General features: G+C 72.2%; 53 protein-coding genes and 2 pseudogenes. 23 read left to right on the top strand and 32 right to left on the bottom strand.

What is annotated here, in order from left to right:
* Positions 1-93 precede the first annotated feature (93 nt).
* The 4 genes from whiA to uvrC are packed head-to-tail and all read right to left on the bottom strand — an operon-like array spanning position 94 to position 6,003.
* On the bottom strand, positions 94-1,131 hold the full coding sequence (gene whiA / locus ABZ877_RS37535; protein ID WP_361080708.1) for a DNA-binding protein WhiA: 1,038 nt from the start codon (positions 1,129-1,131) through the stop codon (positions 94-96).
* Complete coding sequence (yvcK, locus tag ABZ877_RS37530; RefSeq protein WP_361080706.1) at positions 1,122-2,159, bottom strand: uridine diphosphate-N-acetylglucosamine-binding protein YvcK; 1,038 nt, start codon at positions 2,157-2,159, stop codon at positions 1,122-1,124. The genes whiA and yvcK overlap by 10 nt, the downstream gene beginning before the upstream one ends.
* Positions 2,156-3,190: an RNase adapter RapZ gene (rapZ, locus tag ABZ877_RS37525; protein WP_361080704.1), complete on the bottom strand. Its 1,035-nt coding sequence runs from the start codon at positions 3,188-3,190 to the stop codon at positions 2,156-2,158. The genes yvcK and rapZ overlap by 4 nt, the downstream gene beginning before the upstream one ends.
* Positions 3,187-6,003, bottom strand: coding sequence for an excinuclease ABC subunit UvrC (gene uvrC, locus ABZ877_RS37520; RefSeq protein ID WP_361080702.1), 2,817 nt, complete (start codon positions 6,001-6,003; stop codon positions 3,187-3,189). Before uvrC ends, rapZ begins: the two co-directional genes overlap by 4 nt.
* A 142-nt stretch (positions 6,004-6,145) precedes the next feature.
* On the opposite strand from uvrC, the gene ABZ877_RS37515 reads away from it, so the two are divergent.
* On the top strand, positions 6,146-7,114 hold the full coding sequence (locus ABZ877_RS37515; protein WP_361080700.1) for a hypothetical protein: 969 nt from the start codon (positions 6,146-6,148) through the stop codon (positions 7,112-7,114).
* Between the two features lie 90 nt (positions 7,115-7,204).
* Here the strand turns inward: ABZ877_RS37515 and ABZ877_RS37510 are convergent, their stop codons facing one another.
* A complete protein-coding gene (locus ABZ877_RS37510; RefSeq protein ID WP_361080698.1) occupies positions 7,205-7,636 on the bottom strand; it encodes a Rieske (2Fe-2S) protein in 432 nt (143 codons plus the stop codon).
* 323 nt (positions 7,637-7,959) lie between these two features.
* Between ABZ877_RS37510 and ABZ877_RS37505 the strand changes: the two genes are divergently transcribed.
* The gene (locus ABZ877_RS37505; protein ID WP_361080696.1) at positions 7,960-8,907 is read left to right on the top strand and encodes a carbohydrate kinase; all 948 of its coding nucleotides are present in this window, start codon (positions 7,960-7,962) and stop codon (positions 8,905-8,907) included.
* A gap of 92 nt (positions 8,908-8,999) precedes the next feature.
* Here the strand turns inward: ABZ877_RS37505 and uvrA are convergent, their stop codons facing one another.
* Positions 9,000-12,062 carry an excinuclease ABC subunit UvrA gene (uvrA, locus tag ABZ877_RS37500; RefSeq protein WP_361080694.1) on the bottom strand — a complete coding sequence of 1,021 codons (3,063 nt, stop codon included), beginning with the start codon at positions 12,060-12,062 and terminating at the stop codon, positions 9,000-9,002.
* A gap of 272 nt (positions 12,063-12,334) precedes the next feature.
* Between uvrA and ABZ877_RS37495 the strand changes: the two genes are divergently transcribed.
* Both ABZ877_RS37495 and ABZ877_RS37490 read left to right on the top strand, forming a co-directional pair.
* Entirely contained in the window at positions 12,335-12,961 is a 627-nt protein-coding gene (locus ABZ877_RS37495; RefSeq protein WP_361080692.1) for a maleylpyruvate isomerase family mycothiol-dependent enzyme, read from the top strand.
* Positions 12,962-12,970: 9 nt separating this feature from the next.
* Complete coding sequence (locus ABZ877_RS37490) at positions 12,971-13,627, top strand: MBL fold metallo-hydrolase (protein WP_361080690.1); 657 nt, start codon at positions 12,971-12,973, stop codon at positions 13,625-13,627.
* A 13-nt stretch (positions 13,628-13,640) separates the two neighbouring features.
* Here the strand turns inward: ABZ877_RS37490 and aroQ are convergent, their stop codons facing one another.
* From aroQ to ABZ877_RS37450, 8 genes are all read right to left on the bottom strand, one after another.
* Entirely contained in the window at positions 13,641-14,114 is a 474-nt protein-coding gene (gene aroQ, locus ABZ877_RS37485) for a type II 3-dehydroquinate dehydratase (RefSeq protein ID WP_361080688.1), read from the bottom strand.
* 52 nt (positions 14,115-14,166) lie between these two features.
* Positions 14,167-15,267, bottom strand: coding sequence for an ionic transporter y4hA (locus tag ABZ877_RS37480; protein WP_361080686.1), 1,101 nt, complete (start codon positions 15,265-15,267; stop codon positions 14,167-14,169).
* A 70-nt stretch (positions 15,268-15,337) separates the two neighbouring features.
* Positions 15,338-15,646: a hypothetical protein gene (locus tag ABZ877_RS37475; protein ID WP_361080684.1), complete on the bottom strand. Its 309-nt coding sequence runs from the start codon at positions 15,644-15,646 to the stop codon at positions 15,338-15,340.
* A gap of 130 nt (positions 15,647-15,776) precedes the next feature.
* Positions 15,777-16,769, bottom strand: coding sequence for a TerC family protein (locus ABZ877_RS37470; protein ID WP_361080682.1), 993 nt, complete (start codon positions 16,767-16,769; stop codon positions 15,777-15,779).
* A 260-nt stretch (positions 16,770-17,029) separates the two neighbouring features.
* A complete protein-coding gene (locus ABZ877_RS37465) occupies positions 17,030-18,931 on the bottom strand; it encodes a TerD family protein (protein WP_361080722.1) in 1,902 nt (633 codons plus the stop codon).
* A gap of 10 nt (positions 18,932-18,941) precedes the next feature.
* Positions 18,942-19,511 carry a TerD family protein gene (locus tag ABZ877_RS37460; protein ID WP_361080720.1) on the bottom strand — a complete coding sequence of 190 codons (570 nt, stop codon included), beginning with the start codon at positions 19,509-19,511 and terminating at the stop codon, positions 18,942-18,944.
* Between the two features lie 185 nt (positions 19,512-19,696).
* Positions 19,697-21,832, bottom strand: coding sequence for an excinuclease ABC subunit UvrB (gene uvrB / locus ABZ877_RS37455; RefSeq protein WP_361080680.1), 2,136 nt, complete (start codon positions 21,830-21,832; stop codon positions 19,697-19,699).
* A 61-nt stretch (positions 21,833-21,893) separates the two neighbouring features.
* Positions 21,894-22,742 (bottom strand): MHYT domain-containing protein, encoded by an 849-nt coding sequence (locus ABZ877_RS37450; protein ID WP_361080678.1) that lies wholly within the window; start codon positions 22,740-22,742, stop codon positions 21,894-21,896.
* A gap of 322 nt (positions 22,743-23,064) precedes the next feature.
* On the opposite strand from ABZ877_RS37450, the gene ABZ877_RS37445 reads away from it, so the two are divergent.
* From ABZ877_RS37445 to ABZ877_RS37435, 3 genes are all read left to right on the top strand, one after another.
* Positions 23,065-23,889, top strand: coding sequence for a glycerophosphodiester phosphodiesterase family protein (locus ABZ877_RS37445; RefSeq protein ID WP_361080718.1), 825 nt, complete (start codon positions 23,065-23,067; stop codon positions 23,887-23,889).
* 54 nt (positions 23,890-23,943) lie between these two features.
* Positions 23,944-24,522 (top strand): methylated-DNA--[protein]-cysteine S-methyltransferase, encoded by a 579-nt coding sequence (locus tag ABZ877_RS37440; RefSeq protein ID WP_361080676.1) that lies wholly within the window; start codon positions 23,944-23,946, stop codon positions 24,520-24,522.
* Positions 24,523-24,603: 81 nt separating this feature from the next.
* Positions 24,604-25,872: an MFS transporter gene (locus tag ABZ877_RS37435; RefSeq protein ID WP_361080716.1), complete on the top strand. Its 1,269-nt coding sequence runs from the start codon at positions 24,604-24,606 to the stop codon at positions 25,870-25,872.
* Between the two features lie 27 nt (positions 25,873-25,899).
* Here ABZ877_RS37435 and ABZ877_RS37430 read toward each other — a convergent pair whose 3' ends face one another.
* The gene (locus tag ABZ877_RS37430) at positions 25,900-26,277 is read right to left on the bottom strand and encodes a cupin domain-containing protein (protein WP_361080674.1); all 378 of its coding nucleotides are present in this window, start codon (positions 26,275-26,277) and stop codon (positions 25,900-25,902) included.
* Between the two features lie 135 nt (positions 26,278-26,412).
* On the opposite strand from ABZ877_RS37430, the gene ABZ877_RS37425 reads away from it, so the two are divergent.
* Together ABZ877_RS37425 and fdhA are read left to right on the top strand one after the other, a co-directional pair.
* A complete protein-coding gene (locus tag ABZ877_RS37425; protein ID WP_361080672.1) occupies positions 26,413-26,685 on the top strand; it encodes a GlsB/YeaQ/YmgE family stress response membrane protein in 273 nt (90 codons plus the stop codon).
* A gap of 169 nt (positions 26,686-26,854) precedes the next feature.
* Complete coding sequence (fdhA, locus tag ABZ877_RS37420; RefSeq protein ID WP_361080670.1) at positions 26,855-28,081, top strand: formaldehyde dehydrogenase, glutathione-independent; 1,227 nt, start codon at positions 26,855-26,857, stop codon at positions 28,079-28,081.
* A 148-nt stretch (positions 28,082-28,229) separates the two neighbouring features.
* Here the strand turns inward: fdhA and ABZ877_RS37415 are convergent.
* Positions 28,230-28,748: pseudogene (locus tag ABZ877_RS37415) on the bottom strand (class I SAM-dependent methyltransferase); the annotation flags it as partial.
* Between the two features lie 98 nt (positions 28,749-28,846).
* Between ABZ877_RS37415 and ABZ877_RS37410 the strand changes: the two are divergent.
* On the top strand, positions 28,847-29,974 hold the full coding sequence (locus ABZ877_RS37410) for a magnesium and cobalt transport protein CorA (RefSeq protein WP_361080668.1): 1,128 nt from the start codon (positions 28,847-28,849) through the stop codon (positions 29,972-29,974).
* A gap of 21 nt (positions 29,975-29,995) precedes the next feature.
* Here the strand turns inward: ABZ877_RS37410 and ABZ877_RS37405 are convergent, their stop codons facing one another.
* Positions 29,996-30,640 (bottom strand): uridine kinase, encoded by a 645-nt coding sequence (locus ABZ877_RS37405; RefSeq protein ID WP_361080667.1) that lies wholly within the window; start codon positions 30,638-30,640, stop codon positions 29,996-29,998.
* Between the two features lie 70 nt (positions 30,641-30,710).
* Here ABZ877_RS37405 and ABZ877_RS37400 point away from each other — a divergent pair, with 70 nt between their 5' ends.
* Both ABZ877_RS37400 and ABZ877_RS37395 read left to right on the top strand, forming a co-directional pair.
* A complete protein-coding gene (locus ABZ877_RS37400; RefSeq protein WP_361080665.1) occupies positions 30,711-31,397 on the top strand; it encodes a DUF2293 domain-containing protein in 687 nt (228 codons plus the stop codon).
* A 180-nt stretch (positions 31,398-31,577) separates the two neighbouring features.
* Entirely contained in the window at positions 31,578-33,068 is a 1,491-nt protein-coding gene (locus ABZ877_RS37395; protein ID WP_361080664.1) for a glutamate synthase subunit beta, read from the top strand.
* 317 nt (positions 33,069-33,385) lie between these two features.
* Here the strand turns inward: ABZ877_RS37395 and ABZ877_RS37390 are convergent, their stop codons facing one another.
* Positions 33,386-33,658 carry a DUF397 domain-containing protein gene (locus tag ABZ877_RS37390; protein WP_361080662.1) on the bottom strand — a complete coding sequence of 91 codons (273 nt, stop codon included), beginning with the start codon at positions 33,656-33,658 and terminating at the stop codon, positions 33,386-33,388.
* Positions 33,659-34,528 (bottom strand): helix-turn-helix transcriptional regulator, encoded by an 870-nt coding sequence (locus ABZ877_RS37385; RefSeq protein ID WP_361080660.1) that lies wholly within the window; start codon positions 34,526-34,528, stop codon positions 33,659-33,661.
* A 210-nt stretch (positions 34,529-34,738) separates the two neighbouring features.
* Here ABZ877_RS37385 and ABZ877_RS37380 point away from each other — a divergent pair.
* The 3 genes and pseudogenes from ABZ877_RS37380 to ABZ877_RS37370 all read left to right on the top strand — a co-directional run.
* Positions 34,739-35,227, top strand: a pseudogene (locus ABZ877_RS37380) (ATP-binding protein); the annotation flags it as partial.
* A 154-nt stretch (positions 35,228-35,381) separates the two neighbouring features.
* Positions 35,382-35,798, top strand: coding sequence for a hypothetical protein (locus tag ABZ877_RS37375; RefSeq protein ID WP_361080658.1), 417 nt, complete (start codon positions 35,382-35,384; stop codon positions 35,796-35,798).
* An 81-nt stretch (positions 35,799-35,879) separates the two neighbouring features.
* On the top strand, positions 35,880-37,880 hold the full coding sequence (locus tag ABZ877_RS37370; protein WP_361080656.1) for an ABC transporter ATP-binding protein: 2,001 nt from the start codon (positions 35,880-35,882) through the stop codon (positions 37,878-37,880).
* Here ABZ877_RS37370 and ABZ877_RS37365 read toward each other — a convergent pair.
* A complete protein-coding gene (locus tag ABZ877_RS37365; protein WP_361080655.1) occupies positions 37,804-37,995 on the bottom strand; it encodes a hypothetical protein in 192 nt (63 codons plus the stop codon). The genes ABZ877_RS37370 and ABZ877_RS37365 overlap by 77 nt on opposite strands.
* A 174-nt stretch (positions 37,996-38,169) precedes the next feature.
* A complete protein-coding gene (locus ABZ877_RS37360) occupies positions 38,170-38,811 on the bottom strand; it encodes a DUF899 domain-containing protein (protein ID WP_361080653.1) in 642 nt (213 codons plus the stop codon).
* Between the two features lie 253 nt (positions 38,812-39,064).
* Here ABZ877_RS37360 and ABZ877_RS37355 point away from each other — a divergent pair, with 253 nt between their 5' ends.
* Together ABZ877_RS37355 and ABZ877_RS37350 are read left to right on the top strand one after the other, a co-directional pair.
* Positions 39,065-40,015, top strand: coding sequence for an endonuclease/exonuclease/phosphatase family protein (locus ABZ877_RS37355; protein ID WP_361080651.1), 951 nt, complete (start codon positions 39,065-39,067; stop codon positions 40,013-40,015).
* 185 nt (positions 40,016-40,200) lie between these two features.
* On the top strand, positions 40,201-41,004 hold the full coding sequence (locus tag ABZ877_RS37350) for a serine protease (RefSeq protein WP_361080714.1): 804 nt from the start codon (positions 40,201-40,203) through the stop codon (positions 41,002-41,004).
* Between the two features lie 184 nt (positions 41,005-41,188).
* Here the strand turns inward: ABZ877_RS37350 and ABZ877_RS37345 are convergent, their stop codons facing one another.
* Positions 41,189-42,964, bottom strand: a complete 1,776-nt coding sequence (locus ABZ877_RS37345) for an FUSC family protein (protein ID WP_361080712.1) — start codon at positions 42,962-42,964, stop codon at positions 41,189-41,191.
* 150 nt (positions 42,965-43,114) lie between these two features.
* On the opposite strand from ABZ877_RS37345, the gene ABZ877_RS37340 reads away from it, so the two are divergent.
* Entirely contained in the window at positions 43,115-43,642 is a 528-nt protein-coding gene (locus ABZ877_RS37340) for a 2'-5' RNA ligase family protein (RefSeq protein WP_361080649.1), read from the top strand.
* Here ABZ877_RS37340 and ABZ877_RS37335 read toward each other — a convergent pair.
* The 3 genes from ABZ877_RS37335 to ABZ877_RS37325 all read right to left on the bottom strand — a co-directional run bounded on the left by ABZ877_RS37335 (position 43,618) and on the right by ABZ877_RS37325 (position 45,536).
* The gene (locus tag ABZ877_RS37335) at positions 43,618-44,412 is read right to left on the bottom strand and encodes a nucleotidyltransferase domain-containing protein (RefSeq protein WP_361080647.1); all 795 of its coding nucleotides are present in this window, start codon (positions 44,410-44,412) and stop codon (positions 43,618-43,620) included. The genes ABZ877_RS37340 and ABZ877_RS37335 overlap by 25 nt on opposite strands.
* A gap of 78 nt (positions 44,413-44,490) precedes the next feature.
* Positions 44,491-44,697 carry a DUF397 domain-containing protein gene (locus ABZ877_RS37330; protein WP_361080645.1) on the bottom strand — a complete coding sequence of 69 codons (207 nt, stop codon included), beginning with the start codon at positions 44,695-44,697 and terminating at the stop codon, positions 44,491-44,493.
* Positions 44,694-45,536 (bottom strand): helix-turn-helix transcriptional regulator, encoded by an 843-nt coding sequence (locus ABZ877_RS37325; protein ID WP_361080644.1) that lies wholly within the window; start codon positions 45,534-45,536, stop codon positions 44,694-44,696. The genes ABZ877_RS37330 and ABZ877_RS37325 overlap by 4 nt, the downstream gene beginning before the upstream one ends.
* A 251-nt stretch (positions 45,537-45,787) precedes the next feature.
* On the opposite strand from ABZ877_RS37325, the gene ABZ877_RS37320 reads away from it, so the two are divergent.
* From ABZ877_RS37320 to ABZ877_RS37310, 3 genes are read left to right on the top strand one after another with little or no spacing between them, the layout of a single operon-like run.
* On the top strand, positions 45,788-46,237 hold the full coding sequence (locus ABZ877_RS37320) for an ATP-binding protein (RefSeq protein ID WP_361080642.1): 450 nt from the start codon (positions 45,788-45,790) through the stop codon (positions 46,235-46,237).
* Positions 46,234-46,899, top strand: a complete 666-nt coding sequence (locus ABZ877_RS37315; RefSeq protein WP_361080640.1) for a GntR family transcriptional regulator — start codon at positions 46,234-46,236, stop codon at positions 46,897-46,899. The genes ABZ877_RS37320 and ABZ877_RS37315 overlap by 4 nt, the downstream gene beginning before the upstream one ends.
* A gap of 18 nt (positions 46,900-46,917) precedes the next feature.
* On the top strand, positions 46,918-47,325 hold the full coding sequence (locus ABZ877_RS37310) for a (2Fe-2S) ferredoxin domain-containing protein (RefSeq protein WP_361080638.1): 408 nt from the start codon (positions 46,918-46,920) through the stop codon (positions 47,323-47,325).
* A gap of 9 nt (positions 47,326-47,334) precedes the next feature.
* Here ABZ877_RS37310 and ABZ877_RS37305 read toward each other — a convergent pair whose 3' ends face one another.
* The gene (locus ABZ877_RS37305) at positions 47,335-48,564 is read right to left on the bottom strand and encodes an MFS transporter (protein ID WP_361080636.1); all 1,230 of its coding nucleotides are present in this window, start codon (positions 48,562-48,564) and stop codon (positions 47,335-47,337) included.
* Positions 48,565-48,574: 10 nt separating this feature from the next.
* The gene (locus ABZ877_RS37300; protein WP_361080634.1) at positions 48,575-49,372 is read right to left on the bottom strand and encodes a uracil-DNA glycosylase; all 798 of its coding nucleotides are present in this window, start codon (positions 49,370-49,372) and stop codon (positions 48,575-48,577) included.
* Positions 49,373-49,452: 80 nt separating this feature from the next.
* Between ABZ877_RS37300 and ABZ877_RS37295 the strand changes: the two genes are divergently transcribed.
* Complete coding sequence (locus tag ABZ877_RS37295) at positions 49,453-49,941, top strand: RNA-binding S4 domain-containing protein (RefSeq protein WP_361080632.1); 489 nt, start codon at positions 49,453-49,455, stop codon at positions 49,939-49,941.
* Between the two features lie 55 nt (positions 49,942-49,996).
* Here ABZ877_RS37295 and ABZ877_RS37290 read toward each other — a convergent pair whose 3' ends face one another.
* Positions 49,997-50,428, bottom strand: a complete 432-nt coding sequence (locus ABZ877_RS37290; RefSeq protein ID WP_361080630.1) for a DoxX family protein — start codon at positions 50,426-50,428, stop codon at positions 49,997-49,999.
* A 136-nt stretch (positions 50,429-50,564) separates the two neighbouring features.
* A complete protein-coding gene (locus tag ABZ877_RS37285) occupies positions 50,565-51,506 on the bottom strand; it encodes an acyltransferase domain-containing protein (protein WP_361080710.1) in 942 nt (313 codons plus the stop codon).
* Between the two features lie 116 nt (positions 51,507-51,622).
* On the opposite strand from ABZ877_RS37285, the gene ABZ877_RS37280 reads away from it, so the two are divergent.
* Complete coding sequence (locus ABZ877_RS37280; protein ID WP_361080628.1) at positions 51,623-51,895, top strand: DUF6343 family protein; 273 nt, start codon at positions 51,623-51,625, stop codon at positions 51,893-51,895.
* A gap of 4 nt (positions 51,896-51,899) precedes the next feature.
* On the opposite strand, the gene ABZ877_RS37275 is transcribed toward ABZ877_RS37280, so the two are convergent.
* From ABZ877_RS37275 to ABZ877_RS37265, 3 genes are read right to left on the bottom strand one after another with little or no spacing between them, the layout of a single operon-like run.
* Positions 51,900-52,280 (bottom strand): tetratricopeptide repeat protein, encoded by a 381-nt coding sequence (locus ABZ877_RS37275; RefSeq protein ID WP_361080626.1) that lies wholly within the window; start codon positions 52,278-52,280, stop codon positions 51,900-51,902.
* 54 nt (positions 52,281-52,334) lie between these two features.
* Positions 52,335-52,934 carry a dephospho-CoA kinase gene (gene coaE, locus ABZ877_RS37270; protein WP_361080624.1) on the bottom strand — a complete coding sequence of 200 codons (600 nt, stop codon included), beginning with the start codon at positions 52,932-52,934 and terminating at the stop codon, positions 52,335-52,337.
* 17 nt (positions 52,935-52,951) lie between these two features.
* Entirely contained in the window at positions 52,952-53,890 is a 939-nt protein-coding gene (locus ABZ877_RS37265; RefSeq protein ID WP_361080622.1) for a PAC2 family protein, read from the bottom strand.
* Between the last annotated feature and the right edge of the window lie 258 nt (positions 53,891-54,148).

Below are 54,148 nucleotides of genomic sequence, written 5' to 3'. Positions count from 1 at the left end.
GGGGGCGGGCGCGTGGGGGGGGGGCCCAATCCCGGGGGGGGGCCCCCCCCGGGCCCCCCCCCCCCGACGGGGTGGGCCTGTCCGGCCCGTACGTCAGCCCGCCATGTTCTCCGCGAGGTTCTCGGCCATCTCCTCGGCCATTTCCTCCACCATCTCCTCGGCCAGCTCCTCCGTCAGGTTCGACTCCGTGCCGGGGATGCCGAGGTCCTGGGCGCGCTTGTCGGCCATCGCCAGGAGGCGGCGGATGCGGCCCGCGACCGCGTCCTTGGTCAGCGGCGGGTCCGCGAGGGCGCCCAGCTCCTCCAGGGACGCCTGCTTGTGCTCCATACGCAGGCGGCCCGCGGCGGCCAGGTGCTCGGGGACCTCGTCGGCGAGGATCTCCAGGGCGCGCTGCACGCGGGCGCCAGCGGCGACAGCCGCACGCGCCGAGCGGCGCAGGTTCGCGTCGTCGAAGTTGGCGAGGCGGTTCGCGGTGGCCCGGACCTCGCGGCGCATCCGCCGCTCCTCCCAGGCGAGCACCGACTCATGTGCACCCATCCGGGTGAGCAGCGCCCCGATCGCGTCACCGTCGCGGACGACGACACGGTCCACGCCGCGCACCTCCCGCGCCTTCGCCGCGATGGAGAGCCGGCGCGCCGCGCCGACCAGGGCGAGCGCCGCCTCCGGGCCCGGGCACGTCACCTCCAGGGAGCTGGAGCGGCCGGGCTCGGTCAGCGAGCCGTGCGCGAGGAACGCCCCGCGCCAGGCCGCCTCCGCGTCACAGGTGGCCCCCGAGACCACCTGCGGCGGCAGGCCCCGGATGGGGCGCCCGCGGCCGTCCACGAGCCCCGTCTGGCGGGCGAGCTGATCGCCGCCCGCGACCACCCGTACGACAAAACGCGAGCCGCGGCGCAGCCCGCCGGGCGCCATCACGATCAGCTCCGAGCTGTGCCCGAAGATCTCGAGAATGTCCCGCTTCAGCCGCCTCGCGGCCATCGCGGTGTCCAGCTCCGCCTCGATCACGATGCGGCCGCTCACCAGGTGAAGGCCGCCCGCGAACCGCAGAATCGCCGAGACCTCGGCCTTTCTGCAGCAGGTCCGGGTGACGGGGAGCCGGGAGATCTCGTCCTTCACCGCTGCCGTCATCGCCATGGGCCGATCCTTCCATGCATCCGAAAAATACGGTCGTACGCGGCGGCCAACAGCTCCGGATCATGGATCGGAGTCCCATCGGGCCTGGCCACCGGCGCCAGCTCGACCGCGGCACCGAATCGCTCCTTGGCGGTGTCGGTCAATGACGCGCGGTCGGGCACGGCGGCCTCGTCGGCCAGCACCACGTCCAGGGCGAGTTTAGGGGCGTGTCGTCCCAAAACCTCCAAATGACGCTGCGGGGAGAAGCCATCGGTTTCTCCGGGTTGCGGCGCGAGGTTGAGCGAGAGGACCCGGCGCGCCTTCGTCTCGACGAGCGCGTCGAGCAGTTCGGGGACCAGCAGATGCGGGATCACGGACGAGAACCAGGAGCCAGGACCGAGCACCACCCAGTCCGCGTCGAGCACGGCGGCGACGGCCTCCGGCACGGCCGGCGGGTCGTTCGGCACGAGGTGGACGGACTGCACCTCGCCGGGTGTGAGCGCGACGGTCGCCTGCCCGCGGACCGTGTCCACGTCGTCGGGCCGCTCCGGGTCGTGCCCTTTGACCAGCGCCTGGAGCTCCAGCGGCACGGCGGACATGGGCAGCACGCGCCCGTGCGCGCCGAGCAGCTTGCCGACGAGGTCCAGCGCCTGCACATGGTCGCCGAGCTGTTCCCACAGGGCGACGATGAGCAGATTGCCGACCGCGTGCCCGTTCATCTCGCCCGGCGACTGGAAGCGGTGCTGGATGACGCGGGACCAGGTCTGGCCCCAGTCGTCGTCGCCGCAGAGCGCCGCGAGCGCCTTGCGCAGGTCTCCCGGCGGCAGCACGCCCAGCTCGTCCCGCAGGCGCCCGCTGGAGCCGCCGTCGTCGGCGACCGTGACGACGGCCGTCAGGTCGCCGGTGATGCGGCGCAGCGCGGCGAGGGAGGCGGACAGGCCCATGCCGCCGCCGAGCGCGACCACCTTGGGGGTCGCGCCCCTGCGGCGCATCGCCGGTGCGTTCCTACGGCTCAGCCTGCTGGTGAGCCGTAGCGTGCGGCCTGTCATTCGCGTCCCATGTCCCGGTGGACGACCACGGTCTCCACGCCCTGCGAGGCCAGCCGGGCCGCGAGCTTCTCCGAGGTGGCGACGGAGCGGTGCTTGCCGCCCGTGCAGCCGACGGCGATCGTCACGTACCGCTTGCCCTCGCGGCGGTAGCCGGCGGCGATCAGCTGGAGCAGCTCGGTGTAGCGGTCGAGGAACTCCTTGGCGCCGGGCTGCGAGAAGACGTAGTTGGAGACCTCCTCGTTGAGCCCGGTGAAGGGGCGCAGCTCGGGCACCCAGTGCGGGTTCGGCAGGAAGCGCATGTCGACGACGAGGTCGGCGTCGACGGGCAGGCCGTACTTGAAGCCGAACGACATGACCGTGGCCCGCAGCTCGGGCTCCTCCTCGCCCGCGAACTGGGCGTCCATCTTCGCGCGCAGCTCGTGCACGTTGAGGCTGGAGGTGTCGATGACGAGGTCGGCGTCGCCGCGCAGCTCGCGCAGGAGTTCGCGCTCGGCGGCGATGCCGTCGACGATGCGGCCGTCGCCCTGGAGGGGGTGCGGGCGGCGCACCGACTCGAAGCGGCGCACCAGGGCCTCGTCGGAGGACTCCAGGAAGACGATGCGGCGGGTGACGTGCTTGGCCTCCAGGTCGGCCAGGGACTCCCGGAGGTTGTCGAAGAACCGCCGCCCGCGTACGTCGACGACGACCGCGATCCGGGCGACGTTGCCCTGCGAACGGGCGCCCAGCTCGACCATCGTCGGGATCAGCGCGGGCGGCAGGTTGTCGACCACGAACCAGCCGAGGTCCTCCAGGCACTTCGCCGCGGTGGAGCGGCCCGCGCCGGACATCCCCGAGATGATCACCAACTCGGGGATGACGGCCTCCGGGATGCCCGGCGCCGTCTCGGCCTTCGGCCCGGTGCCGTTACTCGTACTGCTGCTCACCTGAACTCCGTGCTCCGCTTCCGCCGGTACGGGACGGCTGTGCGCCGGGCCGCCGGTATCGCTGATGCCGCTGATGCCGCTGCTTACGTGTTCGTCGTACTCGCTCATGGCTCCTGCCCCCGTCGTTCATCCGTGGCGCCCGCCCCAACGGGCCCCTCACCCACCCGCACACCCGCGGTGTGCTCCGTGGTGGTGTCATCAGTGATGCGGCCTTCACCATCTGGCGCACCGAGCCGCGAACCGCCACCCACGCCCGGGCCACCCTCGCCCCGACGGTCTTCATCGCGGCTGCCCTCGGTCGGGCCGCCCTTGACCGGGACACCCTCGCTCAAGCCGCTCGCGACCGGGCCACCCCCGGCCCGGCTGCCTTCGGCCCTACCATCCTCGGTCGGGCGGTCCTCGGCCCGGCTGCCTTCGGCCCTACCGCCCTCGGTCGGGCCGTCCTCATCCGGGCCGCCCCCGGCCGGGACAACCTCGTTCGGGTGGTCCTCGCCCCGGCTGCCCTCGTTGCGGCCGTCCTCGGCCGCGAGACCCTCACCCGGGCGGCCCTCGCCCCGACCGCCCTCAGTCGCGACACTCTCGCCCCGGTCGTCCTCCCCCGAGGCGCCCCCCTCACGGCGGTCCTCGTTGCGGCTCACTTCGGCCGCGAGGCCCACGCCCGAGACACCATCGCTAGCAACGCCTGCATCCTGGCCGCCCCTGTCACGGCTGGCCTCGCCCCGGCTACCCCCGCCCGGGACGCCCTCAGTCGCGTCGCCCTCGGTCGGGGCGTCCTCGTCCCGGACATCCTCGGCCGGGACGCCCTCGTCACGACTGCCCCCCGTCGGGACACCCTCCCCCGGTACACCCTCGTCCCGGCTGTCCTCGTAGAGGTCCTCCACCGTGGCGTCCTCGCGCTCCTCCGCGGCCGAGGCGGTGTTCGCCGTGGGGAGTGAAAGGTTGTCGTCCAGGATTTCGCCTGTTGTCATGTTCACCGCTGGCGCGGCCGGTTCCGCCTTTGCGAAGGTCGCCACGATCGTTTCCGCGGTCTTGCGGCCTATGCCGGGGACCTCGCAGATCTGGTCGATCGTCGCGGCGCGCAGGCGCTTGACGGAGCCGAAGTGCTTGATCAGGGCCTGCTTGCGGGCGTCGCCGAGGCCGGGGACGTCGTCCAGCGGGCCCGCGCGGAAGCGCTTGGCGCGCTTGGTGCGCTGGTAGGTGATGGCGAAGCGGTGGGCCTCGTCGCGGACGCGCTGGAGGAGGTAGAGGCCCTCGCTGGTGCGGGGCAGGACGACGGGGTCCTCCTCGTCCGGCACCCAGACCTCCTCGAGCCGCTTGGCGAGGCCGCAGACCGCGACGTCGTCGATGCCCAGCTCGTCCAGGGCCCGCTTGGCCGCCGCCACCTGCGGCTGACCGCCGTCGACCACGACGAGCTGCGGCGGGTAGGCGAACTTCTTGGGCCGCCCGTCCTCCTCCGTGAGGGTGGACTCGCTCGGCCCGTCCTCGATCACCGACTCCGCGTCGGACCACTCCCCCGACTTCTCCCGCGCGGCGAGGTACCGCTTGAAGCGCCGGGTGATCACCTCGTGCATGGACCGGACGTCGTCCTGCCCCTCGAACCCCTTGATCTGGAAGCGCCGGTACTCGCTCTTGCGGGCGAGGCCGTCCTCCAGGACGACCATGGAGGCCACGACGTCGTCGCCCTGGAGGTGCGAGATGTCGTAGCACTCGATGCGCAGCGGCGCGCTGTCCAGGCCGAGCGCCTCGGCGATCTCCTCCAGGGCGCGCGAGCGCGTGGTGAGGTCGGAGGCGCGCTTGGTCTTGTGCAGGGCGAGCGCGTGCATCGCATTGCGGTGCACGGTCTCCATCAGCGCCTTCTTGTCGCCGCGCTGCGGAATGCGCAGCGACACGGCCGACCCGCGCCGCTCGGCGAGCCACGCCTGAACGGGCTCGACCGGGTCGGGCAGCGCCGGGACGAGGACCTCCTTGGGGACGGAGTCCCCGGTCTCCTCCCCGTACAACTGCTGGAGCGCGTGTTCGACCAGGTCGCCGCTCGTCACCGCCTCCACCTTGTCGGTGACCCACCCGCGCTGACCTCGCACGCGCCCGCCCCGTACGTGGAAGATCTGGACGGCGGCCTCCAGCTCGTCCTCCGCGAGGGCGATGAGGTCGGCGTCGGTGGCGTCCGCGAGGACGACCGCGCTCTTCTCCATCGCCTTGCGCAGCGCGCCCACGTCGTCGCGCAGCCGGGCCGCGCGCTCGTACTCCATGTCCTCGGCCGCCGCCGCCATGTCCTTCTCCAGGCGGCGGATGTACGTGCCCGTGCGCCCGGCCATGAAGTCGCAGAACTCCTCGGCCAGGTCCCGGTGCTCCTCGGGCGTGACGCGCCCCACGCACGGGGCGGAGCACTTGCCGATGTAGCCGAGCAGGCAGGGGCGGCCGGTCCGCTCGGCGTTCTTGAACACGCCCGCGGAGCACGTGCGGACCGGGAAGACCCGCAGCAGCAGGTCGACGGTGTCGCGGATCGCCCACGCGTGGCTGTACGGACCGAAGTACCGCACGCCCTTCTTCTTCTGCCCGCGCATCACCTGGACGCGCGGATACTTCTCGTTCATCGTGACCGCGAGGTACGGGTAGCTCTTGTCGTCGCGGTACTTGACGTTGAACCGGGGGTCGTACTCCTTGATCCAGGAGTACTCCAGCTGCAGCGCCTCGACCTCCGTACGCACCACCGTCCACTCCACGGAGGCGGCCGTGGTGACCATGGAGCGCGTACGCGGGTGCAGGTTCGCCAGATCCTGGAAGTAGTTCGCCAGACGCTGGCGCAGGCTCTTCGCCTTTCCGACGTAGATCACCCGGCGGTGCTCGTCGCGGAACCTGTACACCCCCGGGGAGTCGGGAATCTGTCCCGGCTCGGGGCGGTAGCTGGAGGGGTCGGCCATGTCAGACACCCTACTGGCGGGGTGTGACAGTCCGGCGCTCCTGGGGACGGGGCTTCGGCACGGAACCCCATGGGGCTTGTCGAGTGCAGGACAACAACGCTTCAATGCCGGGTGCCCCCACGCGCCCATGGCAGGAGACCGTATGCGGCTCGGCGAACGGCACGAACGGCAGAAACCACACTTACCGGCCGGGCGGGACCCCGCTCTGGAGGCGGTCCTGCGCACCGGCCCCTTCCATCTCGCGCTGCGCGCCGCCATCGCCGCCCGGCGCCTTCCGCTCCACCGGGTCCAGCACCATCTCTCCCGCCACGGCATCAAGGTCGGCGTGACGAGCCTCAGCTACTGGCAGCAGGGCGCCCGGCGCCCGCAGCGCACCGAGTCCATGCGGGCCGTACGCGCCCTGGAGGAGATCCTCGAACTGCCCGAGGAGTCGCTGATCCGGCTGCTCGGCCCGGCCGTCCCCGCGGGCACGCCCCAGCGGCCCGCGGCGCGCCCGTACCGTTCGCTCGTCGCGGCGTCGGGCGTCATCGACCGCCTTCTCGCCGACCTCGGGGCCCCACCTGTCGCCGGTCTGCACACCGTCGGCCGCCACGAACGGGTCCGCATCGGCCCGCGCAGGCAGCTGCTCGGCAAGGACTCCCAGCTTGTCGTCCGCGCCCACCGCGACGGCGTGGACCGCTATGTGGCCGTCCACCAGGGAGACCCGGGGTGCTCACCGGGCGACGTCGCCGTGCACGCCATGGAGAACTGCCGGACCGGCCGGGTCCGCTGGGACGGCGGGACGGGCGTCCTGGTGGCGGAGATGCTCTTCGACGCGCGCCTGCGGGCCGGGGAGACGCATCTGTTCCGCTACGGCTTCGAGGACGGCACGGCCGGTGTCTCGACGGAGTACGTCCGCGGGTTCGGCGGCGCGGGCGGCCAGTACGTGCTCCAGGTCGGGTTCGCCGACGAGGCGCTGCCGGTGCGCTGCCACCGATTCGCCCAGCAGTCGGCGGCGGCGCCGCGCGCGGGCCGCCAGGAGCTGACCCTCACGGGCAGGCCCAGGTCGGTGCATCTGGTGGAGCCACAGGTACGGGCTGGTCTGCTCGGGATCGGCTGGGACTGGGAGTGAGCCCCTGCCCCTGCCTCCTTCCCCAGGCTCCAGGCCCCGGCCGTACGGCTACTTCCGCGGCCCGTACGGCTACTTCCGCGGCCCGTACGGCTACTTCCGCGGCCCGGCCACGATCTTCCCGCCCTCGACCTTGACCGACAGCTCCTCCAGCGGGGACGTCGCCGGAGCGTGCAGCACCTTGCCCGTCGTCGCGTCGAACTTGCTGCCGTGGCAGTTGCAGGTCAGCTCCGTGCCCTTCAGCATCCCGATCGGGCATCCGGCATGCGTGCAGATGGTGCTGAACGCCCGGTACTGCCCGCCCTGCGCGCGGCTGACGACGACGTGCTCGTCCTTGTAGAGCTTCGCGCCGCCCTCGGGCACCTCGTCGGCCTTGCCGAGGTCGACCGGCGCGGTGGGCGCGGCCGCCGCGCCGCCGCCGGACTCCGTCGAGCAGGCGGTCAGTCCGAGACCGGCCGTCCCCGCGACGGCGGCGCCGCGCAGCGCGGTGCGACGGGAGATACGGGAAGGGGTCGTGCCGGACATCTGGGCTCCATGGACGTGAACGGGCGCGTACGGGCCCGGGTGCACGAACCGGTGTGCGGGGGCCCGGGCGGGAACGGACGTGCGTGACAGATCAGACGATACCGACGAGGAACCGGCCGCTCCCGGCGCCCCCGGCACCCCCGTTCCCCTCTCGCCCCGCGCCCCACCCCGACTGCCCGAACGCACGGTCGCCGTGCCCGTACCCCCTCCCGCCCGTGCCCGTATGAGGGACGCCTGCTGACCCCCGGGCCAGGACGTTCTACCCTGCCGTCGGCACCCGGGGCGCGCCGCGCGCCGCCCGTCCCCGTCCGAGAGGAACCACCGTGATCGTCGTCGCCGGAGAGGCCCTGATCGACCTCGTCCCGTTGAGCGCGGGCGGTGACGAGTCGAGCGGGGGTGAGCAAGGCTCCGCCGCCCTCCCCGCGCTGGCGCCCCGGCTCGGCGGCGGCCCGTACAACACGGCGGTGGCGCTCGGCCGGCTCGGTTCCACGACCGCCTTCTGCTCGCGCGTGTCCCGTGACGCGTTCGGCGAGGCCCTGCTGGACGGGCTCCGGGCGGCGGGCGTCGACGTGGCTCCCGTGCAGCGCGGCGACGAGCCGACGACGCTGGCCGTCGCGTCCATCGGGGCGGACGGCTCGGCCGGTTATACGTTTTACGTCGAGGGGACGGCCGACCGGCTGTTCGCGGTGCCGGACGCGTTGCCCGCGGGCACGCGCGCGGTGTCGTTCGGTACGTGTTCGCTCGTCCTGGAGCCGGGGGCGAGCGCGTACGAGGAGCTGATGCGCACGACTGCCGCGCAGGGCCTGCTCACCGCCCTCGACCCGAACATCCGCGCGGGCCTGATCCCGGACGCCGATGCCTACCGGGCCCGTTTCAAGAGCTGGCTGCCGTCGACCACCCTGCTCAAGCTCTCCGAGGAGGACGCCGAGTGGCTCGGCGGGACGCCCCGGGAGTGGCTGTCGGCGGGACCGGCGGCCGTCGTGATCACCCGGGGCGGCGACGGGCTGACCGTCTTCACGCGGGACGGCGGCGAACAGTCGGTGCTGGGCGAGCGCGTCGACGTCGTGGACACGATCGGCGCGGGCGACACGGTCAACGCGGCGCTGCTGCACGGCCTCGCACAGCTGGACGCTCTGTCCCCCTCCGCCCTCGCCGCACTGAGCGACGACGCCTGGGCGCGGCTGCTGCGGTTCGCGGCGGGCGCGGCGGCCGTCACGTGTTCGCGGGCGGGCGCCGAGCCTCCGTACGCGTCCGAGGTCGGCGCCCTGTAGCGAGCGGTCCGCTGAACGCACTGCGCCCCGCGGGAAGCTCCCGCGGGGCGCAGTGCGTGGTACGTGGTGCGGTGACCGTGTCCGGCGACCGGTCAGGCCTTACGGGCCCGGGTCGTCGCCACCTTCTTCGCGGCGGGCTTCTTCGCCGTCTTGCTCGCAGCCGTCTTGCCTGTGGCCCTCGCCGTGGCCGTCTTCTTCGCCGGGGCAGCACTGGCCGCCACCGTCTTCTTCGCCGTAGCGGCCTTCGTGGCGGTCTTCTTCGCGGTCGCGCTCTTGCGGGCCCGGCCGGCGGGCACGGATGCGTCCGTGACGCGGTCGGCGCCCAGGATGTCCCGCAGGAACTTGCCGGTGTGGCTGGCCGGCACCGACGCGACCTGCTCCGGGGTGCCCTCGGCGACCACGAGACCGCCGCCGCTGCCGCCCTCGGGGCCCATGTCGACGACCCAGTCCGCCGTCTTGATGACGTCCAGGTTGTGCTCGATGACGATGACCGAGTTGCCCTTGTCGACCAGGCCGGACAGGACCGTGATCAGCTTGCTGATGTCCTCGAAGTGCAGACCGGTGGTCGGCTCGTCGAGCACGTACACGGTGCGCCCAGTGGAACGCTTCTGCAGCTCGCTCGCCAGCTTCACGCGCTGTGCCTCACCGCCCGACAGGGTCGGCGCGGACTGTCCGAGACGGACGTAGCCGAGCCCGACGTCGTTCAGCGTCCTGAGGTGGCGGGCGATCGCGGGGACCGCCTCGAAGAAGTCGAGCGCCTCCTCGATCGGCATGTCCAGGACCTCGGCGATGGACTTGCCCTTGTAGTGGACCTCCAGGGTCTCCCGGTTGTAGCGCGCGCCGTGGCAGACCTCGCACGGCACGTACACGTCCGGCAGGAAGTTCATCTCGATCTTGATGGTGCCGTCGCCCGAGCAGTTCTCGCAGCGACCGCCCTTGACGTTGAAGGAGAAGCGGCCGGGGAGGTAGCCCCGCACCTTCGCCTCCGTCGTCTCGGCGAACAGCTTGCGGACGTGGTCGAAGACGCCGGTGTACGTCGCCGGGTTGGACCGGGGCGTACGGCCGATCGGCGACTGGTCGACGTGCACGACCTTGTCGACCTGGTCATCGCCCTCCACGCGCGTGTGGCGGCCGGGGACCGAGCGCGCGCCGTTCAGCTCGCGGGCCAGGTGCGTGTACAGGATGTCGTTGACCAGCGTGGACTTGCCGGAGCCCGAGACACCGGTGACGGCCGTGAGGACACCGAGCGGGAAGGACACGTCGATGTCCCGCAGGTTGTTCTCCTTGGCGCCGTGCACGGTGAGCTGCCGGGACCGGTCCACGGGCCGCCGGACGTCCGGGACCGGGATGGCCTTCTTGCCCGACAGGTACTGGCCCGTCATCGACTCGGCGTTGCTCAGCAGCTCCTTCAACGGGCCGCTGTGCACGACCTTGCCGCCGTGCTCGCCCGCGCCGGGGCCGATGTCCACGACCCAGTCGGCGACCTTGATGGTGTCCTCGTCGTGCTCGACCACGATGAGCGTGTTGCCCATGTCGCGCAGGCGGACCAGGGTCTCGATCAGGCGGTGGTTGTCGCGCTGGTGGAGGCCGATGGACGGCTCGTCGAGCACGTACAGGACGCCGACGAGGCCGGAGCCGATCTGCGTGGCCAGGCGGATGCGCTGGGCCTCGCCGCCGGAGAGCGTGCCGGCCGCGCGGTTCAGCGAGAGGTAGTCGAGGCCGACGTCCACGAGGAAGCGGAGCCGCTCGTTGACCTCCTTCAGGACGCGCTCGGCGATCTTCTTGTCGCGCGCGTTCAGCGTCAGCTTGGAGAGGAAGTCGGCGCAGTCGCTGATCGACATGGCCGAGACGTCGGCGATGGACTTGTCCATGACCGTGACGGCCAGGACGATCGGCTTCAGGCGCGTGCCGTGGCAGGTGGGGCAGGGCACCTCGCGCATGTAGCCCTCGAAGCGCTCACGGCTGGAGTCCGACTCGGCCTCGCTGTGGCGGCGCTTGACGAACGGCACGGCGCCCTCGAACGGCGTCGTGTAGCGGCGCTCGCGCCCGTACCGGTTGCGGTAGCGGACCTCGATCTGCGTCTTGTGGCCGTGCAGCAGCGCCTTCTTCGCGCGCTGCGGCAGCCCGGCGAACGGGATGTCCGTACGGAAGCCGAGGGCGTCGGCGAGCGCGCCGATGAGCCGGGCGAAGTAGTCCTTGGTGTGGCCGTGCGACCAGGGGTGGATGGCGCCCTCGTCGAGCGACTTCTCCTCGTCCGGCACGATCAGATCGGGGTCGACCTCCATGCGCGTACCGATGCCCGTGCAGTCGGGGCAGGCGCCGAAGGGCGAGTTGAAGGAGAAGGAGCGGGGCTCCAGCTCCTCGAACGACAGGTCGTCGTGCGGGCAGTACAGGTGCTCCGAGTACATGCGCTCGCGCTCGGGGTCGTCCTCGGGGAGGTCGACGAAGTCGAGCACGACCATGCCGCCGGACAGGCCGAGCGCGGTCTCCACGGAGTCGGTCAGGCGGCGCTTGGCGGAGTCCTTCACCGTGAGGCGGTCGACGACGACCTCGATGGTGTGCTTCTCCTGCTTCTTCAGCGTCGGCGGCTCGGTGAGCTGGACCGTCTGGCCGTCCACGCGCGCGCGGGAGTAGCCCTTGGTCTGCAGGTCGCTGAAGAGGTCGACGAACTCGCCCTTGCGCTCGCGCACCAGCGGCGACAGGACCTGGAAGCGGCTGCCCTCGGGCAGCTCCAGGACCTTGTCGACGATGGCCTGCGGGGACTGGCGCGCGATGGGGCGGCCGCACTCGGGGCAGTGCGGCTTGCCGATGCGCGCGAAGAGCAGGCGCAGGTAGTCGTAGACCTCGGTGATGGTGCCGACCGTGGAGCGCGGGTTGCGCGAGGTCGACTTCTGGTCGATCGAGACGGCCGGGGAGAGGCCCTCGATGAAGTCGACGTCCGGCTTGTCCATCTGGCCGAGGAACTGGCGGGCGTAGGAGGACAGCGACTCGACGTACCGCCGCTGGCCCTCGGCGAAGATCGTGTCGAACGCGAGCGAGGACTTGCCGGAGCCGGACAGACCGGTGAAGACGATGAGGGAGTCACGCGGGAGGTCGAGCGAGACATTCCGGAGATTGTGCTCGCGCGCGCCACGGACGATGAGACGGTCGGCCACGCCGGTCCGTACCTTTCCTTGGGAGAAGTGACAGGAAGCCCTTCAGGACACCTGCGGACAGGGGTCCTGAAGGACTGGGAGCCCTGAGAAGCCTGCCGTTTTGAAGACTAGAGGGAGCCACTGACAACGCGGTCGGCTTCCTGCTGTTCGGTAACAAACCCGGACCTTCAAGAATGCCCGAGGCCGCCCCCGACCATATAGCACGTACATTCGATTACGGCATGATGTCAGCCACCTTCACCCGAACGTGTGGCACCGCTACCGTCTGCGGCATGGATCATCACGAGCGTGACCTGCTGTCTGTACGTGAAGCGACCGAACGACTGCTCGCCGCGGTCGGCACCCTGGACAACGCTGCTGTGACGCACCCGTCACGTCTGCCCGGGTGGACCCGCGGTCATGTCCTCGCCCACCTCGCCCGCAACGCGGACGCACTCGTCAACGTCCTCGACGGGCGCCCCATGTACGCGAGCGCGGAGGCGCGCGACGCGGACATCGAGCAAGGCGCCCCGCGCGACCTGGACGCCCACCTCGCGGACGTCAGGGAGAGCGCGGAACGCTTCCAGCACGCCGGCGCCCAGGACGCGGACTGGTCCCGCACGGTGGAGCTCCGCAACGGCGTGAAGGACGTCGCCGCCCGCATCCCGTTCCGGCGCTGGGCCGAGGTGGAGCTGCACCATGTGGACCTGGCCATCGGATACGAGCTGGAAGACCTGTCCGAGGAGTTCACGCGACGGGAGACCGACTTCCTGATGCAGCGCTTCCGCGACCACCTGCCGGACGCGTCCGCCGTCCACGGCCCCCCGGCCGACCTCCTCGGCTGGCTCTCCGGCCGCAGGGACGGCGCCGCGCTCACCGTCGACGGTGGTGGCTCCCTGCCCGCGTTGCCGCCGCTATAGGCTGAGCGCATGACGTACAGCGGAGCGGTGAAGGTCGGCGGCCCGGCGGACGTGCACGAGCTGCAGGACCTGATGATCTCCAAGGTCGCGGTCGGCCCCATGGACAACAACGCCTATCTGCTGCGGTGCCGCGCGACCGACCAGCAGCTCCTCATCGACGCGGCGAACGAGGCGACGACACTGCTCCGCCTCATCGGTGACGACGGCATCGCGGCCGTCGTCACCACGCACCGCCACGGCGACCACTGGCAGGCGCTCGCCGAGGTCGTGGCCGCCACGGGCGCGCGCACGTACGCGGGCCGCGACGACGCCGAGGGCATCCCGGTGGCGACGGACGTCCCCGTCGCGGACGGCGACACGATCGAGTTCGGCCACATCACCCTCACCGCCCGCCACCTCGTCGGCCACACCCCGGGCTCCATCGCCCTGATCTACGACGACCCACACGGCCACCCCCACGTCTTCACCGGGGACTGCCTCTTCCCGGGCGGCGTCGGCAACACGTGGAAGGACCCGGAGGCCTTCGCCAGCCTCATCGACGACGTCGAGTCGAAGATCTTCGCCCCGCTCCCGGACGAGACCTGGGTCTACCCGGGCCACGGCAACGACACATCGCTGGGCGCCGAACGCCCTCACCTCCAGGAGTGGCGCGCCCGGGGCTGGTGAACCGCCTCCGCCGTTACGCCCCCGCAGTCCCCGCCCCCACCAGCCCCGCCACCCGCTCCACCCCGAACGCGTACCCCTGCACCCCGCAGCCCGCGATCACGCCGTTCGCGCGGAGTGAGACGTAGGAGTGGTGGCGGAACGTCTCTCGCTGGTGGATGTTCGAGATGTGGACCTCGATCACCGGGAGGCCGTCGCAGGTGTTGAGGGCGTCCAGGAGGGCGACGGAGGTGTGGGAGTAGGCGGCCGGGTTGATGACGATGCCGGCGTGGTGTTCGCGGGCCTCGTGGATCCAGTCGACGAGTTCGCCCTCGTGGTTGGACTGGCGGAAGTCGATCGTGGCGCCGTGGGCGGCGGCGGCCTTGACGCAGAGGGCCTCGACGTCGGCGAGGGTGTCGTGGCCGTAGATCTCGGGCTGGCGCTTGCCGAGGAGGTTCAGGTTCGGGCCGTTCAGGACCAGGATCGGCGCGGTGGCGAGGGTGTGCGGCACAAGGATCTCCGTACGTCGGGCGGATGCTCCTTGTGGGTCTATCACGCGGGGGTCAGGGGGTGACCGCCAGTTCCACGTAGGCCGCCAGGATCACCAGGTGCACGCCGCCTTGGAGAGGTGTGGCGCGGCCGGGGACGACCGTCAGCGTCGTGACGATGAGGGTCAGGGCGAGCAGCGTCATGTGGGTCGCGCCCAGGCCCAGGACGAGCGGGCCCGAGAGCCAGAACGAGGCGATGGCGACGGCCGGGACCGTCAGGCCGATGCTGGCCATGGCGGAGCCGAGCGCCAGGTTGAGGCTGGTCTGGACGCGGTCGCGGCGGGCGGCGCGCAGGGCGGCGATGGTCTCCGGGAGCAGCACGAGCAGCGCGATGATCACGCCGACGACGGCCTGCGGCATACCGGCCGCCTCCACCCCGTGTTCGATGGTTTTCGAGACGCCTTTGGCCAGGCCGACGACCGCGATGAGCGCCAGGGCGAGCAGGCCCAGGCTGGCCAGCGCGGTGGAGGTGCTCGGCGAGTCCGCGTGGTCGTCGGCGTCGATGACGTCGCCGTGCTTGGTGATCGGCAGGAAGTAGTCGCGGTGGCGCACGGTCTGCGTGGCGACGAAGAGGCCGTACAGGATCAGCGCGGCGATCGCGGAGAAGAGGAGCTGGGAGGTGGAGAACTCCGGGCCCTGCTTGCTGGTCGTGAACGTGGGGAGGACGAGGCAGAGCGTGGCCAGGGTCGCCACCGTCGCGAGCGCGCTGCCCGTGCCCTCCGACTGGAAGATCGCCACGCGGTGGCGGAGGGCGGCGCAGAGCAGGCTGATGCCGACGATGCCGTTGCAGGTGATCATCACGGCGGCGAAGACCGTGTCCCGGGCCAGGGTGGCGCTCTTGTCGCCGCCGTCGGCCATCAGCGTGACGATGAGCGCGACCTCGATGACCGTGACGGCGACGGCCAGGACGAGCGAGCCGAAGGGTTCGCCGACGCGGTGGGCGATGACCTCCGCGTGGTGCACGGCGGCGAGGACGGAGCCCGCGAGGACGAGGGAGACGACGGCGACCAGGACGCCCGGCAGGTCGCGGCCCCAGGTGAGTGCGAGCAGCACGACCGCCAGCACCGGGACGACGACGGTCCACCGCGTGGCCAGTGCCCGGAGTCTGGTGATCATGCATTCGATGGTGCCCGGGGTGGGGCGGGGCCGCGACTCAGGCGCCGCCCCCTGAGCATCGCCTCGTGCGTCACTTCAGTTCGCGCGCGTCCCTGACGTCGTAGTTGCCGAAGGCGGGCGGCCGGGTGCAGAGGGCGGTCAGCCGTTCGTTCAACTGGGCGACCTCGGGGCGTGCGTCGCTGCGCAGCGCCTCGTCGTACGACGCGAACTCGATGACCGCGAGGTAGCGCCCGGCCTGGTCGCGGTCCTGGAGCAGGATGCGGTGGGTGGGCCCGCCGGACTCCCCCGCCATGCGCTGCTCGAACCGGTCGAGCAGCTCCTTCATCTCGTCGAAGCGGTGTGTCTCGAAGTCGACGATCTGGACGAACCTCTGGCTCATGGGGCCTCCCCCGCACGGCCGGCGCGCCCCGGGCCGGGGTGCGCTCAGGGCCCAAGCAAGCACCGGGAGGCGTACGCGGCAACCGTCCGCGCACACCTCCCGGTGCTGGTAATGCCTACGCCCGACGGCGTCAGACGTCGATGCTGTCCTTGCGGTCCCGGGCGGTCGCCGCCTCCCGCTCGGCCTGCTTCCTGGAGGCGATGAGGCTGGTGATCGTGGTGATGATCAGGACGCCGCAGATGACGCTCAGGGAGACCGGGATGGAGATCTCCGGCACGTGCACGCCGTTCTCGTGCAGGGCGTGCAGGACCAGCTTCACGCCGATGAAGCCGAGGATCACCGACAGGCCGTAGCTGAGGTGGACCAGCTTCTTGAGCAGGCCGCCGATGAGGAAGTAGAGCTGGCGCAGGCCCATGAGGGCGAATGCGTTGGCCGTGAAGACGATGTACGGGTCCTGGGTCAGGCCGAAGATCGCGGGGATCGAGTCCATCGCGAAGAGCACGTCGGTCATGCCGATGGCGAGCATGACGACCAGGAGCGGCGTCATGATCTTCTTGCCGTGCTCATGGATGAAGAGCTTCGTGCCGTGGTACCGGTCGGCGACGCCGAACTTCGTCTCGATGGACTTCAGCAGGCGGTTCTCCTCGAACTCCTCCTCCTCGTCGTCGCCCATCGCCTCCTTGACGAGCTTCCAGGCGGTGTAGATGAGGAACGCGCCGAAGATGTAGAAGACCCAGGAGAAGTTGGCGATGACGGCGGCGCCCGCCGCGATGAAGATTGCTCGCAGCACGAGCGCTATCAGCACGCCGAACAGCAGGACGCGCTGCTGGAGGTGGGTCGGCACCGAGAACTTCGCCATGATCAGGATGAAGACGAAGAGGTTGTCGACGCTGAGCGATTTCTCGGTGATGAAGCCCGCGAAGAACTCGCCGCCCGCCTGACTGCTGCCCCAGATGGTCACGCCGATGCCGAAGAGCACGGCGAGGGCGATCCAGACGACGGTCCAGATCCCGGCTTCCTTGATGGATACGTCGTGGGGCTTGCGCCCGATGAAGAAGTCGACCGCGATCAGGGCACACAGACCGAGAATGGTCAGCACCCAAAGGGTCATCGATACGTCCACTGCGCCTCCGGCGTCGTACGGCTACTGATCAGCGTCGTCGCTGCCGGAGGTCTCTTCCACCCGAGCGCGTGCCGCGCCTCGGGCCGACGCCCCGGGATCGACGGCCATCGGGCCGCATCGTCCGTATTGACGGGAACGCCGCGCACGGGAGTACTCCCCTCCGCGTAAAGAAGAGTACTCGAAACACCCATGGAAGGTAAAGGGTTAGGTAAAGGTCATTCCAAGTCCGCAGGTCAGGGGCTTGGTCGAAGGCAAAGAGATCACAGGCCCCGCTCTCTTTGCGCCCTCGCCACCTCCTCCAGCACCCGGCGCAGGACCGCGCTGCCGTCCGGGATCGCCGGTGGCTCGTACGTCCAGGTGTGTCCCACCCACGGGTCGGCGAGGTGGTCGTCGGGGACCGGCGTCAGCCGCAGCAGCGCCCGCCACAGCGGGTCGAGGAGCGGGCCGTACTCGGCGGCGTCCTCGCGGTCGGCCACGAGCATCAGGTGCACGCCGACGCGCGGGCCCTCGTCCGCGAGGTAGCGCAGACGGGTCACCGCGCGGTCGTCGAAGCCGTGCGGGAAGTCGTGGACGACGAGGAGCTGTTCGGCGACGTCGAGGTCGGGCGGCAGGGCGTCCACCGCGCCGCTGCGCACCGCCATCTGCACGAGGTCGACCCGCTCGGTCAGCCGGGTCAGGGTCTCGGCGACGCCCGCCGTCCCCCGGGCCACGGGTCCGGCGAGCACCCCGGCGTCGACGAGCGGGGCGAGCGCCCCCGACGCCGTGCCCGCCGGGTCGACGACATGGACGCTGAACTCGCCCGCCGGGTAGGCCGCGAGGAGCCGCGCCACCAGCTCGGTCGCGGTACGGGCGGCGCGGGCCCGCAGCTCGTCGGCGTCCGCGAGCGCCTCGGGGTCGGACGCGCCCGCGTCGATCCACAGGCCGCGCTCCAGCGGCAGCCGCACCAGCATGGGGATGCGCAGGCCGACGCTGTCGCTCTCGGGCAGCCGCATGTCGCCCAGGCGGACGGCCATGGGGATCTCCATGGGGCTGCGGTACGCGTGCCAGCACGGGTTGTCCCAGCCCGCGTACGGGGCCGGGAGCGCGGGTTCGACCACCTCCGACTCGGCGACGAGCTGGGCCAGGTCCCGGTCGAGCGCCTCCCGCGCGCGGTCGACGAGGGCGGCGTGCTTGGCGGCGGCGGCCTCGCGCGCGGCGTCGGCCTGGCCGCCGATGCGGCTGCGGGGGTCGGAGAGGACCTTGTCGAGCTCCTGCTCCATGCGGGAGTCGGCGAAGTCGACGGCGCTGCGGTAGGCGGCGGCGGTGCGGGCCAGGTCCTCGAACATGCCCCACACCTGGTTGTAGAGCCGCTCCTCCATGGACCAGCCGGTCGCGTCGCCCGCCACGGGCGCCGCGGGCCCGTCACCCGGTCCGGCGGCCGGGGCCGGGGCGGGCGACGGGGGCGCCTGGCGGCCCGGGTGGGTGTAGTCGATGGGGCCGGGCGGGGTGCCCCCGGGGGCCGCGGGGGCGGGCGCGGTCGGTGGCAGCGGGCTCACCGCCTGGCCCGCCGTGGCGGCAGCCCGGACCTGCGTCTCGTCGGCGGGGAGCGGCGCGGGCGCCACGGTGCGGGCCAGGCTCTGGGCGACGGCCTGGTGGACGGCGCCCGCGAGCGCGTGCGCGTCGGGCACGCCCTGGTCGGCGAAGAGGGCGGCGAGCCCGTCGGCGTAGCCCTGGCCGACGGCGCGGACCTTCCAGGCGCCCTGTCTGCGGTACAGCTCCAGGGCGGTGACGGCCGACTCGGTGTCGAGGCCGGTGATGGTGTAGCTGGCCAGTTCGTCACCGTCGAGCCCGGTGACCGCGACGTACGGGGCCGCCACCGCGCCGAACCGGGTGGGCCCGCCGGTGCCGGTCGGCAGGGCGAGCAACACAGTGACGCGGTGCACGTCGTGCGGCATGGCGTCCAGGTCGACGGCGAGCCGGTGGTCGGCGGCGGCCTGGCGCGGGACCTCGAGACCGGGCAGCGCGGGCGCGCCGGGGTGGGCGACGTGGCCCGGGCCGCGCACGGTGCCCCGGTCGTCGGCGAGCGTGGCGCCCGCGACGACCGGGCGGCCGGCCGACACCCGGATCTCCAGACGGGTCCGGTTCAGCGGGTGGTTCTGGCCCCGCACCAGTTCGGCCGCCATCACGGGCCCACTACAGGCCCGGGAGGATCGCGGGCATGAGGTCCTGGAACGTACGGCCGTTGGCCGCCGTGCCCAGGGCCGTCATCTTCCAGCCGCCCGAGGTGTCCCGGTGCACCTTCGCCATGATCTGCGCCGTGTACTGGCCGCCGCCGTCGAGCGTGTAGCGGGCGAGTTCCTGGCCGGTGGTCTCGTCGACCAGGCGGCAGAACGCGTTCTGCACCTCCTGGAAGGTCTGGCCGGTGAAGGAGTTGACCGTGAAGACGATCTGGTCGATGTGGACCGGGACGCGCTCCAGGTCGACCAGGATCGCCTCGTCGTCGCCGCCCTGTCCGACGCCGCCGACCAGGTTGTCGCCGGTGTGCCGCACCGAGCCGTCGTCGCTGACGAGGTGGCGGAAGAAGACCACGTCCACCGGCTGCTTGTCGGCGAAGAGGACGGCGGAGGCGTCCAGATCGATCTCCCGGGTGCGGGAGCCGAACAGGCCGCGCCGCGGGGCGGCCTGCCAGCCGAGGCCCATGCGGACGGCGGTGAGGGTGCCTCCGCCCTTCTTCTCCAGGCTGATGGCCTGGCCCTTGGTCAAGCTGATGCCGGGGCCCTTTGAAAAGTCGGCCGTCACGCGCTGTCCCCTCTCGAACTGTCCCCTGTTGCCGCGGCTTGCGCGCGGTGGGGCAAACCCTATGGGGCACCGCTGACAACGCCGCCACCGCGGGCGGGGTTTGTGGCGGCATTGCAACACAGCCGCCGCGCCCCGCCCGGGGTGACCGGTCAGGCGATGCCCGCCTCCCGCATCTGCCGCAGCTCCTTCTTCATCTCCGACACCTCGTCGCGCAGGCGCGCCGCGACCTCGAACTGGAGGTCGGCGGCGGCGGCCCGCATCCGGTCGGTCAGCTCCTCGATCTGCTCGGAGAGCTCGGCGGCGGGGCGGTCGGTGGGGACGGTCTCCGCCGCCTTGCCGCGCTTCTTCTTGCCGGTGTCGGCCTTGCCGAGCGAGGGGACGGGCGCCTTGGCGGGCTTGCCGTCCTTGCCGCCCTTGCGGTAGCCGGTGCCGAGCAGCGCCTCGGTGTCGACGTCCTCGCGCGCGATGGACGCCACGATGTCGTTGATCTTCTTGCGGAGCGGCTGGGGGTCGATGCCGTTCGCCTTGTTGTACGCGATCTGCTTCTCGCGGCGCCGGTTCGTCTCGTCGATGGCCTTCTCCATCGCCGGGGTGATCTTGTCGGCGTACATGTGGACCTGGCCCGACACGTTACGGGCGGCGCGGCCGATGGTCTGGATCAGGGACGTGCCGGAGCGCAGGAAGCCCTCCTTGTCGGCGTCGAGGATCGCGACCAGGGAGACCTCGGGCAGGTCGAGGCCCTCGCGGAGCAGGTTGATGCCGACCAGGACGTCGTACTCGCCCGCGCGCAGTTCGCGCAGGAGCTCGACGCGGCGCAGGGTGTCGACGTCGCTGTGCAGATAGCGCACCTGGATGCCCAGCTCCACGAAGTAGTCCGTGAGGTCCTCGGCCATCTTCTTGGTGAGCGTGGTGACCAGGACGCGCTCGTCCTTGTCGGTGCGGGTGCGGATCTCGTGCACCAGGTCGTCGATCTGGCCCTCGGTGGGCTTGACCACGACCTCCGGGTCGACGAGGCCGGTGGGGCGGATGATCTGCTCGACATAGCCGTCCGAGCGCGACAGCTCGTAGTTCCCGGGCGTCGCCGACAGGTAGACGGTCTGGCCGACGCGCTCCTGGAACTCCTCCCACTTCAGCGGGCGGTTGTCGAGCGCCGAGGGCAGCCGGAAGCCGTGGTCGACGAGGGTGCGCTTGCGGGAGGCGTCGCCCTCGTACATGGCGCCGATCTGCGGCACGGTGACGTGCGACTCGTCGATGACGAGGAGGAAGTCCTCGGGGAAGTAGTCGAGCAGCGTGTTCGGCGGGGAGCCGGGCTCGCGGCCGTCGAAGTGCATCGAGTAGTTCTCCACGCCGGAGCAGGTGCCGATCTGGCGGAGCATCTCGATGTCGTAGGTGGTGCGCATGCGCAGGCGCTGGGCCTCCAGGAGCTTGCCTTGCTTCTCCAGCGTGGTGAGGCGCTCGCCGAGCTCCTTCTCGATGTCGTTGACCGCGCGCTCCAGGCGCTCGGGGCCCGCGACGTAGTGCGAGGCCGGGAAGACGTAGAGCGACTGGTCGTCGCTGATGACCTCGCCGGTGAGGGGGTGCAGCGTGGACAGCGCCTCGATCTCGTCGCCGAACATCTCGATGCGGACGGCGAGCTCCTCGTAGACCGGGAAGATCTCGATGGTGTCGCCGCGCACGCGGAAGGTGCCGCGCTGGAACGCCAGGTCGTTGCGCGTGTACTGGATGTCGACGAAGCGGCGCAGCAGCTCGTCCCGGTCGATCTCGGCGCCGACCTTGAGGGGGACCATGCGGTCCACGTACTCCTGCGGCGTGCCCAGGCCGTAGATGCAGGAGACGGAGGCGACCACGACGACGTCCTTGCGGGTCAGCAGGGAGTTCGTCGCGGAGTGGCGCAGGCGCTCCACCTCCTCGTTGATCGAGGAGTCCTTCTCGATGTAGGTGTCCGACTGCGGGACGTACGCCTCGGGCTGGTAGTAGTCGTAGTACGAGACGAAGTACTCGACCGCGTTGTTCGGCAGCAGCTCGCGGAACTCGTTCGCCAGCTGGGCGGCGAGCGTCTTGTTCGGGGCCATCACCAGGGTGGGGCGCTGGAGCTTCTCGATCATCCAGGCCGTGGTGGCGGACTTACCGGTGCCGGTCGCACCGAGCAGGACGACATCCTTCTCGCCTGCGCGGATGCGCTTGTCCAGCTCGGCGATGGCCGCGGGCTGGTCACCGCTGGGCTGGTAGGGGCTGACGACCTCGAAGGGTGCCACCGTGCGTTCGATCTTCGTTACGGGCCGCATGGAATCAACCGTACGACTCGCCACTGACAACCGGGGGCGATCCGCGTCCGGGGCCGCCCTCTCACCAGCCCTGCGAGGTGCGCGAGGCCGGTCGCTCGGTGACGCCGCGCGGTCGCGGGACACCCGCGCGTGAGAGGCCGTCCCGCTCGGCCTCCAGGGCGTCGCGCCAGTCGGGGCGGCCCATGACCATCAGCGGGTCGAACAGGACGACCACACCGGCGAGGAGCAGGAAGCACAGGGGGCCGATCATCATCGGGGCGAGTATCCCGGCGGCCGAGTCGCCGCCCGGGTCGCCGACGGCGTCGGTCTGCGTGTGGACGCTGACGGCGGCCATCCCCATGTAGTGCATGCCGGAGACGGCGAGCCCCATGATCAGGCTCGCGCCGATGCTCCACAGGATGCCGCGGACCTGGACGGCGGCCCACAGCGCGGCGGTGGCGGCCACCATGGCGATGACCACGGAGGCGCCGACGACGAAGGTGTTGTACTCGATCGTCCCGTGCAGCCGCATTCCGGCCATACCCAGGTAGTGCATGGACGCGACGCCGAGCCCGGTGATCGTGCCGCCGGTGAACAGGGCGACGCCGGTCGCGCCCTTGTAGCCGACGATGAACACGCCGATGCCGACCATGACGATGGCGAGGCCGAGGCTCGCGAAGGTCAGCGCCTTGTCGTAGTGGATCGGCACGCCCTCGACGGTGAAGCCCATCATGGCGATGAAGTGCATGGTCCAGATGCCCGAGCCGATCGCCGCGGAGCCGAGAGCGAGCCAGCCGGCGCGCCAGGTGCTGGCCACGCGGAGCGATCTCGTGGTGCACCGCAGACCGAGGGCTCCGCCGAGGCAGGCCATGAAGTACGCCACCAATGGCGTAACCAGCCCATAACTGAAGCCGTCGACCGTCCCCTGCATGTGCCGCAGCCCTTCCGCCCGATGCCGTGTCCGAGATGTCCGGTACGTTCCTTTTCAACGACCACTGGGAAGGCCGGTGTTGAGGCTGAGATTAAAGCGCACCCCGGAACGTCCGATTGATTTTCCGGCAAAGAAACCTGGTCACCGAAGGCGGGGTGGGTCGCTGTCGGGCAACTCCGTTCACCTTATGACCATCCTTCGCCTGTGTTCTGTTGGCCACCTCCTGTCAGTCTCGTCCCGTCCGTGTTCTCATCACGCACGAGGAGCGAACGTGTACGTACGCGCAGCAGCCGCCCTGGCCACCGTGACCGGCTCCGCGGTCATCGGTGTCCTTGTCCTGCCCACCGCCGCCCAGGCCACCACCCGGCACGACCGTCCCGTGATAATCGCTCACCGCGGCGCCTCCGCCTACGCTCCCGAGAACACCCTCGAAGCCATCGACGAGGCCGACGACCTCGGCTTCGACTGGGTCGAGAACGACGTGCAGCGCACCAAGGACGGCGCGCTGGTCATCATCCACGACACGACCCTGGACCGGACGACCAACGTCGAGGAGCTCTACCCCGACCGCGCGCCCTGGAACGTGAGGGACTTCACCGCCGCCGAGATCGCCAGGCTCGACGCGGGAAGCTGGAAGGGCGCCAAGTTCGCGGGGCTGCGGATCCCGACGCTGCACCAGTACCTGCGGCGCGTGGACCACAACCGCCAAAGGCTCCTCATGGAGATCAAGTCGCCCGAGCTGTACCCCGGCATCGAGGCGCAGATCATGCGTGAGCTGCGCAACGACGGCTGGCTGAGCCGGGGACACGTCAAGCGCCGCCTCGTCATCCAGAGCTTCAGCGCGGACAGTGTACGGACGGTCCACACCCTGCGCCCCGACATCGTCACGGGCTACCTGGGCACGCCCGCCGTCACCGAGCTGCCCTCCTACGCGCGGTTCACCGACCAGATCAACCCGAGCAACACCACGATCTCCACGGACTACGTGAAGGCCGTGCACGCCCTCAAGGGCGCCCACAAGAAGCCGCTCGAGGTCCACACCTGGACCGTGAACGACGCCGCGACCACCCAGCGGGTCGCCGGCTACGGCGTCGACGGGATCATCACGAACGCGCCGGACGTGGTGCGCAGGGCCCTGCGCGGCTGAGCCGGCGCGGCGGCGGGCCGGGCGTTGTCAGTGCCCGGCCCTAACGTGGTCGGCATGGATGCCACTGGGCAGGACACCGCCGGGCGGACGGCCGCCGGACAGGACCGGGTCGTGTGGGCCGTCACGGCCAGCGACATCGGGCCGCTGCTGCTCGCCGCCACGGGGGAAGGGCTGGTGAGCGTGGTCTTCCACGCCACCGACGCGGTACGGGACCGGATGCTCGGCCGGCTCGGCGCCCGCTTCGGGACCGAGCCGGTCGAGGCGCCGGACGCGCCGGTGATCGCGGAGGCGCGCAGACAGTTGGCCGAGTACTTCGCCGGGCGGCGCCGCGCCTTCGACCTCCCGCTCGACTGGTCGCTGATCGGCGGGTTCAACCGCGAGGTGCTGCGCGCGCTGGCCGCCGGGGTGCCGTACGGGGCGGTCGTCGGGTACGGGGAGCTGGCCGCGCGCGTCGGGCAGCCCGGGGCGGCGCAGGCGGTGGGGGCGGCGATGGGGGCGAATCCCCTGCCGGTCGTGGTGCCGTGCCACCGGGTGGTGGAGCGGGACGGGGGGATCGGGGGGTTCGGGGGCGGCCTCGAGACCAAGCGGCAGTTGCTCGCGCTGGAGGGGGTGTTGCCCGCGCCTCTCTTCTGAGAAGGTCCGGGCGGGGCGACAAGCCGCCTCGCGCTGTTGGGGCCCGGAGGTTGTGGGGTGGGGTTGTTCGGTCGTGGGCCGCTGAAGGAAGCGGATACGGGCAGAGGTGCGGGCATCGACGGCGCCGCGCTGGGCGCCTTGCAGCGGCGTACGCAGCGTGTGCTCGTCGCCTCGCAGATCCTCGGGGGGCTCGGCACCGCCACCGGGATCGCGCTCGCCGCCGTGCTGGCCAAGAAGGTCAGCGGGGACGAGGCGCTGTCGGGGCTCGCGTCGACGGCCAGCGTCGCCGGGACGGCCGTGCTCTCGATGCCGCTCGCCGCGCTGATGAACGCGCGCGGGAGGCGGGCCGGGCTCGTGCTCGCCTATGTCGTCGGCGCGCTGGGCGCCGCCCTGACCGTGCTCGCCGCCGCGGCCGGGAACTTCCCGCTGCTGCTCGTCGGGCTCGCCGGGTTCGGTGCCGCGTCGTCCGCGAACCTCCAGGCCCGCTACGCCGCCGCCGACCTGGCCGCGCCCGAGCGGCGGGCCCGCGCCATCTCCACCGTCGTCTGGGCCACCACCATCGGCGCCGTCCTCGGCCCGAACATCGCCGCCCCCGCGGGCCGCAGCGTCGCCGGGCTCGGCATACCCGCCGAGTCGGGCCCCTTCGTCTGGGCCGCCGGGGTGTTCCTCCTAGCCGCGGCCCTCGTCCACCTCACCCTGCGCCCCGACCCCCTCCTCACCGCGCGGACCCTCGCCCCGGCCGAGGAGCGGACCCGGGAGGCCCGCTCGCTGCGCGCCGGGCTCGCCGCGGTCTCCGCCTCGCCGCGCGCCCGGCTCGCGCTGGTGACGGTCGCCGTGTCGCACACCGCGATGGTGTCGGTCATGTCGATGACGCCGGTGGACCTCGAACACCACGGCGCGGGGATCGAGTTGATCGGCCTGGTCATCAGCGGGCACATCGCCGGGATGTACGCGTTCTCGCCGGTGATGGGGCGCCTCGCGGACCGGTACGGGCGGCTGTCGGTGATCGGCCTCGCCGTGGCGCTCCTGGCCTGCGCGGCGCTGCTCGCCGGGACCGCGGGCGGCAGCCACGCGCAGAGCGCCGCGGGCCTGTTCGTGCTCGGGCTCGGCTGGTCGGCGGGGCTCGTCGCGGGCTCCGCCCTGCTCACGGACTCCGTGCCGGGGGCCGCGCGCGCCGCGGCGCAGGGCCTGTCCGATCTGACGACCAGTCTGTCGGCGGGCATCGGCGGCGCGACGGCGGGCCTGGTGGTGGCGACGGCGAGCTACGCGTGGCTGAACCTGGCGGCGGCGTGCCTGCTCCTCCCGCTCGCCGCCTTCGCGCTGTTCACCTCCCGCGCCCGGCCCTCGTAGCCGGGCGGCCTGAGCAGCGGGGACGGCTCAGTGCGGGAGCGTGAGGTGGTACGCCTTGCGGAGCGTCTCGTGCACCGTCCACGTCGTGCGGTCGCCCGCGCGCAGCACCGCCGCCGTGCCCGGGGCGAGTTCCAGAACCCCGCCGCCCTCGATCTCGACGGTGGCCCGGCCGCTGACGACCACGAACATCTCGTCCGCCTCGGTGTCGGTGACGACGCCGGGCGTGATCTGCCAGACGCCGCGCACCTGCCTGCCGTCGGCCGACTCCCACAGGACCGCGCCGGTGACGACCGGGTCACCGGAGACGATCTGGGCCGGGTCCAGGGGCTCCGGTGCCAGCTCCACGTCGGCCACCTGGACGGCGAGAGAGGGCGGCGCGGACACGGGCGGGTTCGTCGTGGTCATGAGGCGTCACCCTAGGAGTCCCGCGCGCCTGCCCGCACTGGACGCCTCGTAGCGCGTACGCCCCGACGACTGGACGGCCCGTCCAGGGGCCGACGTTCCTCAAGCGTTTTGTCGACAAGTCACCGGAGGCGGTCCATGGAGATCTCGGGCTTGGTGAGCGCGATCGTGATCGGCATCGTCATCGGAGTGCTCGGCCGGCTCGCACTGCCCGGCCGCCAGCGCATCGGCGTCCTCGCGACGATCCTCGTCGGGGTCGTGGCCGCCTTCCTCGGTTCGGCGGTCGCCGCGGGCTTCGGCGTCCAGGAGACGCGCGGGGTGGACTGGATCGAATGGCTGATCCAGATCGGCCTCGCCGCGCTCGGCGTCTCCCTGCTCGACCGCGGCCGCGGCCGCCGCGTGCGCCGCTGAGACGAAGGGCGGCCCACACCGCTCACCGTTCCCTCTTCAACGACCCGGTCCGCCGGGGCTCCTCAGGACGCCTGTTCGGTAGCAGACTCCGCCGTGCGCACAGCCGGAACCATCCGCCGTACGACGCGTCGCACGCCGCGTCACTGAGCCGAAGGGACGGCGATCGGGCATGAGCGGGAACAAGGCAGTCGCGTATCTCAAGCCGGGCGCGGTGGAGGTCAGGACCATCGACCACCCGACGCTCGAACTGAAGGACGGGCCGGGGGTGGCGTCGGCGAACGTCGGCCGCACTTGTCGGCACGGCGTGATCCTCAAGGTCCTCGCCACCAACATCTGCGGCAGCGACCAGCACATGGTGCGCGGCCGCACCACCGCGCCCGAGGGTCTGGTCCTCGGCCACGAGATCACCGGCGAGATCGTCGAGAAGGGGCCCGACGTCGAGTTCCTTGACGTCGGGGATGTCGTCTCGGTGCCGTTCAACATCGCGTGCGGCCGCTGCCGCAACTGCAAGGAGCGCAAGACCGGCATCTGCCTGAACGTCAACCCGGCACGGCCCGGCGCCGCGTACGGCTATGTCGACATGGGCGGCTGGGTCGGCGGCCAGGCCGAGTACGTCATGGTCCCCTACGCGGACTTCAACGCCCTGCGCTTCCCCGATCCCGAACAGGCGCGCGAGAAGCTGCTCGATCTGACGATGCTGTCGGACATCTTCCCGACCGGGTTCCACGGCGCGGTCACCGCGGGCACCCAGGTCGGCTCGACGGTCTACATCGCCGGGGCCGGACCGGTCGGCCTCGCGGCGGCGGCCTCCGCGCAGTTGCTCGGCGCGGCCGTGGTCATCGTCGGCGACCTGAACGCCGAACGGCTCGCGCAGGCGCGGAGCTTCGGCTGCGAGACCGTCGACCTGACGCGCGGCACGGTCGAGGACCAGGTCGCCGAGGTCCTCGGCGTGCCCGAGGTGGACGCGGCCGTGGACGCGGTCGGCTTCGAGGCGCGGGCGCACGGCCCGGACTCCGGCGAGGCGCCCGCGACCGTCCTCAACTCCCTGATGGGCCTCACGGCGGCCGGCGGCGCCCTCGGCATCCCCGGCCTCTACGTCACCGACGACCCCGGCGGCGTCGACCAGGACGCGCGCACCGGGACGCTGAAGGTGCGGCTCGGGCTCGGCTGGGCGAGGAGCCACCGGTTCACGACCGGGCAGTGCCCCGTCATGAAGTACCACCGGGGCCTGATGATGGCGATCCTGCACGAGCGCGTGCACATCGCCAAAGCCGTCAACGCGACGGTGATCGGCCTGGACGACGCGCCGCGCGGCTATGCCGAGTTCGACCAGGGTGCGAGCAGGAAGTACGTCCTCGATCCGCACGGCGCGCTGGACGGCGTACGGCCGGTCTAGGGAAGGCGACAAGGCGAGCCGGCACAAGCGGGGCCGCACGCGCGCGTGCGGCCCCGTCCCCCGCTTGTCCCCCGAGCGCACGGCTTCAGGGCTTCCTCCCCCACGCCGAGATCAAGGGCGTGTTCGAGGCCCGCCTCCCGCAGCAGGCGCGGAAGCCGTGGCGCAGCCGGTTGGCCAACTCCTGCACGGGGCCGTGCTCGTCGGGGCAGAGCAGCGGCTGGAGCGCCGGGTCGGCGTCCTCCACGAGCAGGTGCCCGCCGGGGCGCAAGGCGTCGATCATGGTCCGCAGCGCGCGGTCCCGGTCGGGGACATGGACGAGGACGAGCCGGGCGTGCACGAGGTCGAAGCGCTCGGCGGGCGGCTCGTCGGCGCGGATGTCGTGACGGCGGACCTCGACGGGGGCGGGCGGTGCGGCGCTCTGCCAGGACGTGTCGATGTCGGTGGCGAGGACCCGGCCGCTCGGGCCGGCCTTCCGCGCCAGCCAGGAGACGACGGACGTGCCGCCCGCGCCGACCTCCCAGCAGTGCGCGCCGGGGCCGATGCCGAGGCGTTCGAGGTGCCGGAACGTCGTCGGGTCGAAGAGCACCGAGAAGGCGTCGAAGCGCCGGCCCGCCTCGGGCTGCTGGTTGTCGAGGAGATAGGCGGGGTCGTCGTCGGAGCGCGTCATGGGGCCATCGTGGCAGCCGTTGTCGGTGGCGGCTGGCAGACTGGCCCGCCACGTACGGAAACGGATCGGGTACGGGTACGGGGTGCGAGGAGCCGGGCATGGCGAGGGCGGGCAACCTGCGGAAGGTCGGTGGCCTGCGCGGGGTGGGCGGGCTGCGGAAGGTCGCGCGGCTCGCGCGGCGGCGGCGCCGGGTCGACCTGAGCCACCCGGCGCGTTCCCCGCTCGGCTCGGCGGTCGTCGACTGCGTGACGTACCGCCACGGTGTCCGCGAGCGCGGCGGCCGCGATCTGGTCGAGGCGGTGCGCGCGGTGCGCAAGGCGGACGACGGGTTCGTCTGGCTGGGCCTGCACGAGCCGTCCGAGGCGGAGATCGCCGATGTCGCCGAGCTGTTCGATCTGCATCCGCTGGCGGTGGAGGACGCGGTCCACGCGCATCAGCGGCCGAAGGTCGAGTGGTACGGACAGACGCTGTTCGCCGTCCTGAAGACGGTCTGCTACGTGGAGCACGCGGAGCTGACCGCCACCAGCGAGATCGTCGACACCGGCGAGATCATGGTGTTCGTCGGGCGGGACTTCGTGATCACGGTGCGGCACGGGCGGCACGGTTCGCTCGGGCCGGTGCGCGAGAACCTGGAGGCCGCCCCGGAACAGCTCGCCAAGGGGCCCGCCGCCGTGCTGCACGCCATCGCGGACAGCGTCGTCGACGACTATCTGACGGTGCTCGACGGGGTGCAGGCGGACATCGACGAGGTCGAGACGGACGTGTTCGCGCGGAACGGGGCGCGGGCCGACCCCGGCCGCATCTACCAGCTCAAGCGTGAACTCCTCGAACTGAAGCGGGCGGTGGCGCCGCTGGCCCGCCCGGTCATGGAGCTGGCCGGACGCCCGTACCCCGTGGTGCCGCCCGAGATACAGGCGTACTTCCGGGACGTGTCGGACCATCTGCTGCGCGCCGTCGAGCAAGCCGCCGCCTTCGACGAGCTGCTCAACTCGATCCTCCAGGCCCATCTCGCGCAGGTGACGGTCGCGCAGAACGAGGACATGCGCAAGATCACCGCGTGGGCCGCGATCGTCGCCGTGCCGACGATGGGGTGCGGGATCTACGGCATGAACTTCGACCACATGCCCGAGCTGCACTGGCGCTACGGCTATCCGCTGATGGTGTCCGTCATCGCCGTCATCTGTGTCGGCGTCTACCGGGGGTTCAAGCGCAACGGCTGGCTGTGAGCACCGGTCGGGCCCGGCAGGTCACCGCTGGGCCCAGGCGGGATGGCGGGGGTCGTCCGCGCGGATGACGACGTCCGCCTGCTCGGCGGGGGCGCTCTCGTCGTCGTAGCGCGCGAAGGCCGGCAGCGTCCAGCGCTCCTCCTCGGGCGTACGGCGGCGCAGCGCGCCCGGTGTCAGGCTGACATGGACCGTGAGGTCGAACGGGAACCAGTGGTTCAGCAGGAACGGGCCGTGCAGCAGCAGGGCGCCGGTGGGCGGCAGTTCGACGTACGGGCTGCGGGTGGCGCGGTCCGTCGCCGGGTCCCACAGGTCGGGCAGGACGCGGCCGGTGCCGTCCGGTTCGAGGGGGCCGAAGACCTCGCGCCACAGGGCGCCCGTGTCGAACCAGCCGCTGTAGTACGCGTCCGGGTCCTCGTGCCCGAACTCGTAGCGCAGGGACGCCGGGCGCAGGAAACCGTCCGTGCCGACCGGCAGGGAGGAGCGGCCCCGCACGCGCAGGGCCTCGGCGACGCGGGCCGCGAGGTCGCCGGGGCGGGCGGCCGGGGCGCCGTCGAAGGCGACCTTCGGCCAGGGGCCGCCGTCGCCCGGCTTCAGGTCGAGCAGGCGCTCGGCGAGGGCGTCGCCGAGCCGTTCCCAGGTGATCGGTTCGAGTCGCACACGCTCCATGATGCCGGGCGGCCGCGCTGGGGCCCGGACGGTGCGGTGGCGCGGGCGTCCGGGCGGGCATGACGTCCGTATGACCAGCGCGATGCCGCCCCCCACGCCGCCCGCGCGCGGGCCCGTCGTCTTCCAGCCCGTCAAGCGCAGACGGTGTGGCGCCTGCCGCGCGGGTCCGCTCACCCTGCTCGTCATGGCGGACGGGCAGCCGTGCTGTCTGGACTGCGCCGACCTCGGCCACCTGGTGTACCTGCCGCGCGGCGACACCGCGCTGACGCGCAGGTCACGGGAGGAGAGCGGGCTCTCGGCCGTCGTCGTACGGTTCCACCGGCGGCGCGGGCGGTACGAGCGTCAGGGCGTCCTCGTCGAGGAGGCGGCGCTCACGCGGGCGGAAGCGCGCTGCCTCGCGGACGCGGAGGCGCGGGCGCGGCGCCGGGCGCGGGACGCGGCGTACCGCGCGGCGCAGGACGTGCGGTTCGAGGCGGCGTTCACGGCGGAGATCCTGCGCCTGTTCCCGGGGTGCCCGCCCGAGCGGGCGGCGGCCGTGGCCCGGCACGCGGGGGCGCGCGGCAGTGGCCGCGTCGGGCGCAGCGCGGCGGGGCGGGCCCTCACGCGGGGCGCGGTGACGGCGGCGGTGCGCGCGGCGGTCCGGCACGTCGACACGCCGTACGACCGGCTTCTGATGGACGGGGTGGGCCGCCGGGAGGCGCGGGCTCGGGTGACGGGGACGGTGGAGGCGGTGCTGGAGGCGTGGCGGCGGGGCTGAGGTCCGAGGGCGGGGCGTCCGCGCCGATGGGCCCGCTGCCAGCCCTGCGCAAGGACGGACCCGGACGACGCCTACGCGGGCGCTGCGGCGAACACCCCCGCGCTGGACGCGCACGCCCGCTCCTTCAGACGTACCGTGACGAAAAGAGCGACCTCGTAGCCTCCGCGTAGGGAGACGGCCATGGCCGACCCCAAAGGCTTCCTCAGCACGCCCCGCCAGGAGGCGCCCCGCCGCCCCGTCGAGGAGCGGGTCCACGACTGGGACGAGGTGTACGTGCCCGGCGGGCTGCTGCCGATCATCGGCGCGCAGGCCGACCGGTGCATGGACTGCGGGATCCCCTTCTGCCACGACGCGTGCCCGCTCGGCAATCTGATCCCCGAGTGGAACGAGCTGGTCAGCCGGGACGACTGGCGGGCCGCGAGCGAGCGCCTCCACGCCACGAACAACTTCCCCGAGTTCACCGGGCGGCTCTGTCCCGCCCCGTGCGAGGCGGGCTGCGTCCTCGCGATCAACCAGCCCGCGGTGACCATCAAGAACGTCGAGGTGGCCATCGCGGACCGGGCCTGGCAGGACGGGCTGGTGGCCGCGCGCCCGCCGGACCGGCTGAGCGGGTGGACGGTCGCCGTCGTCGGCTCGGGGCCCGCCGGACTCGCGGCGGCGCAGCAGCTGGCCCGTGCCGGGCACACGGTGGCGGTGTACGAGCGCGACGACCGGCCCGGCGGGCTCCTGCGCTACGGGATCCCCGCGTTCAAGATGGAGAAGCGGCAACTGGAGCGCAGGCTGGCGCAGTTGCGGGAGGAGGGGGTGCGGTTCCGTACGTCGGTGGAGATCGGCCGCGACCTCACCGGCGACGAGCTGCGGGCCAGGTACGACGCGGTGGTGATCGCCACCGGGGCCACGGCGTGGCGTGAACTGGACGTGCCGGGGCGGGAGCTGGCCGGGATCCACCAGGCGATGGAGTACCTGCCGGCCGCGAACCGGGTCGGCGAGGGCGACCTCGACGTGTCGCCGCTCAGCGCGGCGGGCCGGCACGTCGTCATCGTCGGGGGCGGGGACACCGGGGCCGACTGTCTGGGGACGGCCCTGCGCGAAGGGGCGGCGTCGGTGACGCAGTTGGACATCTACGGCAGGCCCGGTGACGTACGCGACGAGGAGGCCGAGCCCTGGCCGACGTACCCCAAGCTGTACCGGGTGTCGCCCGCGCACGAGGAGGCGGGCGCGCTCAGCACGGCCCCGGCGGCGCACGCGGACGCCCGGCTCTTCGCGGCGTCGACCCTGCGGTTCACGGGCGACGAGCACGGCCGTGTACGGGCGCTGCACGTCGTCGAGGTGGACGCGGCCCGGCGCCCCCGCGCGGGCTCCGAACGGGAGCTGCCCGCCGATCTGGTCCTGCTCGCGCTGGGCTTCACCGGCCCGGAGCGCCCGGCGGGCGGGCTCGTGGAGCAGTTGGGGCTCACGGCGGCACCCCGGGGCGGCCTGGCCCGCGACGCGACGTTCGGCACCGGCGTCCCGGGCGTCTTCGTCGCGGGGGACGCCGGGCGGGGCGCGTCACTCGTGGTGTGGGCGATCGCGGAGGGCCGGGCGGTCGCGGCATCGGTGGACCACTGGCTGACAGGCGAAACCCGCCTCCCGGCCCCGATCAAAGCCCACGACCGCCCTCTGACGGCCTAGCGGGCATCAGCCGGCGCGGCGGTCCACGGGCGCAGGACCGCCCCTCGGCGGCTTGAGGGAACGTCGGAGCTAGCGTCAGTAGACCGGGATAGCCCCACGCGTTCTACCACCGGCTGACGTCGGGATATGGCCCCCGACGCCGGTCGAGAAGCAGCACCGACCCTGAGGGCCTGCACACCGGGGCGGGGCGTCAGGACCCGGCGCGGTCCACCACCAGGTACAGCGAGATCCGGCCCCGGCGCCGATCGGAGCGCGCCACCGTCCCCTGGCGGCCGGGGCGCACCACAGGGCCGCCTCGGGACTGCGGCGGCACGGCGTCAGGACAGCAAGAAGTCCGCCGCCCCCGCCTTCGCGCCCTCGATGAACGCGTTGATCTCGCCCGGTGTGTAGATCAGCGCCGGGCCGTCCGGGTCGGAGGACTGGCGGACCGCGACCCGGCCGTCGGCCAGCTTCATGGCTTCGAGGCAGTTGCCCCCGTTGCCGCCGCTCCACGGCTTGTGCCAGCCCTCGGTGCCGAGGTCGCGCGCGGGCATGCCGTTGTAGATCGGCTCCCCGTCGACGCCTCGTATCCGGTCCTTGATCCGGTCCATTCACAGCTCCTTGCGGAGATCGCGCAGGATCTCCTTTGTGCGTTGTGCCGTCGCGGCCTGCGCCGCCATGCGGTCCATGACCTCCAGGTGGGTGGCCACCTCGGGGCGCGCGTCGAGGTAGACGGCGCCGGTCAGGTACTCGCTGTAGACCATGTCCGGCAGTTCTGACATGGCAAATCGGAACAGGACGAAGGGTCCGAACGTGCCCGGGTGGGGGCCCGTGGCGAACTCCGCGACCTGCAGCGTCACGTTGGGCCGCTCCATGACCTGGAGCAGCCGGTCGATCTGGCCGCGCATGACGTCCGCGTCGCCGACGGGGCGGCGCAGCGCCGTCTCGTCCATGACGACCCAGAGCCGGGGCGCGTCCTCACGGGTGAGCAGGTTCTGGCGCTGCATGCGCAGGGCGACGTGGCGTTCGACGAGGTCCGGGTCGTCGGCGAGGGCCCGCCCTATCGCGCCGGATCTGAGCACACCGCGCGCGTAGTCCTCGGTCTGGAGCAGGCCGGGCACGAAGTGCGGCTCGTAGGAGCGGATGAGCGAGGCGGCGCCCTCCAGGCTCACGTACATGGAGAACCAGCCCGGCAGGATGTCGTGGAACCGCTGCCACCAGCCGGGCTTGTTGGCCTCCTCGGCGAGCCGCACGAAGGCTTCGGCCTCGTCGTCCGTGACGCCGTAGGACTTCAGGAGGAGCTGGAGGTACGGGATCTTGAGTCCGACTTCCGCGGTCTCCATGCGCCGCACGGTCGCGGCGGTCACGCGGAGTACTTTCGCGGCCTCTTCGCGCTTGAGCCCGGCGCTCTCGCGAAGGTCCTGGAGGCGTCGGCCGAGCACGACCTGGCCGACCGTCGGCGCGGACCGCGGTTCGCTCACGCCGCTTACCTCCCAGTAGTCGAGTCTCCTTGTTGCAGCCGCGGTGGAAGGCCCGGCGAGGTCGTTCACCGGCGGTTTCCCCGCGGCACACCCGCGATGGGCGCCGCGCGACGAGCTGTTGGGAGCAGTGTGCCATGCCCCTTCCGAACGGCACACTGCACCCTGCACTTTTCAGAGTGGCTCTTGCCAAGTGTTCACGACGGGGAGATAGTGGCAAGCGTGATTCCGTCCGCGCCTTTAGGAACAGAAGCCGGCGAAGCTACGCTGAGTGACCAACCGGGCACCTCCCAGGGTCCCGGGACTCGGCGCAGCAGCTTCGAACTGGCTCCCCACCCGGGCTCCGCCGCACAGGCCCGGCGCATGACACGTGCGCACCTCACGGGTTGGGGGGCGTGCGAGGACACGTGTGACGCCGCGGCGCTGGTCGTCTCGGAGCTCGTCACGAACGCGATCGTGCACACCGCCAGCAGACGCATCCACTGTGAGCTGCACGAACTGCGCGACGACGCCGGTGAGCGCGTGCGGATAGCCGTGCGCGACGAGGGCTGCATACCCGGCGACGACCGCGCCGGGGGCCGCATAGCCCCCGAGGAGGAACACGGCCGGGGACTGCTCCTGGTGGCCGCCGTCTCCACGGCGTGGGGCGCCCAGGAGACCGGCCCGGGACTGCTCGTCTGGGCGGAGCTGCCGCGCGACGCGCGGGCCGCTTCCGGCCCGGCACCGGCGGCGGACGCCGTCGGCGGGGCGGGCTGGGCCTGGTGACATGAGAGCCCGCCCCTGACCACGGCGGGCATGGAACGACGAACGTGCGATGCGGGGAACGGATGGGCGTGGCGTGGTGACGACGCGGACGATGCAGCTTGATTCGCTGGTCGGGCTCGCCCGACGACGACGTGACCCCCGCCCCGACCGGCCCATACGGCTCAGCGTGCCCGACGGCATGACCGTCCCGCTGGGCTGCGACGCGGTGGCGGTGCCCGAGGCGTGCGGCCGTGCGATGACGCGGCGGCTGCCCCGCATGGGGTGCGTCTACGCGGACGGGGCGCACTGGTGGTGGCTGGTCCCCTCGGACTCGGACGTGGCCCTGGAGTGGCCGGCGCCCGCGCGCTACACGGCGGGCACGCTCGTGCCGGACGCCGGACGCGCCCCCGACCTCATCCACTGTCCCGACAGCTCGGTGCCGTACACCCCGCCGATCCCCCTGTACCTGGCGCTGTGCCGGGTGACCGGAACGACGCCTTCCTGGTCCCGCCCCCTCCGCGCGTCCTGACTGCTCCGCCCCGTTCCGCGTAGAGGGTGCCGAAGCCGGGGATGTCGCCCGTGGCGGACGCACAGGGGACGGGGTGGTCCGATGGCCAGGAAGAGGCCGGGCGGCGAGCCGGAGCTGGACGCGCCGGTGACGTCGGAGTCGGAGGAGCTGCTGTTCGGCGGCCCCCTGCGGTACGACATCGGCTGGTCGGCGCATGACGACGCCTTCCTCCAACTGAGCTTCAGGGCGATGCTGACGCGGCTGCCCGGGCTGCTCGCCTCCAGTTTCCGGCTCGCCCGCGACGCGGACCGGCGGGCAGCGGGCCTCGTCCTCGCCGCCGAGTCCGGCCGGGGCGTCGCGCAGGCGGTGAGCCTGCTCGCCGTGAACAGCGTGCTCGCCCGGCTCGTCACGGGCGGCCCGATCGCGGAGAAGCTGCGCGGCGCCGCGCCCGCGCTGACCGCCATGGCCTGCGTCCTCCTCCTCGCGGCGCTGCTGCGCGCGGCGTCGACGTACGCGACCGGCCGTCTCGAACCGAAGGTCGAACGGCTCGCCACGGAGCGGTATCTGGAGCGGGCGGCGACCGTGGAGCTGGCGGCGATCGAGGACGACGCCTTCCACAAGCTGCTCGACACCGCCCAGTACGGGGCGCAGTCCGCGCGCCGGATGATCACCATCGCGACCCGGGTGGTGAACGCGCTGATCTCGCTGATCGCGGCGGCGAGCGTCCTCGCGGTGCTGCATCCGGCGCTGCTGCCGCTCCTCGTGACGATGGTGCTGCCGAGCGCGTGGGGCGCCCTGACGATCGCGCGGCGCCGCTACCGCTCGTTCCATGTGTGGGTCCAGCACGTACGGGCGGGACGGCTGATCAGCAGCCTGCTCATCGACACGGCGGCGGCGCCGGAGATCCGGGTGCACGGCGTGGGCCCGTTCCTGCTGCGCCACTTCCGCTCGATGTCGGAGACGCAGGAGGCCGAGCAGGAGCGGCTCGCCGGGCTCGCGGCGCGCACGGGCCTGGTCGCCGCCGCGTGGACGGGCCTCGCCACGACGGCGACGTACGCGACGCTCGGACTGCTCCTGCTGACCGGCGCGATGGCCCTGTCGGTGGCGGGTACGGCGGTCATCGCGATCCGCACGGGTTCGCAGGCCCTCGACACGCTCGTCCTGGAGGTCAACTCCCTGCACGAGGACGCCCTGTTCGTCGGTGATCTGGAACGCCTGTACGTGGAGGCGGCGCGGCGCGCGATCCCGACGGGCGGGGCCCGCCTCCCCCGCGAGCCGAAGGAGATCGTCTTCGAGCACGTCACCTTCGCCTATCCGGGCAGCGCCGCCCGGCCCGCGCTCGACGACGTGACACTGTCGGTGCCGACCGGCCATATCGTCGCGCTCGTCGGGGAGAACGGCTCGGGCAAGACGACGCTGGTCAAGCTGCTCGCCGGGCTCTACGCGCCGCAGAAGGGCCGCATCCTGTGGGACGGGGTCGACGCGGCGGGCGCGGACCGGGCGCAGCTCGCCGAGCGGGTCGCGATGGTGGCGCAGGACTTCAAGCGGTGGCCGTTCACGGCGCGCGTCAATGTCGGCATCGGCCGCGCCGCGTTCGAGCCGACGGAGGAGCGGGTCGGCGACGCGGTCGCGCAGGCGGGCGCGGACGACGTCGTACGGGATCTGCCGCGCGGCATCGACACCTTGCTGGCGCGCGCGTTCAGCGGCGGGCACGAGCTGTCGGGCGGGCAGTGGCAGCGGCTCGGCATCGCGCGCGCCGCGTACCGCAGGGGCCGCATTCTCATCGTGGACGAGCCGACGGCGGCGCTGGACGCCCGCGCCGAGCTGGAGGTCTTCGAGAAGATCCGCTCGCTCGCGGGCACGGGCCAGACGGTCATCCTGATCACGCACCGGCTCGCGTCGGTCCGCCACGCCGATCTCGTCCACGTGCTGGACCAGGGCCGGCTCGTGGAGTCGGGCTCGCCCGAGGAGCTGCTGGCCGCGGGCGGGGTCTACGCCGAGCTGTACGGGCTCCAGGCGGACCAGTTCACCCGACGGGCTCGGGAAGAACCGGCTCCGCCTCCCGCACGATCACCAGGAACGCGTCCGTCGCCAGGTCCATGACCACCTCGGCGGGCTGGCCCTCCAGGCGGCGCAGGTTCGCGAACTCCTCGGCGGGCCAGGAGCCGCGGGGCCCGCCGGCCGGGAATCGTCGCAGTACCACTCGTCCGTTGATCATCGTTCTTCCTTGCCCCCGTGATCGTGCCGATGTGCACGGCGCCGGAACGGTCCGACGCCTCATGGGGGAGAACGCTGACAGGGCGGGTTCGGACTCGCAACGTGACGAGAATGACACCTTCTCGGTACAGCCTTGAGCCGGATGGAGGCGATCCGGTGACGCTCCGGACCCCGCTCAGACGTCGTACTCGTCGTGGTACTCGATCCGTGCGCCGTCCTCCTGGCGGCCGAGGACGGTGAGGTCGAGGAGGTTCGGGGTGAAGCCGATGTGGTCCAGGCCCCGGCCGGACGCCGCGTACGTGTGGAAGACCCGCTCCCCGTCCCGCAGGAAGCAGCTGAGGGCGGGGCGCTCCCCTGGCCCGGCACCGCTCTCGGCGGTGGCGCCGAAGTCCTGGTCGAAGTCGTTCAGGTGCGAGGAGTACCAGGGCACGGTCCACCCCATCCGCGCCTTGAACGGCAGGATCTTCGTGAACGGCGCCCGGGAGACCGCGGCGAACGCCGTACCCCGGGCCCGCAGATGCGCCAGATGCCCGATCTGGTCCAGGAACTCCGAGCACCCGCGGCACCCCGCCTCCCACTCCGGCGCGAACACGAAGTGGTAGATCACGAGCTGGGCCCGCCCCTCGAACAGGTCGAGCAGCTCGGCCTTGCCGTCGGCGCCCTCGAACAGGTACGTCTTGTCGACCTCGACCATGGGCAGCTCGCGCCGCCTGGCGTCCAGGGCGTCCCGCGCCCGCGTCGCCGCCTTCTCCAGGTCGAGCAGCTCCGCGCGGGCGGCGCGCCATTCCTCCCGCGTGACCGCTTTCGGCAGCCCCATGGTTCCTCCTCGGATCGGGTCTCCGGGAAGGGAGACCGGCAGCGGGTACGGAACTCATCGCTCCCCGCGAGAATTTTCCGCAGCGGCCGGGTTTTCGGACAGGCGTACGCCCTGCGGACCACCGTCCCGTCGTGCGTCCCGCCCACCCCGACCGCGCATCGGCGCGGTCCCCTGGTCCCCCGGCTGAGCCACTGGCACGCTGGCGGACCCCGGCCCCGGACGGGGCCGGACCCCCCCGAGGAGGGAGCGGTCCATGCTCGTCGGCACCTGGAACCTGGAGAACCTCTACCGGCCCGGAGGACCCTTCGGGCCACGGGACAAAGCCGCGTACGACGCGAAACTCGCCTCGCTCGCCACCACCGTCAACCTGCTGCGGCCGACCCTGCTCGGCCTCCAGGAGGTCGGCGACCCGCAAGCCCTCAACGACCTCGTCGAACTGCTCGACGGCCGCTACACCGCGACCCTCTCGCGCTTCCCCGACGAACGGGGCATACGCGTCGGCTTCCTCAGCGACCTGCCGGTGAACGTCGTGGCGGACACTCCCGCGCTCCCCGAGGGCCTGCGGCCCCTGCAGATCGACGACAGCGGCCGTACGACGGACCGGGCGGGCCGGGGCGTGCTCGTCGTCGAGTTCTCGACGCGGGTGACCTGGCTGACGGCCGCCGTCTGCCACCTCAAGTCCAAGCTGCTCAGCTACCCCGGCGGCCGGTTCGCCCCGCACAACGAGGGCGAACGCGCCCGCTACGCGACCTACGCCCTGCACCGCCGCGCAGCCGAGGCCGCGGGCGTGCGCGTCCTCGCCGACACGCTGATCGGCGACGACGGCCGCCGCGCCCGCGTCGCCGTCCTCGGCGACTTCAACGACGAGGCCGGCGCCGCCACCACCCAGATCCTGCAGGGCCCGCCCGGCTCCGAGATCGGCACGCCGGGGTTCGACCGCCCGGACAGCGGCGACGCCAAGCGCCTCTGGAACATCGCGCCCCTCATCCCCGAGGACCAGCGCTACTCACGCGTCCAGGCGGGCCGCCGCGAGCTGATCGACCACGTCTTCGTGACCCGGGACATGATCGACCGCATCACCCACGCGGGCACGGGCCTGCCGCACGACGCGGCGCGACTGCCGTCGGTGGGCGAGGACCCGACCGCGCGCCGGGACGCGCCGGGCTCCGACCACGCGCCGGTGTGGATCGTGCTGACGCGGTGACCGGCGCGGGAGAGACCGGTTCCGTTCGCTGAGAAGGCACTGTTGTCCGTTGAGCCGTACGCCATCACAATGCTCATGCCAAACGGCGTATGTCCCACCCGGTGCACCACCCTCAGCACGGGAGAGGAACCCCCCACGTGAAACCCCACACGAAGAAGACGCTCGTCGGCGCCGCCTTCAGCGCCCTGCTCTGCGCGGCGTCGGCCGTCCCCGCCGCCACGGCGCACGCGTCGACGGCCGCCCCCGCCAGGGCCCAGGCGGTCTCCTTCGCCGGAACCGTGGCGCTCAGCAACTGTTCCGGCTCCGTAGTCCGCGTCCCGAACTCCCAGCCGACCGATCCGGCCCTGGTCATGTCCAACGGCCACTGCCTGGAGACCGGCTTCCCCGGCCCCGGCCAGGTGCTCGTCGACCGGCCCTCCACCCGCACCTTCAGCCTCCTCAACGCCTCGGGCAGCAAGGTGGCGACCCTGCGCGCGAGCAAGATCGCGTACGGCACGATGACCGACACCGACGTCTCCCTCTACCAGCTCACCACCACCTACCGGACCATCGAGAGCTCCTACGGCATCAAGGCCCTGGAACTCTCCGCCGCGCACCCCGTCAAGGGCACGGCGATCAGCGTGGTCTCCGGCTACTGGAAGCGCACGTACAACTGCGCGATCGACGGTTTCGCGTACCGCCTGAAGGAGGGCGAGTGGACCTGGAAGGACTCGGTCCGCTACACCTCCGCCTGCCAGACCATCGGCGGCACCTCCGGCTCCCCGGTCTTCGACCAGGCGACGGGCAAGGTCGTCGCGGTCAACAACACCGGTAACGAGGACGGCGAGCGCTGCACGGACAACAACCCGTGCGAGGTGGACGAATCCGGCCAGGTGACGGTCCGCCAGGGCATCAACTACGCCCAGCAGACGTACGGAATCGTCCCGTGCGTCACCACAGGCAACAAAATCAACCTCTCGTCCCCCGGCTGCACCCTGCCCAAGCCATAAACCCCGACCCCCCGCGCCCCACCAGGGGCACGGGGGAAATGCCGCACGCAGTGCGCATGCCAGGGGCGCGGGGAACTGCGCGCTCAGCCACAACGAAAGCCGCACTCGAAAACCGGGGCCGCGGGGCACGACACGCCCAGCAACAACTAACCCGCACCCGGCGCACACCCAGCGGAGCAAACCGCTAGGCCGCAAACTCCGCCTCCTCCAACAACCCCCCGATCCGCGCAGCATCCCGCGCCGACACCCCACCGGCGACATCCACCCGCACCGCACAAGCCGTAGCCGCGTCCACCAACCGCTCAAGCACGACAGTGACCCGCCGCGACTCGTCCGAGTGCCGCGCCAGCACAGGCAGCTCGGCCGCGGCCAGCTCCACCGCCGCCGACGCCTCCGCGAGCGCCCGGTACGCCTCCCGCCGCAGCGCCCACCGCCCGACCCGGTCACCCACGGTCTCCTCGCTGAGCACATGCGCCACGTACACATGCGCGGCTTCCCGAGCGGCAGCGATCCGCGTCCGTACGCCACCGCCGTGGTGCGCGCCGGGCCACGGCAGGTGTCCGGCGACGAGGACGAGGGCGCAGGCGAGCAGCGTCTCGTAGATCCGGCTCCAGGAGGCCGCCGGCTGCCCGCCGACCATGATCAGCGCGAGGACGAAGACGGTGATGACGGCGGTCTGCGCGGCGAAGTGGCGCAGGGAGACGGGGATGAGCGCCCCGCACACGGCCACGAGCGCGACCAGCCCGAAGGGGTGCGGCAGCACCATGGCGAGCCCGGCGAAGAGGAGCGCGCCCGCGACGGTTCCGGCGGCCCGGCACAGGACACGCGAGGCCAGCGGTCCGAGGTCGGGCTTGACGAGGAAGACGGCGGTGACGGGCAGCCAGTACGCGTGCGCGGGCTGCAACGCCTGGGCGACGGCGGCGCTGGCCCCGAAGGAGAGCCCGACCCGCACCCCGTACTCCCGCCCGGCGGGCCCGGTCATCCGGCGCAGCCCCGTCGCGAGGGACCGGCGGCGCGGAACGTCGCTCCCGGCGCCGCTCCCCCGGTCGAACACTTCGGCGGCCCGGAGCAGCGCGTCGTCGAGGGCCCGCAGCCCCGTGTCCGTGCGGGCCGGCGCGGGCAGCGGCCCGACGGGCGCCCCGGACCGTACGGCGGCGGCGAGCCGCGCGGGCCCCTCCGCCGCGCGGGCAGGGACGGGCGCTCCGGCCCAGGCGAGCGCGGTCGCCGCCTCGGCCAGCGACAGCGCGGCCCCGAGCTGTGCCCGCAGCCGCCGCGTTCCGGGCGAGCGCCCGCGGAGGGCGTCCTGCGCGTGGTCGAGCGCGGCGGTCAGGGCGACGCGCCGCGTACGGGCGTCGGGTCCACCGGCGGCGCGCAGCAGCCCGGCGACGGCCTCGTACACCGCGGCGACAGCGGCGCGCTCACCGTCGTACAGGTATCCGAGCCGCTGCCCGCGCACGGGCGACGGCAGCACGAGACGCAGCAGAATCAGCCAACCGGCGCCGCACAGGAACAGCCCGGCCCGCTGCCACCCGCTCTCCGGCAACGGCATGCCCGCACTCATGGCGGCGGTCACCAGCAGTTGCGTCCCGGCCCCGGACGCGACGGGCCCGGCGGCGCTCAGCGCCCCGCCCGCCAGCCCGAGCACGACGAACGCCCCGACCATCACCCAGCCGCCCCCGGCGAGCCAGGCGCCGAGGACCATCCCGAGCGCCCCGGCGAGCGCGGGCCCGCCGAGCCGGGTGAGGGCGGCGCGCCGGGTGCCCGGCCGGTCCAGGTTCCCGGCGAGCAGGGCCCCGAGCGCGAGCAGCACCCCGCTGGACGCCTGCCCGGCGAGCACCCCGGCGAGGAGCAGGGGCCCGGCGGCGAGCGCCCCGCGCACGACGGCGGGCCACGGCACGGGCGCACGCTGGGCGCGCAGGGCGTGGCCGAGCCAGGGCGGAAGGGTGTGCGGGCGGATCATGATGCTGCGCAGGCTCCTGTCGTACGAGGACGCGGTGGCGCCGGACGACATCGGCCAGCCTGAATCGGGAACCGGAATCAGTACCTCAACGGTAAGGGATGGGGCGGGAGGTGCGGGAACGCCCACGTTTCCGTGATGTGACACTTTCCTGTGCCCACGACGAACGAGGCGGACGGCTGGCCCGACACGCCGGGCGACACTGCCCTGACGATCCATGTCCCGGAGGCGGACCCGCTGGTCCGCACGGGTTCACGTGCCCACGTGACGGTGCTCTACCCGTTCCTGCCCGTGAGCCGCATCACGCCGGACACGGAAGCGGCTCTCCGAGCGCTCCTCACCGCGATCCCGCCGTTCACCTGCACGTTCTCCGAGGTGCGCCGCTGGCCCGGCGTCCTCTATCTGCACCCGTCCCCGGCGGACCCGTTCCGCACGCTGACGAAGTCCGTCCGCGAACGCTGGCCGGAAGCGGTGCCCTATCGCGGCGTCTTCGGCGACGAGGGCCTGGACCCGCATCTGACACTGGCGAGCGGCGAGGGCACGGACACCCTCCCGACCACCACGTTCACGCACGCCCTCCCCCTGCACGCGAAGATCCGCTCCGTCCGCCTGATCATCACGGACGGCCCGGGCACAGGCTGGCGGGACGCGGCGGACTACCCGCTGACGGGCCCCTGCTGACGGGCGTCCCGCACAGCACGCCCAAGCACCTCCCGCGCCCGATCGACAAGCTCACCGAGGCCCGTCCCCGTATCAGCGAGCAGGTCGTCGATCCCCCGCAACCCGGCCCGCGCCAGCAACCGCTTCTCATTGGTCACCCACTCCCCGCGCGCGGCGAGCACGGCGTGCCCGGCCTGCATGGCGGCGACGGCGACGGCCCCGACGACCTCGGTACGTCCCCCGAGCGGCACATTGCCCTGGCGGGCGTAGCGCAAGGTGATGTCGGCGCGGCCCCACCACTCCTCGGGCGCGGCCTTCCGCAAGGCGGCGGGGTACGTGCCGACGCCGGGCGCGTCTCCCCTCAGCACCCGGTTGACGGCCAGCTCCGCGACGACGATGTACGACGGGATCCCGGCGAGATGAAACATCAACGGCTCCACCCGGAACCGCCCGGCCTCGGCCTCACTCAGCTCATGCTCGACGCTCTCAAGATCCCGGTAGTGCACATCGACCCGCCGCCCCTCGACATCCAGCCACGCCCCGCCGTTGAACACACCCCCGCCCCACTCCCCGATCTCGGAGACCTCCCCTTCCCAGCCGGCTTCCCGCAGATACCGCGGCGCGAAGACACCCTCGCTCCCCCGGTAGTACACAGCGGTGTCCCAGTCACTGGCCTCGGTGTACGTCCCCTGCGCCCGCGACCCACCGAGACTGACGGCGCGCACACCGGGGAGGGCGGCGAGCCGGTCGGCCAGCCGATCGAGAAAGGCATCGTCGTCGAGTTCGGTCACGGGGCCACGGTAACGAGGCCCCACCCTTCACACCTGCCGATTACCCGACGCCCCGGGTGGCCCTCATCCCGCCAGACGTCAGCCGCGCACCGCGAACCCCACGAACGCCGACCAAGCCGACGGTGCCACGTCCACCATGCCTCGGGCCCTGTCCTTGGTGTCACGCACATGGACCGCCCCGGCGCTTGTGGCGACCTCGACGCACTGCCCACCTTCGCCACTGCTGTAGCTGCTCTTGAACCAAGCCAGCTCAGCCACGCCCGGCACCGACTCTTCGACGTTCATGTCTCTCCCAGCAACCGCTCCACGAGGGCCAGCGACTCACTCGGCGTGAGCGCCTGAGCCCTGAGGATTCCATACTGCTCCTCGAAGTCACGGACAGAACTCCGCTCCGTGAAGAGGCGGCTCTCCTTGTGTGCCTCTACATACGCAACCCTGCGCCCCTCCTTCGTCTCGATCAGAGTGAACGGCCCGGCCAAACCAGCGTGTTCGGCTCGCAGGAGCGGCATCACCTGGATCTCCACGTTGCGTCGCTGCGCGTGCAGAAGCAACTGCTCAAGCTGCCCCCGCATGACAGACCCACCACCAATGGGGCGGCGGAACACGGCCTCCTCGATCACGAAGCTGATGGTCGGCATAGGCGTGCGGGCGAAGATGTCCTGCCGCCGCAATCGGGCAGCCACTCGCTGGGCAACGGTGTCCTCGTCCAGCAGGGGCCGTCGCATACGGAACACCGCCTCCGCGTACTCCTCGGTCTGCAACAACCCATTGACCACGTGATTGTCGTAGACATGCAGCGCAACCGCCTTGGCCTCCAACTTCGCTGCCCCCTGGAAGAACCCCGGATACTGCGCCCGCTCAACCTCGTCCACCCGCTCCCGCAGCACCCCATGCGCCCCAAGCACCTCATCGGCGCTCTCGATGAACCGGGCCGGAGGAATCCGCCGCCCCTGCTCGAAGGACGCGATGGTCGCCGCCGAATACCCGGTCCCCGCACCAAGCTCGGCCCGGGTGAGCCCCTTCCACTCACGGAAGCGTTTCAGTTGCCGCCCGAACGACACCAGCACCCCGCTGGCATCCTCACCGCCACCACCAACCTCGGCGGCACCCACGTCCACGTCCACACCGGCCCCTTTCACGGTCGCCCTCCCCGGAACAACTCCCCGCCCCCACAACCCCGTCACGCCGCAGCCCGCGTACAACACACGATCCAACGCGTACAAAACTCACCCGTCGGCCCGCTCAACGCTACGCACGTCCACCCCGACCACTCTCAGCAATAACCCAACTCGCCAAAACGGGCATATTCGATAAGGCCTGCCACCCGAACGGAAGTTCACCCCGGCGACCCGCAGGTCACCGACAACCGGGCCCCTTGCGCTTCACCTCAACGCCACGCGGAGCCCGCCTCGCCCGCCGCCTCGTCTCCCACCGCCTGGACGCGTGGGGCCACCCCTACACCAGCCCCCTGAACGAGACCCTGACCCTGATCACAGCCGAACTCACCGCAAACGCCGTCCACCACGGACACGTCCCGGGCCGCGACTTCCACCTGAGCCTCACCCGCACCGCTCCCAGCACCTACCGCATCGCGGTCACCGACACCCGAGGCGAACGCCTGCCCCACAAGCCGGCCGCCCCCGACGACGAGTCCGGCCGGGGCCTCCTCCTCGTAGCCGCACTCGCGGACGACTGGGGCTGCACACCCCGCTCGGACGGCCCAGGCAAGACAGTCTGGGCGACGGCGGGCGCCCGGCCCGACCGGGTGACCGGCCGAGGCCCCGCGCCCGCGCCGCCCCGCCCATCGGCGAAGATGGACCCATGACAACGGCGGAACCCCTGGGCGCGGTGCGTGAGCGTGTGCTCGCCACCTTGCGGCAGGACATCATCAGTGGCCGCCTGCGCCCGGGGGACCGGCTCGTGGAGCGGGAGCTGGCCGAGCGGTTCGGGGTGTCGCGGGTGCCGGCGCGGGAGGCAATCCGGGCGCTGCTCGCCGAGGGGTTCGTGACGTTCGAGACGCCGCGCCGGGCCGTCGTACGGACGCTGACCCGCACGGACGTCGCCGAACTGTACGAGCTGCGCGAGGCGTTGGAGGTCTACGCGGCCGGGCTCGCCGCCGAGCGCGCCGGCAAGGACGATGTGGCGCGGCTGGAGGAGTTGCTGGAGCGGGCGGCGGCAGCCACCCGTACCGGTGACGACGAGACCATCGCCGACATCAACAGCCTCTTCCACGACCGGCTCCTCGCCATGGCGGGCAACAGCCTCCTCATCGGCGTCATGCAGCCCGTCGACGGCCGCCTGCGCTGGCTGACGCGGCGCAACGAGGCGTGGTCGCAGCAGCTCGACGAGCACCGCAAGCTGTACGACGCCGTGGCCGCCGGTGATCCGGAGCGGGCCCGGGCCGTGGCCCTGGGCCACGTACGCACCAACTACCGTTCCACAGTGCGCCATCTCTTCGGCGACGACGACGCCCAGAACCCCGCGTGAACGACCCCCAGGAGCATCGTGCCCACCCTCATAGGCGCCGCCCGTACCCGCCCCTGCACGCTCGTGGTGTGCCGGGGCTGTTGCTGTGGCGACGCCCGCAAGTACCCCGGCTATGACCATGACTGGCAGTTGGAGCGGTTGCGGGCCGCTGCCGCCGCGTCCGGGGGGCGGCTCGCGGTGCGGGTCAGCGACTGTCTCGGGCCGTGCGACCAGGCGAACGTCGTCGTGGTGCAGCCGTCGGGGCAGGGGCGTGCCCGGGGCGGGCGGGCCGCGTGGGTCGGCTGGTCCATGGGCGACGACGCCACCGACGAGATCCTGGCGTGGGCGGAGGCGGGCGGGCCCGGGGTCGCGCCCGCCCCGGCCGCGCTGGAGCTGCAGTTCATCGAGGCGCAGGGCGAGCGGGTCCGGCGGCGCAGGAAGCGCTGAGCCCGGCGTCTATTCGGCCTTCGCGGTGCGCATCCGCTCCAGCGCGTACACGCATCCCGCAAGCGCCAGGTCGGACAGGAGCATGAAGCCGATCGAGTACGAGTCCTTCGCACTGTAGATCGCGCCCATGACCAGCGGCGGGACGAAGCCGCCGAGGCCGCCCATCGCGCCGACGATGCCGGTGACCGAGCCGACCTGGGACTGTGGGGTCGCCTGCGAGACGAGGGCGAAGACGCTGCCGCTCGCCGTGCCGAGGCCCGCCGCCATCAGCAGGAAGCAGAGCGTGCCGAGGGGGTTCAGGGCCGGGTCGAAGGCCTGGAGGATCGCGAACAGGGCGACGAGCGCGAGCGCCCACGCCGTGACCGTCGCCGGATGGATACGGTCCGAGAGCCAGCCGCCGACCGGTCGGAAGACGACCGTGACCAGCGCGAAACCGGCCGCCTTGGTGCCCGCGTCCGTGGGGTTCAGCTCGTACCACGTCTTGAGGTAGGTGGGCAGGTACACGCCGAAGGCGACGATGCCGCCGAAGCCGATCGCGTAGAGCGCGGACAGCTCCCAGGTCACGCGGAGCCTTCCGGCGGCTCCGAGACGCTTGCCGAGGGACGTCGTGGGGATCGTCCGGTCCGGGTGGTCCGTGATGAGGACGGCGGCCAGCACCGCGTAGACGGCGAGCGCGATGGCGACGACGACGAAGGGGAGGTTCTCGCCGTGCTTCGCCATGCGCGGCGTGAAGTAGCCGGACAGTGCCACGCCGCCCATGCCCATGCCGAAGACGCCGAGCGCGAGGCCCCGGTGCGCGGGCGGGAACCAGGAGTTCACCAGCGGGATGCCGATGGCGAAGGTGGTGCCGCCGAGGCCGAGCAGAAACGCCACGACGATCATCGCCCCGAAGTGGTGCCGGGCCGGGATGATCAGGAGTACGGGGATGATCGTGAGGGCCGAGATCAGCGGAAACAGCAGCCGGGCGCCGTAGCGGTCGGTGAGCGCGCCGACGGGGATGCGGCCGAGCGAGCCGACGAGCACCGGCACCGCGACGAGGAAGGACTGGGCGAACGAGCTGAGCCCGAGGTCCGAGCCGAAGACCCCGGCGAGCGGCGCGACGAGGTTCCAGGCCCAGAAGGTGAGGGCGAAGCCGAGGGTGGCCACGATCAGATTGCGGTAGGCCGCGGCCGGGGGGCGGCCGCTCGTCTGCGGGGCCGGCGTGGAGGGCGCCTTCGGCGCAGAGGAAGGTGTCGTCACCCTCTTCAAGCTAAGAAGGCGGAAGCGGCGGCTCCAGATCTGTTGCGCCGAACGGGGACACGTCGAGGCCCGCTTCCACGGCGGCCGTGCGGAGCACTCCGCGCAGCATGGGCGGGGTGAGGCGGCCGGTGAACGTGTTGCGCTGGCTGACGTGGTAGCAGCCGAACAGCGTCAGGCCGCCCAGGTCGACGCGGGCGCCGTGGCCGAACGCGGGGCGCGGGCGCGGCACCGTCCAGCCCGCCTCGGTGAACGCGGGCAGCGCGGCCTGCCAGCCGAACCCGCCGAGCACGACGACGGCGCGCAGGGTCGGCCTCAGCAGTTCCAGTTCGCGCACCAGCCAGGGGCGGCAGGTGTCGCGCTCGCCCGTGGTCGGCTTGTTGTCGGGCGGCGCGCAGTGCACCGGGGACGTGATGCGGACGCCGTGCAGGGTCAGACCGTCGTCCATGCCGGTCGCGTGGGGGCGGGAGGCGAGACCGACGTCGTACAGCGCCTGGTAGAGCACTTCGCCCGAGCGGTCGCCGGTGAACATGCGGCCCGTGCGGTTGCCGCCGTGCGCGGCCGGGGCGAGCCCGATGAGCAGCAAGGACGCGTCGTGCGGGCCGAAGCCGGGCACCGGCCTGCCCCAGTACGTCTCGTCGGCGAACGCCGCGCGCTTGGTACGGGCGACCTCCTCGCGCCAGTCGACGAGGCGGGGGCAGGCCCGGCAGTGCGTGATCCGCTCGTCGAGCCGTCCGAGCGCGTCGAACTGGGGTGCGTCGTCCCGGGGTACGTCGCGGGGTGTGGCGTCCTGGCGTGCGTCGTCGTTCATCTCTTCGACCATAGGCCCCCGCGGCACCGGCGATCGACGGAGCCCGGGGTGGTGCGTGAGGCGCGTACTAAGGTCGACGCATGGCATCGGAGACTTCAGGGACGTCGAAGGCCCCGGACCCGGTGAGCGCCGCGCGGGCGGCGGCTCCGGCGGGCGGCGAGAGCGTACGGGTGGACAGTTGGATCTGGGCCGTCCGCCTGGTCAAGACGCGGTCGGCGGGCGCCGCCGCCTGCAAGGGCGGCCATGTCAAGGTCAACGGGGCGAGCGTGAAGCCCGCGTACGCGCTGCGCGTCGGCGACGAGGTGCGGGTGCGCCAGCCCGGCGGGCGCGAACGCCTCGTCGTGGTCAAGCGCCTGATCCGCAAGCGCGTCGGCGCCCCCGTCGCGGCCGAGACGTACATCGACAACTCGCCGCCGCCCCCGCCGCGCGAGGTGGTCGCCCCGGTCGGCATCCGCGACCGCGGCGCGGGCCGCCCGACCAAGCGGGACCGCAGGGAGCTGGAGCGCCTGCGCGGCATCTTCGGCCAAGGGCCCGGACAGGACCCGGAGGCCGGTTCCGGGCAGCACTGAACCGGGGCCCACCACGGTGGACCCCGGCCAGGGCGGTGCTACGGGCCCCGCACCGTCAGGCGCGCTTCAGCAGGGCGAGCAGCTCCCGGTTCCGGCCGCGGTGCGCCCAGGCGAGGGCGGCCAGGACCACGAGGAAGACGACCGGCGTCGCCGCGTTCTCCCCGTCGAACGCCACGACCTGCGTGAAGAAGGCGCCGACCATGAGCGCGCCGAGGCCGATGGACGCCGCCCCGGACAGGACCGGGATCAGCAGACCGATCGCCCCGGCGAGCTCGACCAGGCCGATCGCGTACATCCCCGGCGCACCCCACCCGATCGAGTCGAACGCCTCCACAGCGGCGGGCGCGGCGAACAGCTTGGGCGCACCGCTGGCGATGCCGAAGAACAGGGCGAGCAGGATCGTGACCGTGTTCAGCGCGATCCGGGCGCGCCGCGAGCGGGCGGGAGCGGTGGTGGAGGCGGCGGGGGCGGCGGCGAGGTTCGTCATGGCGGTCTCCTGGGAGCGGTGCGAAGCGGTGTGCTGCTGTCACCGGATAAGACCGGCGTCGCGCCCGGAACTCATCGCCCAGCCCACATTTATCCGGGCCGGGCTCACCTGGGTACGGCGCGCCCGCCCCGCCGGACTACAGCCGGAACCAGCCCTGCCCCGAATACCAGTGGCCGCCCGCGTCCAGGTGGTCGAGGACGGCGCGCTGGACGCTCGTCCGGCGCGGCAGCAGCTCGCGGGGTGTCTCGGTGCCGCCGAAGACGAAGGCGACCGGGGTGCTGTCCTCCGCCTCCTTCGCCACGTACGCGAGCCGGAACCGGTCCTGGAAGCGGACGATGTTGGACTCGGCCGGCAAGTAGCGCCGCAACTGCGGGTCCAGGAGCCAGGAGTGGCAGACCGCGATCCGGGCCCCGTCCTCGGGGTAGTGCCGTGCGAAGAAGGCGCGGGCCCGCGCCACCGAGTCGTCGCACGCCTCGGGCGTCATGGGCCCGCGGAAGTCCGGGATGTGCACGCCGAGCACGAGGTCACCGGGGCCGACCCCGGCACCGGCGGACGCGAGCCGCTCCCCCGTGCGCCGTCCGAGCCGCCACCGCTCGAACTGGAGCCGCCCCAGTTGGTACAGCTCGCCGCGGAAGTGCCGGGTCGGCCACCAGGGCACGGAGAGGCCCGTGGTGCCGAAGCGCCTGCGGTGCACGGCGAGGTTGCGGCCGAGGTCGGCGAGGGTACGCCGGGAGACGTCGGCGGGGATGCCGCGCTCGCGGTGCAGGGCGCGGGTGCGGGGCAGCGCCGCCGCGAACACGAACACGGCGAAGCAGCGCCCCATCGCCCCGGCCGCCGCCGGGAACAGCGGCAGGCCCGTGCCCCCGCCCGGTTCGTCCGGCCGCCACAGCAGCCCGCTGACCGCCCGCTCCAGCAGGTCGAGCAGCTCGGGCGAGGCGACGAGGCCGGCGCGCAGCCGCACCAGCTCGTTGATGTCCTCGTGCGGCACGGCGAGGTCGAGCAGCACGTCAGGCAGGTCGACGGCGTCCGGCAGCTCGGCCGCGAGGCGGGGTATCGCCGGGTCGTCGAGCCTCGTCAGCCACGCCCGGCAGGTCGCGTCGCCCCTGAGCACGTCCAGTACGTCCAGCACGCCCGCTCCTTCGCTCGTGGCACCCTGGAGGGGGAGCCTCTTGTCGTCACGAGGGGATGGTGACCATGCGTCTGGTACATCCGGTGCGCACGGGTGACGAGCCGGTCACCGCGCGCAGCCCCCTGCGGCTGCGGCTCGGCCTGGCCCTGTTCGGCCTGGTGTGGACGGCGTTCGGCACCGTCGCCTTCGCGCTGGCGCACCGCCCGTGGTGGGCGCTGGCCTGCGGGGCGCTCGCGCTGATCACGGCGGTCGATGTCGTCATGATCCTGCGCCACATCCGCCAGGGCCCGCACTACCAGCCCGGCCGCGACGTCCCACCGTACCGAAGGGCCCCGTGAGCCGTCAGTCGTCGAAGCGGGCCGCCGCCAGGTACTCGGGCTGCGGGTCGAGCGCGGCGGCGAGCCGGAAGTGGCGGCGCGCCTGCTGCGGCTTCGCCCACCGCTCGTAGGTCCGGGCGAGCGCGAAGTGCGCGAACGCGTTGTCCGGCTCGCGCTCCAGGACGATGGAGAACTCCAGCTCGGCGGCGCGCAACTGCGCGGCGGCGAAGAACGCGCGGGCCCTGAGCAGCCGGGCCGCCGTGTTCTCCGGGTGCGCCGCGATCACGTCGTCCAGGAGCTTCACCGCACCGCGCGGATCGCGCGCGGCCAGCAGCTGCTCGGCCGCGCGGTAGTCGATGACGTGCGTCTCCGGGGTGGCATCGGGCACGGTGAACTCCCTCCTCATGCCGACCTGTCGCTCAGATCAACGTCGAGCGCGACAACACCGCCCGGCGCACGGCTATTCCTGCGCCCTGCGCCGCAGGTCCGCCCAGACCGCGTCGACCTGCTCCACCAGCCGTTCTAGCGGTACGTCGTTGTCGATCACGACATCGGCGATCTCGCGCCGCTTCTCTCGGGTGGCCTGCGCGGCCATCCGCGCCCGCGCGTCCTCCTTGGTCATGCCGCGCAGCCTGGTCAGCCGGTCGAGCTGGGTCTCGGGGCTCGCGTCTACGACGATCACCAGGTCGTAGAGCGGGGCGAGCCCGTTCTCGGTGAGCAGCGGGACGTCGTGGACGACGACGGCACCGGGCCCGGCGGCGGCCTCCAGCTCGGCGGAGCGCGCCCCGACCAGCGGATGCACGATGCTGTTCAGAACGGCCAGCTTGTCGGCGTCGGCGAAGACGATCGAGCCGAGCCGCGGCCGGTCGAGCGTGCCGTCGGCGGCGAGGACCTCCTCGCCGAACGCCTCGACAACGGCCGCGAGGCCCGGCGTGCCGGGCTCGACGACCTCCCGTGCGATCTTGTCCGCGTCGACGAGCACGGCTCCGCGCTCCACGAGCAGCCGGGACACTTCGCTCTTCCCGGCGCCGATGCCACCGGTCAATCCCACCTTCACCATGACCAAGAGCTTAAAGCTCAGGCGTCGCCCTCCCGCTCGGCGAGGAACTTCTCAAACTCGAGGCCGATCTCGTCGGCGGAGGGAATGTCGGCGGGCTCGGCCAGCATGTTGCCGCGCGACTCGGCACCGGCGGCGGCGTCGTACTGGTGCTCAAGACCCTGGACGAGCGCGACCAGTTCCTCGTCCCCGGCCTGGACCTGCCGGTCGATCTCCGTCTGCGTGCGGTGCGCCTCGGTGCGCAGGCCGTGCGCGATGCCCGGCAGGACGAGCCCGGTCGCGCCGGTGATCGCCTCCAGGACGGTGAGCGCCGCGTCCGGGTAGGGGGAGCGCGCGATGTAGTGCGGGACGTGCGCGGCGACACCGAGGACGTCGAACCCGGCCTCCATCAGCCGGTACTCGACCAGCGCCTCGGCGCTGCCCGGCACCTGCGCCTCGTCGAACGGGCTGCGGTGCCCCGGCACCAGATCCGTACGGTTGCCGTGGGGCGTGAGCCCGACGGGGCGGGTGTGCGGGACGCCCATCGGAATCCCGTGGAAGTTCACCGCGAGGCGGACACCGAGCCGCTCGACGATCTGCTGCACGGCCGCCGCGAACCGCTCCCACTCGACGTCCGGCTCGGGCCCCGCGAGGAGCAGGAACGGCGCGCCGGTGGCGTCCTGGACGAGCCGCACCTCGATCGCGGGCACCTCGTAGGAGGTCCAGTGGTCGCCCTTGAAGGTGAGCAGCGGCCGGCGGGCCCGGTAGTCCACGAGCCGGTCGTGGTCGAAGCGGGCGACGACCTGGTGGGGCAGTGAGTCGAGCACCCGGTCGACGATCTGGTCGCCGGTCTCACCCGCGTCGATGTATCCGTCGAAGTGGTAGAGCATGACAAGGCCGGCGGACTCCTGGGCGAGCGCCATGTCCACCACGGCAAGGCCCTTCGGCTCCCATGTGTACAAATCCTGCGCATCAAGCACTGTGACCGCTCCTCCTAGTGTTCCTAGGAGAGAACGCGCACCCAGCCCCCAGACATTCCCGGACGCGCCCCAAAGGGGCGCGGGGAACGGCGCGAGCAACCACGTACATGGGTCACCCGCCGTACAGCCGAACCTCCACGGCGCTGAAGCGAAAAGACCAGTGGGGGGGCGCCCCCAATTTGGGGGGGGCGCGGGGAGAGACAGGAATCGCGCGGTGTTGTAGGGGTGTGGGGCCCCCCCCGCGTAAAGCACCCCCGC

This window comes from Streptomyces sp. NPDC046939 (genome assembly GCF_040644575.1).
In the GTDB taxonomy this organism is placed as follows: domain Bacteria; phylum Actinomycetota; class Actinomycetes; order Streptomycetales; family Streptomycetaceae; genus Streptomyces.
The sequence above is the reverse complement of the archived record's forward strand: the minus strand, read 5'-3'. Positions and strand labels throughout refer to the sequence as shown.

What these genes read in the sequence shown, in the direction of transcription:
- whiA (WP_361080708.1), bottom strand. Translation starts at nt 1,131, where the DNA reads ATGGCGATGACGGCAGCGGTGAAGGACGAGATCTCCCGGCTCCCCGTC.
- yvcK (WP_361080706.1), bottom strand. Translation starts at nt 2,159, where the DNA reads ATGACAGGCCGCACGCTACGGCTCACCAGCAGGCTGAGCCGTAGGAAC.
- rapZ (WP_361080704.1), bottom strand. Translation starts at nt 3,190, where the DNA reads ATGAGCGAGTACGACGAACACGTAAGCAGCGGCATCAGCGGCATCAGC.
- uvrC (WP_361080702.1), bottom strand. Translation starts at nt 6,003, where the DNA reads ATGGCCGACCCCTCCAGCTACCGCCCCGAGCCGGGACAGATTCCCGAC.
- ABZ877_RS37515 (WP_361080700.1), top strand. Translation starts at nt 6,146, where the DNA reads ATGCGGCTCGGCGAACGGCACGAACGGCAGAAACCACACTTACCGGCC.
- ABZ877_RS37510 (WP_361080698.1), bottom strand. Translation starts at nt 7,636, where the DNA reads ATGTCCGGCACGACCCCTTCCCGTATCTCCCGTCGCACCGCGCTGCGC.
- ABZ877_RS37495 (WP_361080692.1), top strand. Translation starts at nt 12,335, where the DNA reads ATGGATCATCACGAGCGTGACCTGCTGTCTGTACGTGAAGCGACCGAA.
- ABZ877_RS37490 (WP_361080690.1), top strand. Translation starts at nt 12,971, where the DNA reads ATGACGTACAGCGGAGCGGTGAAGGTCGGCGGCCCGGCGGACGTGCAC.
- ABZ877_RS37480 (WP_361080686.1), bottom strand. Translation starts at nt 15,267, where the DNA reads ATGATCACCAGACTCCGGGCACTGGCCACGCGGTGGACCGTCGTCGTC.
- ABZ877_RS37475 (WP_361080684.1), bottom strand. Translation starts at nt 15,646, where the DNA reads ATGAGCCAGAGGTTCGTCCAGATCGTCGACTTCGAGACACACCGCTTC.
- ABZ877_RS37465 (WP_361080722.1), bottom strand. Translation starts at nt 18,931, where the DNA reads ATGGCGGCCGAACTGGTGCGGGGCCAGAACCACCCGCTGAACCGGACC.
- uvrB (WP_361080680.1), bottom strand. Translation starts at nt 21,832, where the DNA reads ATGCGGCCCGTAACGAAGATCGAACGCACGGTGGCACCCTTCGAGGTC.
- ABZ877_RS37450 (WP_361080678.1), bottom strand. Translation starts at nt 22,742, where the DNA reads ATGCAGGGGACGGTCGACGGCTTCAGTTATGGGCTGGTTACGCCATTG.
- ABZ877_RS37440 (WP_361080676.1), top strand. Translation starts at nt 23,944, where the DNA reads ATGGATGCCACTGGGCAGGACACCGCCGGGCGGACGGCCGCCGGACAG.
- ABZ877_RS37430 (WP_361080674.1), bottom strand. Translation starts at nt 26,277, where the DNA reads ATGACCACGACGAACCCGCCCGTGTCCGCGCCGCCCTCTCTCGCCGTC.
- ABZ877_RS37425 (WP_361080672.1), top strand. Translation starts at nt 26,413, where the DNA reads ATGGAGATCTCGGGCTTGGTGAGCGCGATCGTGATCGGCATCGTCATC.
- fdhA (WP_361080670.1), top strand. Translation starts at nt 26,855, where the DNA reads ATGAGCGGGAACAAGGCAGTCGCGTATCTCAAGCCGGGCGCGGTGGAG.
- ABZ877_RS37410 (WP_361080668.1), top strand. Translation starts at nt 28,847, where the DNA reads ATGGCGAGGGCGGGCAACCTGCGGAAGGTCGGTGGCCTGCGCGGGGTG.
- ABZ877_RS37405 (WP_361080667.1), bottom strand. Translation starts at nt 30,640, where the DNA reads ATGGAGCGTGTGCGACTCGAACCGATCACCTGGGAACGGCTCGGCGAC.
- ABZ877_RS37400 (WP_361080665.1), top strand. Translation starts at nt 30,711, where the DNA reads ATGACCAGCGCGATGCCGCCCCCCACGCCGCCCGCGCGCGGGCCCGTC.
- ABZ877_RS37395 (WP_361080664.1), top strand. Translation starts at nt 31,578, where the DNA reads ATGGCCGACCCCAAAGGCTTCCTCAGCACGCCCCGCCAGGAGGCGCCC.
- ABZ877_RS37390 (WP_361080662.1), bottom strand. Translation starts at nt 33,658, where the DNA reads ATGGACCGGATCAAGGACCGGATACGAGGCGTCGACGGGGAGCCGATC.
- ABZ877_RS37375 (WP_361080658.1), top strand. Translation starts at nt 35,382, where the DNA reads ATGCAGCTTGATTCGCTGGTCGGGCTCGCCCGACGACGACGTGACCCC.
- ABZ877_RS37370 (WP_361080656.1), top strand. Translation starts at nt 35,880, where the DNA reads ATGGCCAGGAAGAGGCCGGGCGGCGAGCCGGAGCTGGACGCGCCGGTG.
- ABZ877_RS37365 (WP_361080655.1), bottom strand. Translation starts at nt 37,995, where the DNA reads ATGATCAACGGACGAGTGGTACTGCGACGATTCCCGGCCGGCGGGCCC.
- ABZ877_RS37360 (WP_361080653.1), bottom strand. Translation starts at nt 38,811, where the DNA reads ATGGGGCTGCCGAAAGCGGTCACGCGGGAGGAATGGCGCGCCGCCCGC.
- ABZ877_RS37355 (WP_361080651.1), top strand. Translation starts at nt 39,065, where the DNA reads ATGCTCGTCGGCACCTGGAACCTGGAGAACCTCTACCGGCCCGGAGGA.
- ABZ877_RS37345 (WP_361080712.1), bottom strand. Translation starts at nt 42,964, where the DNA reads ATGATCCGCCCGCACACCCTTCCGCCCTGGCTCGGCCACGCCCTGCGC.
- ABZ877_RS37330 (WP_361080645.1), bottom strand. Translation starts at nt 44,697, where the DNA reads ATGAACGTCGAAGAGTCGGTGCCGGGCGTGGCTGAGCTGGCTTGGTTC.
- ABZ877_RS37315 (WP_361080640.1), top strand. Translation starts at nt 46,234, where the DNA reads ATGACAACGGCGGAACCCCTGGGCGCGGTGCGTGAGCGTGTGCTCGCC.
- ABZ877_RS37300 (WP_361080634.1), bottom strand. Translation starts at nt 49,372, where the DNA reads ATGAACGACGACGCACGCCAGGACGCCACACCCCGCGACGTACCCCGG.
- ABZ877_RS37295 (WP_361080632.1), top strand. Translation starts at nt 49,453, where the DNA reads ATGGCATCGGAGACTTCAGGGACGTCGAAGGCCCCGGACCCGGTGAGC.
- ABZ877_RS37290 (WP_361080630.1), bottom strand. Translation starts at nt 50,428, where the DNA reads ATGACGAACCTCGCCGCCGCCCCCGCCGCCTCCACCACCGCTCCCGCC.
- ABZ877_RS37280 (WP_361080628.1), top strand. Translation starts at nt 51,623, where the DNA reads ATGCGTCTGGTACATCCGGTGCGCACGGGTGACGAGCCGGTCACCGCG.
- ABZ877_RS37275 (WP_361080626.1), bottom strand. Translation starts at nt 52,280, where the DNA reads ATGAGGAGGGAGTTCACCGTGCCCGATGCCACCCCGGAGACGCACGTC.
- coaE (WP_361080624.1), bottom strand. Translation starts at nt 52,934, where the DNA reads ATGGTGAAGGTGGGATTGACCGGTGGCATCGGCGCCGGGAAGAGCGAA.